We start from the raw sequence: 56,722 nt of genomic DNA, 5'->3' as shown, positions 1-56,722 counted from the left end.
CAGGCTGTGCCCTTGTGTAACAGGCTGCAAACTATAGAGTAGGGCTTAGTTGGCCGTAATGCGCTGCCAGATTTCATTTACTTTTTTGCCAGTACTGCTCTGGCCGGTGTGGTGCCATTTGCCGTTGGTTAAAGCATAGTTAAAGCTCAGTTGCATACCAACGCGGCTGGAGTCGCGGGAGAAGAACTCGATGGTTTCGGTGTAAATGCCATCCTGTGCTGTATAAGTGCCGCCGCCTGTACCCGAAAACTCACCAGTCTCTGTGTTAAAAGCGATCCATTGAAAACGGGAGCCGGAGAGAACCTTCAGCGTTTTGCGCGGACCGGGTTTCATGGTGTTCATTTTACCTTCCTGCCCACGGCCCGTAATGCGCCAGGTGCCTGCCAACGGCGACGCTGATTCCTGCTCGTTTATTCTTTCCCAGGTCTGTTTTCCTTTTGCCTGCCCCAGGCCGGTGGTCTGCCAGTTTCCGTTCTTTACCGTAGAAGTGCCGGTAGTCGTTTTGCCAACCTGAGTGGCATCAAACGTGCTGAATTCGTACTGCTCGGTCAGTTTGTTTCCTGTTATTGTGTACGTGCCGCCGTAGGTGCCTATAAATTTTTTGCCTTTCTGGTCATACACCGCTACGGTAAAGTAGCCATCCTGCACCAGTTTTATAGTTGTGGTTCCATCAGCTTGGCCAGACAAGCGCCAGGCGCCTTCCAGGTTTTGGTTTTGTACTATAGTTGTGTTGCTTAAATCAGGCTGAGGCTTAGCATTTGGGGAAATAAAGCTGGCAGAAAGAAAGATCCCAACTATAGCTGTGCAGGTAAGCAAGGTGAAGTTTCTCATGGCTGTGCTGGTTTATTTTAACAAAGCTGGTAATTGTTTCAGATAGATGCAATAGGCGTAAGCAGCTGTTAGTTACCAACATACGGTAAAGCGGTAGACAGGTGGTTATCAGTGCTCCTGGTGGATCAGGATTAACCGCGAAGAACGCAACGATTTACACAAGGGGCGCAAAGTCTGATGAGTAGCTCATTTGATCTTAGAACAGGCTCGGGAGAATAGAAAGCCCAATGCTACAGAATTAGAAAACCCGGCAACACAAACCAATGAAACTATAGCTTCTCCAAACGCAAAAAACCAACAACCAATAACCAGCAACTAACAACCAAAATCAGGCATACATCGACCCGATCAGGTTATGGTATTTCTCCACGATGATCTTCCGCTTCAGTTTCAGGGTAGGGGTCAGTTCGCCGCCTTCAATGGTCCACTGGTAGGGCATCAGCACAAATTTCTTGACCTGCTCTACAGGGTTAAAATCCTGGTTATAGGTATTGATGGCTTCCCGGATCAGGGCTTTTATTTGTGTGTCCTGGGTAATGGCCTGGTCGCCGGGGTAGGGTTTGCCCTGGTTGGTGTACCATTCCTTCAGCGCCTGGAACGCCGGAACAATAAGAGCGCCTACAAACTTCTGCTGTTCGCCTACCACCATGATCTGCTCTATCCAGTTGCTTTCCACCATCTTGTTCTCAATGGGCTGGGGGGCCACGTATTTTCCGCCGCTGGTCTTAAACAGTTCTTTTTTTCGGTCCGTTATCTTCAGGAATTTGCCGTCTACCATCGTGCCGATATCGCCGGTGCGAAGCCATTGGCCGTCCATTACTTCTGCGGTCAGGTCGGGGCGTTTGTAGTAGCCCATCATTACGTTCGGGCCTTTGGCCAGTATCTCGCCATCCTCTGCAATTTTAACTTCTACTCCTGTAAGCAAAGGACCCACGGTACCGAACATGCGGCCTTCTTCCGGGTAGCGGTTGCCGCTGATGATCGGTGAAGCTTCTGTCAGTCCGTAGCCTTCCTGTATCACGATGCCGGCTGCTGTAAAAATGCGGAGCAGACGCACCTGGCAGGCCGCCGCCCCTGTGATCACCGACTTCAGTTCGCCGCCCATTGCCTCGCGCCATTTACTGAAGATCAGTTTATCGGCCAGCGCCAGCTGCATGCGGTAGCTTACAGATTTAGGTGTGTTTATCTCGTATTGTTCCGCCAGTTTAAGGGCCCAGAAAAACAGCGTGCGCTTGATTCCTGTCAGGGAGCGGCCTTTGGCTACAATGCCTTCGTACACCTTTTCGAGCAGGCGCGGCACTGTGGTAAAAAGCGTAGGCTTCACTTCCTTCAGGTTGGTGACAATTTTATCCAGGCTCTCGGCATAGTACACTGATGTACCGGAGTAAAACAGACAGTAAGTTGCCATCCGCTCAAAAGCATGGTTCAGGGGCAGAAAACTGAGTGCCCGCTTGCCGCGTACGCCAATGGCCTGTATAATTTCGGCACTGCCAAACACGTTGCTGATGATGTTGTGATGCGAGAGCATGACACCTTTCGGGATGCCCGTGGTGCCGGAAGTATAAAGGATGGTGGCCAGGTCGTTTTCCTGCACCAGGTTGCGGCAGCTTTCTATAGTTGCTTTCAGCTCAGGGGTTACATCCGTCAGCAGTTCCGACCAGAGCGGGGTATACTCTACGGGGGTAAAACTATAGATGTGTTTCAGGTCGGGGAGCTGTTCCTGTATGGCTTCTATTTTTTTGGTAAGTGCCTTATCCCCGGTAAAGATCATTTTTACGCCTGCATCCTGCAGTATAAACTGTAGTTCGTTGTTGTTGATGTTCGGGTACACCGGCACCGATACAGCACCGATCTGCTGAATGGCCATGTCGGCCAGCATCCATTCCGGGCAGTTCTGGCTGATGATAGCGATCTTGTCGCGGCCTTCTATAGTTCCATCGCCCCGGGTAATGCCCAGGCCCAGCAGGCCCGCGCTCAGCTGATCTACTTTCTGCTGTACTTCCTGGGTACTATAGCATCGCCATTCGCCTTTTTCCCTGGCCGCCAGCATGTCGGGTAGAGGAAAGTGTTGTAACTGGTAGGTAAGGCAATCAAAAAGGCGGGTAGGAGTGGTCATTGTTTCGGTAATCTGGTGTTTCATTAAGATGTCCCTGGTATTCATCACGGGCAGGACAGCGCATGCCTGCTATAATGCCTCTACGGGCAAATACGGCAGCTGTTTACAAATGCAAAACTACAGCTTGTCCGGCTCTGAAACTATAGTACAGCTATCTTAATCTTACAGCTTTTCATCTTTAAGAACGGGCAAAAATAAACCGGCACCCGCAGCCTGCTCGGACTGTTGATGCCGGTTCTGTAACTATAGTTTAAAACTATATGTTATAGTTGCTTTCCTGCTGGTTGGTGGTTTGCATGCGTTTTTTCCGTTTGTTGTTCCCGATCAGGGCAAGGGCCGCTGCGCCGGCTGCCGCTACTACAGCGCTGGTTACTACCGGGTGCATCGAAGCCCGGGTATACAGGCTGGTCTTCATTACGTAGCCATCGTGGTTGCCATGTACGCGCCCGCCTTCGGCATGCTGGTGCAGGGCGCCATCGCGGTTGCGGGCTGGTTTATCCAACAGTTGCTGGCTGGTCATAAAGTTGCCGTTCACCCAGTCTACTACGCTTGGTGCATATTTGTTCAGGCTGCTCATCAGCTTCGATCCGCCTCCCACAAAAATATCGCGCTCGGGGTGTGTGGCCGCATGCAGGATAGCATTGGCTACCTCTTCCGGAGCATACACTGGTGCCGGCAAGGTCAGTTCTTTGTCGGTGTAGTTTTTGGCGTGTTCGGGGTAAGGGGTGTTGATGCCGGCCGGTTTTATCAGCGTAACCGAAACAGGGGCTTCGTCCTCAGTGAGCTCCATGCGCAGCGAATCGGTAAAGCCTTTAACGGCGTGCTTGCTGGCCGCGTACATGCCCTGCAGCGGTATGCCTACATCCGACAGCTCGCTACCTAAGTTAATGATGGCCCCGCCTGTATGGCGAAGGTGGCGGGCAGCTGCCAGCGAGCCGTATACCACGCCCCAGAAGTTGGTGTCGAACAGGCGGCGGTTGTCTTCGTCGGTCACGTCGTCCAGCTTACCGTAGATCGATACGCCTGCATCGTTTATCCAGGTATCAAATCCACCGAAGGTTTCCATGGCCGCTTCGTAAATGCGCTCCACATCTGCCTGCCGGCCCACATCTGCCACCACATGTATGGCTTTGCCGCCCCGCAGGTTTATCTGTTGCTCCAGGTCAGTCAGTGCTTCTTTGTTGCGGGCGGCAAGTACCAGTCTTGCGCCACTTTTAGCAGCCGCCCTCGCAGTGGCCAGCCCGATTCCGCTTGAGGCCCCGGTAATAACGATGACCTGTTGGTTTAATGGTTTTAACGTAATGTTCATGCTGTATTAAGTTTGTTTATAGAAAGAAAGGGTTGGTACCTAAGTGATACGTAGTGATTTGCAGGTAGTTGGCAGTATGCTATCAGTCCGGTAAAGTGGCCGGATGGATAGTTGCCCGAAGAGCTGTAAATGGAACCGCGCGGGCGCTCTGTCGTTAAAACAGGAGTGTACTATTTGTAAACCTTAACATAAAGCTATGGACAGACAAGACAGAGATCGCTATGATCGCACTTACGACAACGATGACTTTGGCCGCTACGAAGGCTACCGCAACGACGATGAGCGCTACCACAGTGCCCGCAATTTAACCAATGAGTTTGAGCGCGACTACCAGCGCGAGCGGGGCGGCCGCTGGATCGGGGATGATGAGGAACGCTTTAGTAGCAGCAACATCAGTTACCACGAAGGCAACGACCTTGGTGATATGTACGAGCGACGTATGCAGGACCAGGGCCATTTCAGGTGGTATTCGGATCTGGAAGAAGAAGAAAACAAGAACCTGGTGAGAAGATTTTCGGGTGGCCTGAACCGCAGCCACGACGAGGACCGCAACTATAGCCGCAACCGCTACCAGGACGAGTACCGTAACAGGGAAAACCGCAGCGACTGGGACCGTGACCGTTACGACAGCGGTCGTACAAACCAGGGCAGCCTGCGCCAGGGCTATGGTGTATCCGACTATGGCGGCACTTCCGACAGGTTTAATACACTTGGCAACGACCAGTACAGCAGCCGAAACGGCCAGTCGTATGGTTCTAACTATAGCCGGGATTCGCGCTATGGCAGTGGGATGGGAGACGCACCGATGCACTCCGACCGCGGCATTCCGAACTATAGCACCAGCAGTTTTGCAGATGATTACGGCACCGGCATGGGCAGTTCTTATGGCGCCCGCAACTATGGCACCGGCCAGCAACGCGGCGACTCGTTCAGCAACCAGAACTATGGCGCTTCCTCGGGCAACTATGGCGGATATGGCTCTGCCGCAAGTGGCACGAACAGCAGCCGCAGCACCTCGGGCCACAGCAGCGATCCGTATTATTCCGACCGTGGTGAAAAGGAGTTCCGGGACCTGTAATTGTAAACTATAAAATCCAGCCGCCGTTGCCCAAAGCGACGGCGGTTTTTTATGATCTATAGTTAGCTGCCATCAGGATAATTTTCATCTCCTGAATGACCAGCCTATTGCATGGGTGAAACTATAGTTGCCTTAATAAAACTCTTCGATCCAGATTTTGGTCGCAACGCCAACGCCTTCAAATTCGCCTTTGCCACGGCCGCGCAGCATAATGGCTACATTCACACCCTGCAGCAGCTCGTTCATGTACACCGATTTTCCATCCAGTCCGACAATATCGGTGGTAGGCAGCACCAGCACATAGGCCCGGTCGTAGCGCGAGTAAGTAGATGGGCCGCGGCCTTCCACTTCCAGTATGATCTGCCCTTCGCGGTAACGGCTCATCGTGATGATGCCCCGCACATCGACGCGCTCTGGGGCCAGCGGGTTAAATCCGTCGCGGGTGGTGGAGGTTGTTTCGGTGGAGGTTCGGCAGCCGCTCAGCCAGGCAGTGCTCAGCAGGAACAGCAGCGTCAGTATATAACTTTTGTGTCTCATAACCATTTGTTTATAGTTTATTCTATAGTCTTTTAAACGGTAGTTGCCATTTGCCGGATATAGCTTCCGGTGGTACCTGAAACTATAGATTAGATGCCGAAACCCTGAAAATGATACATGCCTGATTTGCCCTGCCGGCCTGTGCTGTGTACCTTTAAGCAGCCGAACACCGTAGAACAGGCTTCGTTACCCGGTTACGGACCAACCCCTGCGCTTCTGCCTGAAACTATAAGCCGCCGTAAAAACCGCCTATGGAAAACCCTATACAACTACAGATTCCCATCTCCGTTTCCTACGCTGCCCTCGAACATGTGCTTCAGCAACAGCTGATCGGTATGTACATTCCGCAACCCGAGGAAGGTGTGCCATCAAACCCTTATGCCCAGGTACTGGATGTGGGCGTGGCGGGCAGCAGCGCGGGCAACTATAACCTGCTGGTGCGGGTGCAGCTCCGCATTCTGCGCACCGTGCTCAAACGCGACAAAGTAGACCTGTACGCCTCCGTGGCCTTAGCATACGACAATGCTACCCAGCAACTATACGTGCAGCAATTCTCGATGGAATCAGCTACCACCAGCGGGTTTTACAACACAGCTTTAGAAGTATTGGTAAACAAAGTTGCCTATAACCAGATCCTCGAAAAGACCCGCATTGATGTGAGCGAGAAGATAGCAGATGTGCTGGAAAATGTGAACGCGCAGCTGGCGCAGGGCATGGATCTGAAAGGCCTGAAACTGAAAGGTACCGTCGCAACCGTAACCGTACAGAACATTGAACCGAAACCCGACGGACTCTCCTTAAACCTGCAGGCACAGGGCAACCTCGAAGTTATAGTTCAGGATCTTTCCGGCTTTTTGCCTTCCGGCACGGAGTAAGTAGCAGGTATATTGACCGAATGCTTTTAAACAACAAGCCCGGCAACGGTAGAGCGCTGCCGGGCTTGTTGTTCAGGTAAAGCCTTTTAATTAGAGACGGCCCTTTCCGCATTTACACGTCCGTAGCCATAGTACATGTCCTGTCCGGGTTTACCCAGGTCGTCGGCAGATGCTCTCAGCTTAGATAGCAGACTGGCAGGGCTTATCTGCCCACCGTTTTTGCCAACTATAAGCGCTGCCACACCAGCGGCATGGGGAGCAGCCATACTGGTACCCGCCGACCAGTAGTAACTATTCGAACTACCTGTGCTAAACACCAGGTCGAATACATAAACCGGGCGAGTTAAACCCGATACAGTCGCACTCTCTTTACCCTGGTAGAGTGCGTCACCCCCGGGAGCTGCAAAATGAACATCTGCAATTCCATAGTTGGAGTAGGAGGCCAGGTTATCTAAGAAAGTAGTTTTCTGATTTAAAGCCCAGCCAATGGGTGCAGTAGCAGAAATAGAGACCACGTTGGCTGCCCCTGACGGAAGGTGAACCAGTGATTGGTCGGTCATGCCGTTGTTGGCTTCATTACCTGCAGATGCTATGAGCAGTGAACCTCTTTGGGTGGCATAGTTTGTAACACGGCTCAGCGCAACCAGTAGCTCCTGCACTGCTTTGGTATCGTTCACGATAAAGTCATCGGTCGGGTCATCGGGCGTATCATTATCATCCAGGAATCTGCCGTTTTGTGGCACGGCAGCCCCTATGCTCATGCTGATGACATCGGCCCCGTTCTGCGAGGCGTATACAATGCCCTGCATGATCCAGGAGAAAGCACCTGAACCCGAATCCCTGAGCACTTTTACAAGCATCAGCCTTGCTTCCGGCGCAACACCTATCGTCCCTGTTCCATTGTCGGCGGCAGCTATAGTTCCGGCTGTGTGGGTGCCATGGCTAAAGGCATCGTTCAGTTTGTACTCAACTTCTTCGCCGGTTACAAAATTCTTGCTTAAGTTATTCTCAATGTTGGCAGCCAGGTCCGGATGATCGGTATCGAAACCGGAATCCAGTACGGCCACCAGTGCCCCTTTGCCACGGTAGCCTTTGTTCCAGGCTTCCGAGGCTTTTATAGCAGCATGGCCCCATTGCAAGTCAAAATACCGGTCGTCATCTCCGCTGGCTGGCGGCGTGCCATAGTCTTCGAGCGCTACCGTGTGCTGCTTGTCCGGGTTAAACCATTGCGTTGTAAAATCATGTACTACAGAGCGCACTCCACTTATTTTACCGGCTTTAGCGGCAAAAGCAGGGTCTTCGGAATACACCAGGGCCACTCCGGCATCCGACAGCAGCGAAGTTACTTTACCGTTGGCAGCTTCAAGTTTGCCGGAAAGACCAGCCGGCAGTTTGTCCTTGGTAGAGAGAACGATGTAATGATTTGACCTGAAAACAAGGTTGTTAGGTGAGGTGGCCGCGGTAGCTGCACTGACTGACTCCAGGCCCATTTCCTTACCTGCTTCCTGATCTTCGTCCTGGCTACAGCCTACAAGGCCGGCAACAGCGAATAAAGCCGGCAACACCAGCTTTGTGGTGCTATACTTCGATTTAAACATACTACAGAGGGGTTAAAGTAAAACTATAAAAAGTTAAAGTGAATGTTGTTTCAGTTACAATTGAATTTGTAGAAGGGTAATACGGCAAAACGGGGTTTTAATTGATAGCTTAACCCCGGCTCTTCCATTTATTTAAGCGGAAGGAATGTTTGATCGGGCGGAGGTATCAGAATTATAAGGGAAGTTTATGCTGTGTTATAAGAATGGCGCATTAGCCGGAGCGCGTCTGGTGCTGGTTTAGTAGCGTGAGGACCGGAGTTAGTTACTTTGTATAAGGTGTAGCATAACCCGTGTTGCTTCTGTAATTCTCTTTGCCGGCGCAGGCCTATAGTTTGTGCGGTTGTGTTTGCTGAAGACATAGGCTGAAGATACAATTAGAAGGCACGAACTGCAAGCTCGCGCCAGCGTTGTAGCAGCCAAGACTACGGATTGCGTTAGGGTTTGCTGGGCTGTTTGAGTCGTTCCAGGCTGTGCTGGTCCACTTTTACAATGCCGCGCACGGGCCGGTCCAGGTCGATGATGATGAATACTACGAGGCAGATCATTAAGCTCAGAATGGCTGCCGGCAGGGTAGTGCGCCGTTGCCCCAGTCCGCTGCCATACCCGATCAGTGCGCCCGACATAATGAACACGATAAACAGCAGGTATAAGATCACTTCGGGTACGTGCATGGCCAGCAGGGCATTGCGCTCGTTGTGCGCCACCACCACGTTGTTAAGTGCCGTGGCAAACGAGCCTGTGGTTACCGGGTTAGGATCTATCCGGGCAGCACTTACGGCCTGGTCCCAGAGCTTGCGCTGCAGCGAGTCGGTTTGGGTGGCGAGTGCTTCCTGTTCTTTTACCATGGCAAAGTTGGTGTTGCTCAGGGCCAGCCGCAGGTCAATGTATTGTTGCAGTTGGTGGCGCGTGAGCGAACTATAAGGGGCGGGGAGGAGGTGCGTGCGCATCAGGGCCGTGCTGATGGCGTTGGCCTCCCGGATAACCGCTTCGGTGCGGCTGTTGTAGGTTTGTAACGACATGCTGAAGGCAAAACCCAGAATAAGCGCCAGCAAACCCAACGTGCCGGCCTGTATCGTGCTGGTCTGGGCTTTTACATCCTTATCCGACTTGCGCTGGTGATGCCGCCCGATCCGGTAACCGGCTTCCTGAGCCGCCATGATCAGTACAAACAAAATCGCTACAATCAGGATGCTGTTGTGCGCGTACAAAAAATCATTTGCCATAAGGTTACCGCTTTAATCCTGCACCAGTCCCCCACCTATATAGTGGTTATGCCCTATACGGTTTTTCCGGGGATTAAAGGTATAGTTGTGAAAGGAACAGGCATGGGCTGCAAGCTCGCGCCAGCGGGGAATCGCCTGCATTTTAATCTAATCTTAAGAGGGTAGCAACTTAAAGTAAATGATGGTACAACGGTCTTCGGCAGTAATATCCGGATAAAACACTTTCAGGTCTGCCCGGAGGTTTTCCAGGCTCTCGAAGCCATCTGTCAGGGCATCAGCCTCGGTTAAGTCGGCGAACGATTTTGTAAAATCCAGCTTTTCTATCTGTGCCTTTTCTGGTAAAAGCATATCGCCAAAAACCAGCGGCAACTGTATGGCGTTTGGCAGCACATACCCTAACCGGACGGTCGACGTTTTCTGGCGCTGGCGCACCAGCTCAAGGTATTTTTCATGAAAGTGCAGGTGGTCGATGATCTCTGTTTCAGCTTTTCTCATGCACTAATTTACTTAAAATATAGCAGGCTGTTACACCCGCTGGTGCGGGCTTGCGGCCTTATCCTGTTGCCAGTTAGTTAATTCTAAATTTGACTGGCAAATGCTGGCGCGAGCTTGCAGCTCGTGCCTCCACCATTCAGGCAATATCAATCTCCAGCACACCTTTGCTGCCGCTAAAGTCAATCGCGCTGCTATACTTCCAATGCTCCGGCTCCGACACAAAACCAGCTTCCACAGGATTGTTGTGGATGTAATCGATCTTCTGGTCAATCACGGCAGCGCTCCACAGTTCGATAGGCTTATTGTGCTGCTGCCAGAATTGCCGGTGCTTTACATTGCTGGTTTTCAGGCCGGCCCGCTCCATCAGCCAGAGCATCCATTCTTTCCGGCTCTCCTGGTTGTGCTCAACTATAGCTTTTTGCAGTTGCTTGGAAGTATAGGTTTTCAGCTCCTTTAGCAGTACGCTGGGGTTGTTGTCTTTGGCTCGGAAGATAAGGTGCACATGGCTGGGCATAATGCACCAGGCATAGATCTCCATGCCTTTATTTTTGCGGCAATAGTCCAGGCTATCCGTAAGTACGGCAAAGTACTCCTCCCGCGTAAACACGTCTATCCAGTACACCACCGCAAAGCTTACAAAGTAAAGTCCCCCCTTGTTATGAAATTTATACTTCCGGCTCATGTTCCTGCTTATACTTATAACAGATGCGTCCGGGTTTTGAGTTAGGAAAGTATGACGCTGGTGAAAACTAATGCTAGTGCGAGCTTGTAGCTCGTACTGTTACTTGTGCTGGAAGTATAGCTGCGTAGAAAAGAAAGGCACGAGCTACAAGCTTGCGTCAGCGGAGAACAGCAGGGGCGCGAAATTTACTACCAACTGGAGGTTGCCAAGATGAAAGAAATAGACAAATGGCTGGAGCAGTTCCGGAAGATTTGGGAAGACCGCTTTAACCAACTTGACACTATATTTTCTAACATAAAACAAAATAAGCCATGAAACACGACCTTGCATTCGAGTTCTCCGTGAACAAGGAAAACAAAACGATCACCGTTAAAAGAGAGTTTGCAGCAGAGCTCCCGCTTGTGTGGGATGCTTACACCAAAAGCGAGATACTGGACCAATGGTGGGCGCCTAAACCCTGGAAAGCCCGCACAAAAACCATGGATTTCAGGGAAGGTGGCTACTGGCACTATGCCATGGTTGGCCCGGAAGGGGAAGAGCATTGGGCCTTGGCTCATTACAAGACCATTGATACTAAAAAGCGCTTTACCGCGATGGATGGTTTTGCAAATGCCGAAGGCGTGGTAAACACAGAAATGCCGCAATATAAGTGGGAGGTAAGCTTTACACCCAAAGAGGAAGTTACTTTAGTAGAGAACCTGATCACATTCGATGACCTGGCACAACTCGAAACCACCATCCAGATGGGCTTTAAAGAAGGCCTGACCATGGCCATGGAAAATCTTGATGCATTACTGGCTGCTCAGAAGCAGGAGGCCTAGGTCTGTAAGCTGCAGAAAAGAGAACATATTAATAGCATAAATAAAAGCGGGGCTGGTGCATAACCTTATAGCCCCGCTTTTATGGTTTATAGTAATCATGCATCGTCTGCTAGCGCGGGCTTGTAGCTCGTACTGTTACTTGTACTGTTACTTGTACTGTAGGTATAGCTGCGTGGTAGAGAAATGGAACGAGCTACAAACTCACTTCAGCCGGGAAGCTGGGGAAATTATAGCAATTATTATATTTAATAATTGCTATATTGCTAAAAAAACAAAATGAAAAAGTTTAAAATTGTAGAGCTTATTTATGGTACTGCTAACGGCCCCAATTACAAAGCAGTTCAAGAAGATACTTATGGTTATCTAAAAATTATTGAACCAATCAATTATTCTGAAAGAGCTGAAGCTGCAGAAAAGATTAATATGTTATTATCTACACAAAGAAGTGAATTTAAAGTTTATACCATCATCGAAGTTTATAGTTAATCGGTAAGAGCATTAGTTATTATTAAAACTTGTAGTAAAGGCGGAGTTGCTACATAAAAGAAAAGGCACGAGCTACAAGCTCGCGCTAGCGGTGAATAACTTAGAATAATATTTAATGATTTAGTCTATTAAAATTCTATCTCATATATTTTGTTTAAACAACTTAACAACAGATGATTGAAGTTAAATTAATTCCGATTGCTGATTTGCTAGTTAACACAGAAAACTATCGTTTTGAATCAGTGGCTAGTCAAAAAGAAGCAATTGACAAAATGATTTATAATCAAGGTATGAAACTGCTTACTTTGGCAGAGCATATCCTGCAGCATGGACTTAATCCCTTCGATCCAATCCAAGTAAATGTTTCAAATCATGATAGTTCGAAGTACAATGTTTTAGAAGGTAACAGGCGAACCGTAACTTTAAAAATCCTTCATAATCCAGATCTTATTGATTCAGATCATGCTGATTTGAAGAAAAAAATAAAAAAACTCCGTGATGAGAATTCATCAAGATTGATTACAGAGGTTTCGTGTGCTGTTTTTGATAATCCTAAAGAAGCTGATGTTTGGATAGGTCTTAAGCATGGATATGGTGCTAGTGGGGCACAGACGGATGGATGGGATCCTTTGCAAAAAGACAGATATAAAGAAAGAACAGAAGGTAAAACATCTGTAACCATTCAGTTTATTAATTTGATGAAAAATTCAGCTGATGTGCCTGAATCTATCAAAAAGAATATCGAGAAAATTGATGCTACAAATGCAACTAGACTTTTCGGGGACCCAGATGTACGAAGTTTTTTAGGTATTGAAACAAGTAACGGTGTAATACAATCTACTGTTGAAGAAAAGGAAGTTATAAAAGGGTTAGTGCAAGTAGCAAAAGATTTATTGGATCCAAAGTTTACTGTAAAACGCATATATAATAAAGACGATAGAAAAGATTACATAGCTTCTTTTCCAAAAACAAAGATTCCCAATACAAGTAAAAAAGCTTCAAAACCGTGGCAATTTGATGGTGGAGAACCTACCCCAGCACCTGCACCAAAGAAAAAGGCTACACCTGCTAAAAAGCCAATCCCTAACCCTAAGGAGAGAAATAAATTAATTCCAAGAGCTTGTAAAATTACCATTAGTAATGCTAAAGTAAATGCCATATACCATGAACTTCAAGACCTGGATTTAAAATATACAAATGCTGCGGCTGTTTTATTTCGTGTCTTTGTTGAACTAAGTGTTGACACATATTTAGAGGAACACAAATTAGTTGCTACTACTTCAGCTACTGAAGCAAATATTGGTTTGAAGTCTAAGATTGATAAAGTGGCAAACCATTTAAGTGCCAATAAATTAGCTGATGCGGCACTTTGCAGAGGTATAAAAACTGCAGCAGGTAATAAAGATCATAGTATATTAGCTGTAGATACATGGCACGCTTATGTTCACAACAATAAATTTTCACCAAGCTCTGAAAGCTTGATTACAACTTGGGATAACATACAAGAATTTATGGTTACTTTGTGGGGTAATATTAAATAATAGATGGATTTTTATTCTCCTTTAAGATATCCAGGTGGCAAGGGTAAAGTTGCAGACTACTTTAAAAAAATATTTAAAGAAAACCTTTTATATGATGGTGTTTATGTAGAACCATATGCTGGTGGTGCCTCAGTAGCTCTCTCTTTATTATTTAACGAATATGTATCTAGAATTATAATCAACGATATTGATAAATCAATTTACAGCTTTTGGTATTCTGTTCTTAATAGAACAGAAGAACTCTGTCGGTTGATTCATGATACACCTGTTACAATCGCAAATAGACAAATACAAAAAGAAATTCAAGATAATAAGGACGAGCATGATTTTCTACAAGTAGGTTTTTCTACATTTTTCTTAAATAGAACCAACCGTTCGGGTATCATCAAAGCTGGGGTAATAGGAGGGAAAAACCAGAATGGGAATTATTTAATGGATGCTAGATTCAATAAGCCTGACTTGATTAGAAGAATTGAAAGAGTAGCTCATTACAGAAGCAAAATAGAACTCTATAACTCTGATGCTGTAGAGTTAGTCCAGAATTTAAGGACTGAATTACCAGCTAAAACATTATTTTATTTCGACCCACCATACTATGTGAAAGGTAAAGACTTATACTTAAATTATTATGATTACAAAGACCATAAAAATATTGCTGACGAAATAGCTAATATAACAGAGCAAAAGTGGATCGTAACATATGATATGGTGCAGCCTATTTGTGAACTTTATGAGAATTATAGGAAAATAGAATATTCTTTAAACTATAGTGCTGCTAAAGCAAGTAAAGGTAAAGAGATCATGATATTTTCTGATAATACATATATTTCTGAGCATCCATTGCTAAATAATGTTCATGATTTATTTCAAAATAAAAGCCAAGAAATAGAATCCTAGTAATTTAGAAATGGGACTCTTATTCTAATCAAATGTTAATCAAAAAGCAGCTAATAGTTTAGCTGCTTTTTTTAATGTATATGTTTGAGTACACGTAATGATAATCGCTAACTAACAGCTATATCTATAGTCTCTTTCTCAACTACTTTGAATTCGCCGACGCAAAGAATTTCCGATCTAAAGTTATCTGTTTTTGCCCCTGACCAGTAACTTTGAGCATTATTATATATCTTTTCAAAATCAAGCGTTGCTATACTTAGTTCAGGCCATAATGCATCATGTTCTTCACCTTTGAAGGCTATTGGTTCAAATCTATACACTTTTGCTCCATTTTTGGCTTTTAGTACATGCATCCATTCCTTAGGGTTATTGGTTAAGTATAGTCCTTCAAATCTTGATACATTATCACCATGTTCAACAGCGCGTATAAATTCATAAATGAGCTCTACTCTGTATTTGTGAATGAATAATCTATCTCCGCTATCAAAATTGTCCAGATCCATTTGATTGTATAGCTTTTCAAGCGGGAATTTATCATTTATGCCAAACGAAGTTAAAGTATCTATTAACTTATCTGCTCCTGGACTATTTTTTATTCTATAAATAAAAGCCTTTAAGGTATTGTTTGGGACACCCTTATCTACTTTAAGAATTTCATTTAATGCCAATTGCATTTTGTTGTTTCTATCAATATGATACATCTGTCGTTTGATATAGTTAATAGCTTTTTACTAGGGGCTATGCCTATATTCTGATAAAGATAGTATCATTATTGATATAGAATATAAACAAATTTCAACTCCCCAACTTTAAGTACATTTGTAGTAAGTATTTTTTAATTAATCATTTTCTACCCTCTTGCCCTTCAACCCATTTACCATAGACTTACCCGTTCGGGAAATCATACCTGCTGTTAGGGAGCACCTGGCGGCGCAGAATACGCTGATCGTAAACGCCCCTCCCGGAGCCGGTAAAAGCACCTTGCTGCCGCTGGCTATACTCGATGAAGTATGGCTGACAGGCCAGAAGATCATCATGCTGGAGCCCCGGCGCCTGGCGGCCAAAACCATTGCCGAGCGCCTGGCGCAGCTGCTGGGCGAGGAGGTAGGCCAGACCGTCGGTTACCGCATCCGGTTCGAGAACCGCACCTCCGCTGCTACCCGCATCGAGGTCGTAACAGAAGGCATCCTCACCCGCATGATCCACAGCGACCGTGGGCTTACGGGTGTGGGCATCGTAATCTTTGATGAGTTTCATGAGCGCAGCATCCATGCCGATGTAGCTATGGCCCTGAGCCGGGAAGCGCAGCAAACGCTTCGCCCGGACCTGCGCATTATGGTGATGTCGGCTACCCTGGACATGCCCCAGCTCACCAGTATACTAAAGGCCCCGGTGGCGCAAAGTATGGGTCGGCAATACCCCGTCGAGACCATTTACACCGGCGACGCCGACGACCGCATGCTGCCCGAAATGACGGCCAAAGTGGTGCAGCAGGCAGCGCAGGAGCAGGAAGGCGATATCCTCGTGTTCCTGCCCGGCGAAAACGACATCCGAAAAGTAGAGATTATACTTCGCAAGCAGCTGCGCGGCGTGCAGATACACCCGCTGTTCGGCATGCTGCCCTTCGGCAAGCAGTACGCCGCCATTATGCCCGACCGCCAGGGCAGGCGCAAAGTGGTGCTGGCAACCAGCATCGCCGAGACCAGCTTAACCATAGAAGGCATTTCGGTGGTGGTGGATACGGGCTTCGGCAAAACCTCCCGCTTCGATCCGAAGTCTGGTTTGTCGCGCCTCGAAACGGTTCGCATCTCCAAAGACGCCGCCGACCAGCGTGCCGGCCGGGCAGGGCGCTTGGGCCCCGGCACTGCCTACCGCATGTGGAGCAAAACCACGCATGAGCGCATGGCCCCGCACCGCACCCCCGAGATCATGGAAGCAGACCTGTCTTCGCTGGTGCTCGACATGGCGCAGTGGGGCATCACCGATATCCGGGGCCTTACCTGGCTGAACCCGCCACCGCGCGCCGCCCTGGCCTACGCCACCGACATGCTGCACCAGCTGCAGGCGCTGGAGCATGGCCGCATCACGGAGCATGGCCAGAACATGCACCGGCTGCCCTGCCATCCGCGTATCGCGCACATGCTGCTCATAGCCGAAGAAACCGGCCAGGTGCCGCTGGCAAGCGATATTGCCGCCGTACTGGAAGAGCGCGACCCGCTGGACCGTAACGCTGGCATCGACATTAATTTAAGAGTAGAAGCCCTTCGCAGGTATAGAAAAGAGCAGGGGCAGGGCAAACGCTTTGCCAAGATCGAGAAGATAGCCCGATCGTACCGGCAGCTGTTCCAGGTAGAGCCCGATAACGGTACTTTCGACGAGTATGAAACCGGCGTGCTGCTGGCGCATTGCTACCCGGAGCGCATCGCCTACGCCCGTCCCGGCAACAACGCGCAGTTCCAGCTGGCCAGCGGGCAGTATGCCTCCGCCGGCCATAGAGATGATCTGGCGCACGAGCCCTGGCTGGCCATCGCGCATCTGCACGCCGGCACCGGCGACAACCCGGGCCGCATTTTCCTTGCCTCGCCGCTCAACCCCCGCGACCTGGCCCCGCTGCTGAAACAGCAGGAGGTCTACCACTGGGACGTGAACGACGGCGAACTCACCGCCTCTTTGGACACCCGCATCGGCAGCATCGTGCTGCAAAGCAAGCCGCTGCCAGCGCCCGACGAGAAGCACCGCGTACCCGCCATGTCCGAGGCCATCAAAGCAGAAGGCGAGCACCTGCTGGACTTCAACCACGAGCTCACGCAATGGCAGAACCGCGTGATGAGCCTCCGCAAATGGCGCCCCTCCGAGTTCTGGCCCGACGTGAGCACCAGCACCCTGCTGATGACAAATGCTGAGTGGCTGAAGCCTGACCTCTACGATATCGAGCACCCGGACGAGCTGATGGAACTGGAGCTACTGCCGATACTGGAAAAGAAGTACCTGAACAAAGAACAGCGTGCCCGGTTGGATGTACTGGCTCCGGCTTATCTGACGCTGCCAGATGGATCTTCCATCGAGTTGGAGTATAAACCGGATGGTGCACAACCGCGGCTGGAGATAAGATTGCAGGATATTCTGGACTGGGAAGAAAGCCCCAAAGTGGATGATGGAGAGATGACGGTAGAGCTGGCTTTACTTACGCCAGACCTAAAACCGATCACGACCGTGTCGGATCTGGCAAGTTTCTGGAAAGGAAACTATAGGGTGATCAGGCGGCAGCTGGAAGTTGTGTTTCCGGAGGTGAAGTGGGAGAGATAACCCAAACAGGGGAGGGAATACTGTAACTATTTGTCATCCCGAGCGCAGCCGAGGGATCTTATATAGCAGTATATTAGATTGAAATTCTCTCTTATTTCTTATTCTAAGTAAACAAAAGGGCTTTCAATTATCTTTTTCTGGACAAATAAGATCCCTCGGCTGCGCTCGGGATGACATAAAAAAGCTTTAATACACTTTGCTTGTTTTTAGGAACTACTATAAACACTTTGAAGTTCTTGTTGCTTTAAACCTGACTCTATGTTTAACAGCAATTACTTTGTCTATATCACTTCTAATACCACACGATCTACTTACTATATTGGCATAACAAATGATCTGGCCCGCCGCATGGATGAACATTACCAAAACAGTGGTGACAAGAAGACATTTACGGGTCGCTACTACTGTTATACTTTAATCTACTACGAGCGCTACGTTACACCTGAAGATGCGATAGCGCGCGAAAAGCAGCTGAAAAATTGGAGCAGGAGTAAGAAAGAAGAATTAATCAGAAAACAGAACCCGCTCCTGAAGTCGCTGAATGACATAGTTATGTGCTGAAAGGGAATTTAAAAATTCCCTCCTCCTTGGACTACCATGAACGAGAGGTCAAAGTCAGCTCACCAAAAAATCTCTTTCTTAGACTACCGAGAAGCGATTTCGAAGGTAGCGAGCGTAGCTCTGAGGGGGCAGGGGTGATTGGACCAGCAGCATCTATATAACTGTAACTCCAACTATAGCAAGGGCAGCAATTCCCCTCTTGAGAGGGGTAAGGGTGTGTTTGCTAACTATAGAACTATAGCTGACAACTATAGCCAAAACTCAATCCTGTAATTATGTAAATCCTTGAGGTAGGGGCCTATTTAAAGATTCAGACAATCTCTCTCCTGTCTTGGGCCTCTCAATAAAAGAAAATAGCCTTGGGATGCGGTAAAAGGCAAGGAGCTGGACAAACTCAAACTATAAAATGATAGCCGGGTCAGGTAACCTAACAGCCTTTAACCACGCAACTTAGCTGGAAGTCCGACCTTAATCTACACTTACTTTCAGGCACCTGACACAACAACGTACAATCCCTGCCGTTAAATAGGAAATGAAATGCGGACCAAATGGCATTTGTCGTAAAAGGAAGCATGAACTATTATTTACTAAATTCTAATTACTATGAAAAAACTTAATTGGGCATTCCTGTTTCTTTTCTCTTTCGCATTTATTGCCTGCGATGACGATGATGATGAAGTAACACTGGATACAACCGATCCGGTGATCACGATCACGTCCCCTACAGATGGCGCTACAGTTGCAGCTGGTGGTGAGATTAACCTTGAAGGTACTGTAACAGACAACGAAGGACTGGAAGAAATCACGATCAGTATGACTGACCCAAGTGGAGCGACAACAGAGCTTTCGGATAAGACCATCCGCGATTTCCTGAACGATGACAGAAACGCTGATTTTGACGTGGACATCACCGTAGATGCAAACGCTGCTCCCGGCAACTGGACAGTGAATGTAACTGCCATGGACGATGCCGGTAACGAAGCTACCGAGTCTGTTACCGTTACACTGACAGAGTAAGCCTGCGCGTAACGCACAGGACATAAACAGAAAAGGCCTTGCAATGCGCAAGGCCTTTTCTGTTTTACAACAATCTCTTTAAGCTTACACCCACCAGGCTTCGGTTACCGCTAACTGCACGGTATCGCCTGCCTTAATATTGTGCTGCCTGGTTTTTAGCAGCAGGGTTACTTCTCCGGCCTGTACTTCCAGTTCGTAGTAGCTGCCAAAGTAATGCACGGCTGTAACTATAGCAGGTATGCCACCCTCTTGTACCAGTTCTATACTTTCCGGGCGGAGCAGGAGCTGCTGTTGCTCATTGCCGTTCTCCAGCCCAAACAAGGTTTTGGCAGAGGCTAAAGGCACCAGGTTGTACTTACCGAACAGGGAGGCTGTGTAGGCGTTTACCGGTTCGTGGTAAAGTTGTTGCGGCGTGCCCTGTTGTATGAGTTTACCCTGCTGCATCACCAAAATTTCATCGGCCCAGGAGAGGGTGTCCAGCGGGTCGTGGGAGATGAGCATGAGCGTAATGCCCAGTTCTTCGCTGATGTCGCGGATAACGGATTTGAGAATATTCTTGTGGCCCATGTCCAGGTTGGAGAAAGGCTCGTCGAGCAGGAGCAGGGCAGGCCAGGTGCTGAGCAGGCGGGCCAGGGCAATGCGCTGCCTTTCGCCGCCGGAGAGCTGGTTGGTGCGGCGCTGCAGCAAATGGCTGATGCGGCACACTTCGTACAGTGTCTGTGCTTCTTCGTCGGTCAGGGTGTTGGTGTAGCGTAAAACCTGCTCTACGCGCAGAAACTGTGGCAGCTCAAACTGCTGCGAGAGGTAAGCGATCTCGGGGTGGCCGGGCACCAGTTTGTCGTGCGGACCGATGACCTTTTCGTCGTTAAAATAAACCTCGCCGCGGTGAGGCTGTACAAGGCCAGCTATAGTTTGCAGTAAAGTACTTTTACCGGAACCTGTTTCGCCGGCAATGGCAATTTTCTGATGCAGTTGCTGGTTAAAGCTGATGTTGTGCAAAATAACCGATCCCTCTTCCTCAACAGAGATACCGGAAACACGAAGTAATGTCATAAGCAGTTAAAAAAGAGCCGTCCTTGCAGCCAGACTATAGCCGCCACCACCTGAAGCAGTGTAACCGGGCAATGCCCAAAAGTACACAATCCGGCGCATTAAATAACCTGAAACCCGGATTACCAAATAGCGAGAACTACTTGTGCGGCCAGCTATAGTTTATAGTTGGTGCCGGCTGCTAACCGGAAAGCAGAGGCAGCTATAGTTTAAACCAACTATGGGTAAACAGGAATAGCCGCTATAGTTGGTAGCGGCTATTGTAACAAGAGCCCGAAAGGCTCCGGTATAGGTAGCTGTGTTGCAGGCGTGTGCCGGCGCAGCTACCTATACCTTATCTTTAAAAACAGGATTGTAAAATTTTGCCAAATGGCTTAGCTAACAAGCTTCACTTTAACAGCTACCAGGCCTTTCTGTCCTTTCTCTACCTCAAAAGTAACCTTGTTGCCTTCGGCTATTGTACCGGCCAGGCCGTTCTGGTGCACAAAAATGCTTTCCTGTGTATCGTGGTCTCTTATAAAGCCATAGCCTTTGGAGGCATTAAACATGGTGACGGTTCCTTTCCGGATGAGGTCTTCCGGATCTGGTGGGGCCTGCCGGGAGATATTGATCTGGATATCCTCCGCCTTCACATCTTTTTTCTTCTTCGTCGGATCCGGCGGCGTATCAGATATGTTACCGAATTCGTCAACATAGGCCATCATTTCGTCAATGCCCTTGCCTTTGCTGGAGTGGGTTTTGCGGTCTTCGCGCTTCTGCTCCTTGTCTTGTCTTTTGCGTAATTTCTTTTTCTCTTTTTCCTTTTTACTGAAGGTTTCCTGTGATCTACCCATTTATAGTTTTTGGTTTTTGATTTGGTTACATATACGGTTCGGCTTTGTTAACAGCTTATTTTGCCAGGTAATTGGTGCCGTTGCGGATCCACTTTTCAAAAAAGTTGTTATCGCTGAACTCGCCTGTCAGCAGCTCAAACTCATCTGCATCGCTGTTAACTCTGGAGTCCATAAAGCCTGGCAGCGAGTCCTGGTTGTTCGGTATCCAGTCCTGTCCTTTTTTCAGCGCAACGCAGATGTATTCGCGTGTGGTGGTGTCAACTAAATATTTACGGTTCATGGTGGGGCAGTGTTAAATGGTTAAACAGATGGCAGCCGGAGCGGCGCAAACAAATAAAAAAGCCTTACAGGACGTAAGGCTTTCTTAACATGATGTATGAAGCCAGACTAAGCTAACTTTACATTGACTGCATTCAGTCCTCTTTTTCCTTCTTTCAGTTCGAACGTTACTCTGTCGTTCTCTCTGATTTCATTGATCAAACCGGTTACGTGTACAAAGTACTCCTGATTTGAATTGTCTTCTTTGATAAAGCCAAACCCTTTGGTGTCATTGAAGAATTTTACTGTTCCTTGATTCATGTGATTTTGTTTATGATATACCTATTACATTTTTGGAGGCATATCCGTTCATTATTTGGTACAATGTACGATAAAAAATTTACAAAACGCGATATGAGTAACTAAATAAGTGAAAATTGTAACTATAAAAGTGAATATTTATACTTTGCGCCGGTTTTGTCCGTTACCAGACACAGCAGTTTCTCAAAATTGCTTAACTTCAGTCCCGGAAACTATCCTTAACCTCAACCTGACATCTGTATGAAAAAACACTACCTTGTACTAAGCGGACTTGCGCTGTCAACGCTGCTGTTTACAGCTCCTGCGAGCGCTGGCAATACAACTACCAACCCCGTTACCAAAACCGCAGCAGCTGCAACCACACTGCCGGTGAACACCGAAGCCAGCACCATGAAGTGGAATGCCAAAAAAGTGGGTGGCGAGCATTACGGAACGATAAAGCTGGCAAATGGCGCCCTGCAGGTAAAAGGCACCAAACTGACAGGCGGCAGCTTTACCATTGATATGAACACCATTGTGGTGGAGGATATTACCCGTGCCGACTCGAACAAGCGCCTGACCGACCACCTGAAATCAGATGACTTTTTCAGCGTTGAAAAGCACCCGGCTGCCACCTTTACCATTACTAAAGCTACCTTACTAAAAGTAAAGACAGGTGAGAACTATAGCATAACCGGCAACCTGACCATTAAAGGCATTACTCACCCAATCACGTTTCCGGCTACAGTAACTATAAATGGCAAAAGCGCCACTGCCGCCGCCACAATAGAAGTAGACCGCACCAAATACGACATCAAGTACCGTTCCGGCCTGGTAGGCACCGCTGCCGACAAGATCATTTACGACAACTTTACCATCGACCTGAAATTGACTGCCGGAGAAACTGCCGGTAAACAACTGGGCACGAAATAAGCATGCCTATAGTTAGGCTAACTATAGCAAATGGTTAACCCAACTATAGCAAACAAAATATCCCGGCCACATAAAGTAGCCGGGATATTTTGTTTTAGCGCAACGCTAATCAACCTTAGTTGTAATTCAGTTATTCTGTTAAGAACGCGCTCTTAAACTATAGTTTGTTACTGCTTTGGTGTAATTTTCCAGAGCTCGCCGTTTTCCTGATCGGTTACTACATAAAGCGCGCCATCCGGGCCCTGGCGCACGTCGCGAATGCGCTGGCTGCGGTCTTTCAGCAGGTGCTCTTCGCCGGTTACGCGGTCATTCTCCAGCTTCAGGCGTACCAGCATCATGTCTTTCAGGCTACCAATAAACAGGTTGCCTTTCCACTCCGGAAACAGGTTGCCGGAATAGAACTGTGCTCCGGCTGGCGCTATCACCGGGTCCCAGTAATAGACCGGATCTACGTAGCCCTGCTTGGTGGTCACTGAATTAGGAACAGGTTTGCCACTGTACTCTTCCCCGAAGGTTACCAGCGGCCAGCCATAGTTCTTGCCTTTCTCGATCAGGTTCACTTCGTCGCCGCCCTGCGGGCCATGTTCTACTGCCCATAGTCTTCCCTGTTCGTCAATAGCTGCCGACTGCACATTACGATGGCCCACCGACCAGATCTCCGGCATGGCGCCCTGCTGGTTCAGGAACGGGTTCTCAGGTGCTGGTTTTCCGTCTGTAGTAATGCGCAGAATTTTGCCCATATGGCTGTCCATGTGCTGTGCCTGCGGACGTATTTCCAGGTCGGAGCGTTCGCCCAGGGTTACAAACAGCATACCATCGGGTCCGAAGGCAAGGCGGGAGCCATAGTGCATGGTGCCGTTATAAGCCGGCTTAGCCTGGAAAATTACCTTTACCTGCGACAGGCTGCTGCGGTCTTCTGATAAAACACCTTTGGCTACACTGGTGGCATTGCCGTTGCCGCGCGGCTCCGAAAAGCTCCAGTAAATGGTGCGGTCAGATGCAAAGTTGGGGCTAAGCGCCACATCCAGCAGACCGCCCTGGCCACGTGCATCTACTTTAGGAACACCTTTGATAGGCGCACCCATTTTACCGTCTGCCGTGATGATGCGCAGCTGGCCGGGCTTTTCGGTTACCAGCAGGTCGCCGTTCGGCAGCGGCTCTACTGCCCATGGGTTTTTCAGGCCTTTTGCAAGTACAGTAACCTGTAGCGGGGTGCTGGTGGTAATACCGCAGGCGCGGTTCTGTTCCTTAAAAGTAGGTTTCTGCTCCGGTACATTGGCTGTGCGTGTTTCCAGCGGTTGGCAGTCTGCTGAGGTGTTTGCAGCAGTGGCGGTAGAGTCAGAAGTATCGGTGCCGGTCTCGGTCGTCTCGTTTTCGGCGGTAGTGGCAGTACGCTGGTTGCAGGAGGTGCCGATGATCGCAAGTGCCAGCGCCCAGGGTAAAATCAGTTGTAAATTCTTCATAGTTTCGTTTTTTGATATGAGTGTTTAGCCGCAGTAAATCTCTTATTTTACTCTATAAGTCTTATTTATGTTTAAGGGCTACGCTGCGCTCCCTGTTATAGTTCAGATGCCTGTCGTTCAGGCTTCTGCGTTGTTGCCGGGAGCAGGACCCAAACTATAGTTTCCTGCGCCGCTACTTCTTTTTACCTGCATAGCTGTAGCATTAATGGCGCCGGCCCGTATAGATTTCAGGTGGTTGCAGTGCCGGACACATCGCAAACTATAGCTTCGCTCAAAACACAGAAAGGCAACTATAGTTTGTGTACGTTTATAGTTTACCAGCCTTCAACCATTAACACACACCACAAACCTCTTACTACGGATCATTACCACCCACCAGGTCCGCAGCCGCCAATAACTATAGTTGCATATAACCAGAACAGGATGGCGGCTTTTCTATACTTTCTGCTTTTTAGTCAAGCTATTTAGCAGGAAGCCTTTATCACGAATATCTAAACATAAGATCGTATGAGTTCACAAGGTCAACCAAACTTCCTGCTCATAGTTGTGGACGACATGGGCTATTCTGACTGTCAGCCTTTTGGCGGAGAGATCAGCACACCAAACCTGCAGCAACTGGCAGATAACGGGGTACGCTTCCGTAATTTTCATACTTCGGCGTTGTGTGCGCCTACAAGGGCCATGTTACTATCCGGTTGCGACAACCACCATGCCGGGCTGGGCAATATGCCAACGGCGCATTCCACTAACCAGTACATGCAGCCCGGCTATGAAGGGTATCTCAACAAAGATGTGCTGACCATTCCGGAAATACTGAAAGAGGCAGGCTACCATACCTACATGGCTGGTAAATGGCACCTCGGCGAACTCGAAGGTTTCCGGCCGCATGCCCGTGGCTTTGAGCGAACCTTTTCTTTTTTAGGAGGCGGTGTCAGTCATTTTAAGGACCAGCGTGCCCTGAGCGAATTTGAGCAGCCGCACACCGAGTACTCGGAAAACGGACAAACAGTGGAAAACCTGCCGGAGGACTTTTACTCATCGGACTACTACACCGATAAAATGATGCAGTACATAACCGAGCAGGACGATGGGGAGCCTTTTTTTGCTTACCTGGCCTTTACTGCGCCGCACGACCCGCTGCAAGTGCCGGATGGCTGGCTGGATAAATACAAAGGCGTGTATGATGGCGGTTATGATGCGATCCGGGATCAGCGCCTGCAACGGATGAAAGAGCTCGGACTGGTACCCAACGATCTGACCCCGAATGAAGGCAGCGGGGAGTTTAAAAAATGGAACGAACTGACGGAAGAGGAACGGACAGAGGCGTCGAGGAAAATGGAGATCTATGCGGCCATGATCGAGAACCTGGACTGGAACCTGGGGCGCCTGTTCGATAAACTGAAAGAGCTTAATAAATTCGACGACACCATTATTTTCTTTTTGTCGGATAACGGGGCCAACCCCAAAGAGCCCCACTTTTACGCTCCTAACACCAAGGAGTCGATTGCCCGGGAATACGATAACCGCCTGGAAAATTACGGTAAGATCAACTCGTTTATCTCTATAGGCGGGGCCTGGGCCGAAGTGGCCAATACACCTTTGTCTTACTTCAAGATCACGACCTATGAGGGCGGTACCCAGACGCCGCTCATTGTTTCGGGCAGGCGCATGCACCGGCGCGGCGTGGTAACCGACCAGGTGCTCCACGTTACCGATATTCTGCCTACGATCTTAGATTTTGCCAACATCAGTTACCCGAAAGAAAAAGGGATGAAACCACTCTACGGCACCACCCTGAAACCATACCTGCAGCAAGAAACCAAACAACCGGTACGCAATGCCTTTGATGTGCTTGGCTATGAAATAACCGAATGCAAAGCCGTGATGAAAGGCGAATGGAAACTGATCTTTATGCCGCCGCCCTATGGCGAAGGAGACGAATGGCATTTGTTTAACCTTAAGGAAGACATCAAAGAAGAAAACAACGTAGCCGCACAATTTCCCGATAAGTTTAACGAGCTGAAAGCCGAATGGAATGCCTATGTGCTCTCAGTGGGGTATATTAAGGCCAACGACGAAAGAGCAGTGGCCAAGCTTGGGTACGAAGAATTTTACCGGTTCGATCCGAAGCACCGGATAGCTCCGGAAACGGGGCTGGCTACAACTGCCAGAAACACCGGAAAAGCTTCTAAAAAGAGCGCGCCTAAAAAGGATAACTCTAAAAAGAATGCACCAAATAAGAATGCTCCCAAAAAGAACATTCAGCCGACAAAGCTGGGCGATTAAGGGATAGTTTTCTGTTTGAGACCCTGGTTTGCAGAGCGGCTATAGTTAACACAGCTTTCGCGGCAGCCGGAGTAACTATAGTTTGTAAAGGCATGAACACGAATCCGGAATATAAAAACGGCAACAAAACGACAGACCCTCCGGAAGACCTGCTTCCGGGAGAGGCAACGCTGAAACGCACGGTAGAAGCGCGCCGCCAGAAGCAGGCAAAGGTCTCTACACTGAAAGATGATGCCAATGCCGGACTGACCGTAGCCATGAACGAGATTCCGGACGGAATGGCATGCGGCCTGCTGGCCGGGGTAAGCCCTGTGATGGGGTTGTTTGCCGCAGTATATGGGTGTCTGGTGGGGGGTATCTTCAACAGCTCCAAACTGATGATCATTTCTACCACCAGTGCGGCTGCTTTTCTGTTGTATCAGCTTACACAGGCTTACCCGGAAGCCCAGCGCGTGGACGCTCTGCTTTTGCTGGTCATTGTATCCGGTATACTCATGATCCTGATGGGGCTATTGAAGCTTGGCAACCTGGTGCGGTTTGTTTCCCATTCGGTGATGACGGGCTTCCTGGCGGGCATTTCTATCCTTACCATTTTAAGCCAGCTGCCTACGCTGTTTGCCATTCATGCCGAGGGCCCAAACAAGGTGCTGCAGACGATAGACCTGTTTCAGAAAATACAGCTTACCAACTGGCATGCGCTGCTACCTGGTTTGGCTACCATTTTTTTATGTTAGTGCTGCCCCGGACGCCCCTTGGCAATAAATCGGCTATAGTTTCCATTGCGCTGCCGTCGCTCTTTATTTTTTTCATGCAGTGGGCCGATGTGGAGGTGGTGCATGATGTAGGGGATATACCAGATGGTTTGCCTCCGTTCCGGCTTCCCGATTTCACGCTGCTGCAACCGGCCTTGTTCAGTGGTGCGCTTTCGCTGGCGCTTATTTCCCTGATACAGGCAGCAGGCGTCAGCCAGAGTGTGCCCAACCCGGATGGCTCGCGGTCCAACACATCCAAAGATTTTGTCAGTCAGGGGATTGCCAATGTTACATCGGGGCTGTTTGGTGGCATTGGTGTGGGTGGTTCGCTGGGCTCTACGTCGTTAAACATTGTGTCGGGTGCCAGGAGCCGGTGGGCCGGCATTTTTTCGGGCTTGCTGGTGCTGGCGCTTGTCTTGCTGCTGCCTGCTTTGATCGGGAATGTAGCTATGCCGGTGCTGGCGGCTGTCATGATCTATGCCATGGCAAGCTCCCTGAAACTGGAAGAGAACAGGCAGGTCTGGAATGCCGGATGGGCCTCCAGGATCGGCCTTATCTGTACCTTTTTAGTTACCCTGTTTATGCCCGTTCAGTACGCCGTGCTCATTGGTGTACTGTTATCCTTTACCCTTTATTTCCTGACATCGTCGCGGTTGGTAAAGCTGCACCGGCGGGAACTTGTAAACGAAGGCTGGTTTAAGGAAACAGCCATGCCCACCCAAATAGAAAGTGAGACAATACACATTTTTGCGGTAGATGGTGACCTGCATTTTGCCGGTGCCCGGATACTGGAAAATCAATGGCCTATAGTTGCACCGCAAACCCACCGCCCGGTCATCATCCTGGAAATGCGAGGTCGGAATAACATCGGTGCGACCCTGACAGAAGTGATCGAGAAATTTTACGAAAAGATCGAAAAGGCAGGAGGAAGGTTCTATATCACTGAATTAGGACAGAACAGCTTTGCCGGTTTTCAGGCGCAGGCAACACCCGAGGTGTTAGAAGACATACAGCTATGGAGGAAAGAAGAGATCATTGGGAACAGCACCCGACAGGCAGTGCAGGACGCACAGGACTGGCTTAAAAGCAACACAATAGCTTCCTGAATTTGGTTCTTATCGTTAAAGTTGATGCGCTGTCGTGTTGTTTACTGACGATTGCTAAAAGTTATAGTTCCAACTATAGTTTGTAACGGCTATCCAGTTGTGTCATTAAATTTTCGATTTCTCATTGCGCTACACGCAGAAAGTGGTTTAAATTCGTATGATAATCAGCAGGAAATTACAGGTTAACCAGGAGAGCCAATGAGTACCAGATCAAGAGACCAGCAGAAGAAGCAGCGCCAGAAAGAGTTCAGGGAAAGAAAAGAACACCAGGAACAACAGAAAGCTTTAGCAAAGAAAGCGAAACGCAATTCCGCTGGAAACGACGGTGAAATAGCCAACCCAAAGACCGAAGCGTAATTCCTGTTTCAACATTCCTGGAACTATAGCAATTAACATTTTGGGTCAGAATTTTTGAAAGCTGATGCAGTATCAGGCCTGGCGGTAATACACCCGAGTTCGCTTATGTTATAGTTGGGCAAATATTCCCTCCGTACAAAGCAGTACTATCCCCAGTAAAGTATTTCCTGCTATTATGGTTGTATTGGCTAACAGAAGTGCTATCCGTGGGCCTGGTAGTGAGGTTGTCTGATGGAAGTATTACATTGAGATTTACACAACCTGAACCCATCTGATGAAGAAGATACTTTATGTAGCTGTTGCCCTGAGCATGGCCTCCTGCTCTGCCGATAATGCACTGGAAGATACCTTATACAATGTAGTAGAGGCCGGCGCCAACATGGCTATCGATTCGCTGCACCAGGCGGCAGACAGAGAACTGGAACGGCACACCGGTATAGATTCGCTGGCTTCCAGAATTAGTGCTTCCGATACAATTAATGTGGAGCGCGAAGTGAAACGGAAAATAATAGAAAGCCTGTCGGAATAGTGTAAAGCTGGTGTGAACTATAGCCGGTGTGTGCGGGAATAAGCCCGCGCAACAGGTAACCTGAAAATGACTTGTGTCATAGTTTGAGAACCCGGAAGGGAGTTACTTTGGCCTCAGGTAAACTATAGTCTTCATGATCACACCGCAACTTCTGCAGCCTTCCAGTATAGCCATTGTGGGCGCATCCAACGATACCTCCAAACCAGGAGGAAAAGTGCTCTTCAACATTCTAAAACATGGGTATGCCGGGAAGGTGTATGGCGTAAACCCCAGAGAGCAGCAGGTGCAGGGAGTGCCTTGTTACCCAACCTGCGACGACCTGCCGGATGTAGACCTGGCGATTATCGCGATTGCTGCGCACCAGGTGGAGGCCGCTCTAAGTTCCCTTGCCTATCATAAAAACTGCAAAGCGTTCATCCTTTTCTCGGCTGGTTTCAGCGAGGCAGGCGAGACCGGTAAAGCGCTGGAGCAACGCTGCGTACAGATATTAGAAGAAGTGGGTGCAACGCTCATCGGTCCGAACTGCATCGGTGTTATTACCGGCAACTATAAAGGCGTTTTTGCCGGTCCGGTGCCTGCATATGATCCGATGGGCTGTGACTGTGTATCTGCTTCCGGAGCAACGATGGTGTACCTGCTGGAATCCGCGATTCCGAGGGGATTGAAATTCCGGGATATTTTTTCGGTTGGCAACAGCGCCCAGATAGGAGTAGAGGATGTGCTGCAATATTGGGACGAAACGTACGATCCGGCTTATAGTTCCAGCATCAAACTGCTGTACATGGAGCAGATCGCAGACCCCGCGCGCTTCCTGAAACATGCCCGCTCGCTTGTTAACAAAGGCTGCCGGATTGCGGCTATAAAGGCAGGAAATACAGAGGCTGGCTCAAGAGCTGTTTCCTCGCACACCGGGGCTTTGGCCGGCTCCGATGCCGCCGTAAGTGCACTGTTTCGGAAAGCGGGCATTATCCGTTGTTACAGCCGGATAGAGCTGGTGTATGTAGCCGCTATCTTCACTATAAAACCTTTAAAAGGTAACCGCATAGCCGTGATCACGCATGCCGGTGGACCGGGCGTAATGCTGACCGATATACTGGTAAAAGGCGGGATGGAAGTGCCGCCTATAGAAGGCCCCAAAGCAGGTGAGTTGCTGGCAAAACTACATCCGGGCTCCTCTGTCTCAAACCCCATCGATTTTCTGGCAACCGGTAATGCGCAGCAGTTAGGCGAGATACTGGACTATGTAGACAACGAATTTGATGATATAGATGGGGCAGTCGTGGTATTCGGCACCACAGGTATGTGGCGGGTGGATGATGTGTACCAGGTGCTGCACGAAAAGATAAAGACTTGCCGTAAACCAATTTTTCCGATCCTGCCCTCCGCTATACAGGCCGCCGAAGAAGTGAGCCATTTCCATACCATGGGCCACGTCAATTTTACGGATGAAGTAAGTTTTGGCTATGTGTTGTCCAGGGTAAATAAATTGCAGCAACCTTACCCGGATGCCCCGCTTCCTATAGTTGATGTGCCCCGCATCCGGGAGGTGATAGGAAACAATACGACTGGCTATCTTCCACCAGAAGATGTGAATACGTTGCTCCAGGCAGCAGGTATTGCCACGGCTGCGCAGGCTACTATAAAATCAGAAGCGGAAGCTATAGTTGCGGCAAAAGAGTTAGGTTTCCCGCTGGTGATGAAAGTAGTTGGGCCGGTGCATAAATCGGATGTAGGCGGTGTTGTGATTGGCATACAAAATGAGCAGGAGGTTGCGGCCAACTATAAGCGCTTGATGGCTATAGTTGGTGCGGAAGCCGTACTGCTGCAGCAACAACGCAGCGGGATTGAAATATACATGGGGGCCAAGGCAGAGCCACCGTTTGGCAAACTCGTACTTTGTGGCTTGGGTGGCATTTTTGTAGAGGTTTTCAAGGACATATCTGCGGCTTTGTCGCCGGTGCACAGCGAGGAAGCAGCCCGCATGATCCGCCGCCTGCGCGCTTACCCGATCATACAGGGTGCCCGGGGCAAACCCGGTGTAAGTGAGGAGTTGCTGGTCCAGACCATCCTGAAACTAAGCGCCCTGCTCGAAGCCGCTCCTGAGATCAGTGAAATGGACATAAATCCACTATTAGGAAGTCCGCAAGCTTTGGTAGCGGTTGATGCCCGCATCTTCATTGACAGGTAACTCTCCTGAAGTACCCATTCCACTAAAATACCCGAAAGCCAACTATAGCGTAGGGTTATAGAACTATAAAAGGCCGCTCTGTTTACTGCAGTGCGGCCTTTTAACATACAATTAAATGTAACAGCACTAGAGTTTACCTGCTATAGTATAATGCCTGCTTCCTACGCAAGGAGGAACGTATTGTCCAGATTCGCAGTAGGTTGATCAATGATTTTAATTCTTCCTCAATTTCTGCCCATGCAGTAATGTTGATGCAGTTTAAGAGGTGTTATACATTTTGAAAATCTAAAACTAAGTAAGATATTTGTAACTGAAAAACAGCTATAAACTATAGCTGTATGTGAGTTGATTGTATTATTTCTAAAACCTGAAAGATGCTTGATTTAATATTGTTAGTAGACGATGACGAGACCACTAACATTTTGAATAAACGCTTGCTGGAAGAAATGCAGGTAGCCAGGCAGATTAAGGTTTGCACGAATGGTAAAGAAGCAATTGAGTACCTGACTGATGCGTGCAGTGAAGATGGTGCATCAGAAAATATCTGCCCGGATCTTATATTCCTGGATATCAAGATGCCGGTAATGGACGGGTTCTCGTTCCTGGAAGAATATCACAGCCGTAACCTGGACTCTAAAGATCATGTCATCATTATGATGCTTACTTCTTCGGCCAGTTTTTACGATCTGGAGCGCTTGAAGAACTATAACCGGGTTAAAAAACACTACTCCAAAACCCTTACCAAACACGACGTACAGGAAGTATTGCAGGAGTTTTTCTCCAAAAGCAGATAATCAAAAGAGAAGCCTGATCTTTCGGATCAGGCTTTTTTTATTCCTATAGTTTAAACCAAGGGAGTAAGTTCGGCGGCAGGCCAGGTAAAAGTAAAGCGTGAACCCCGCCCTTTTGATTCTACCCATATTTTCCCGCCTTTACCTGTTATTATCTTTTTAACGATGGCCAGTCCTAAGCCAGTGCCGGCTGTAGCTTTGTTTACCGTAAAGTACATGTTAAAGATATTGGTGTGTAAAGCGTCTGGTATCCCCGGGCCATTATCTTCTACTGTAAACAATACCCAGTCGTGCTGAATGTTAAACGAAACAGAGATGGTGGCGCCCTGCTGCATGTCGTGGTACTTAATGGCATTGCCGATCAGGTTGCTGAAAACCTGGTGCAGCAGAATGACTTCGGTGGTAAGTGTAAAAGTAGTAGCCGGAAAAAGGATCTGAACATGCTCCGGCACTCTTAACAGGCCTTTTATTTCGCGCAGTACCTCAAGCAGGTCTACTTTTGATTTGGCAATGTTTCTGCTGCCCGCCAGCGAGTACGAAAGGATACTCATGATAAACTGGTCCATGCGGGTTGTTTGCTTGTGCAGCAACGGTAGCAGTTCCTTTACATCGTCCAGTCGGTTACTTTCCAGGTAATCCTGCATGGCGCGGGCAAGGCCGTCTATGTTCTGTAAAGGGGCACGCAGGTCATGAGACACGGTGTGGGCAAACGTGTCGAGCTCCTTGTTTATCTCCTGCAATCGTTCGTTCTGTTGTTCGCGCTCCTGTAACAGTACCTGTATTTCCTGGTTATTCTGCTGTAGCTGTTCGTTCAGCCTGCTGATCTCCTGCAGCTGTTGTTCGGCAACTTCGTTACGTTCGCGCAGCTGGTCCAGCACTTCCAGCAATTGCATGTTCTGGCGCTTTATCTCTGCATAAGGCGACACGCTGTCCGTATCAAACTCGTAGGTCCAGGACTCGGCGATGGCTTTGGTTACAGGTGGAGCATTGTGCTGCAGGCGCTGGCGCAGGGTAACCCGGGTACCTTTTTCAAACTCACTCTCAATGGTAAAAAAATCAACCAGCTTGCGCGAGTTAGCCAATCCGGAGCCTTTCATTGTAGAGCTGCCTTTATGCTGTTTCAGCAGGTAATCGATGTTGCCGATGCCACGGCCACGGTCACTGACTACCGCCTCGATGTATTTTACGCCATGCTCTTCGGGTAAATTAAAAACTATAGTTCCGTTGCCTACATGCTCCACCACGTTCCGGCAAATTTCAGAAACAGCTGTGGCAAACTTGGTCTGGTTGGCAATGGTAATGCCCAGCTTTTCGGAGAGCTGTTTTGCCCGTTTGTAAGCCAGCACTACATCCAGCTCGTTTGCAATGTTAATCTTGAGAATACTTCGTGGCATGTGGTCTGCACTTAATTTCTTGAACGGGCAACAACTACAAGGGCATCATCAGTTTCACGACGGAAGTCGCGGTAAAGCACAGCTGCAATGATACTTACATCGTGGCGGTGCAGGTTAGGGTATTTGCTCAGGTCGCTGCGCGAAAGAATACCATCGGAGTGGAGTATGAGCAACTTGTTTTTTTCCCAGTCCATTACCTGGGTATTAAGTGTAGTTGGTATGTTATGGCCCAGAATTCCATTATAGGAGATAATGTTTTTGCTGGATGAATTAACTATAGCAGCCCCATCAGGAGTGTAAACCTTACCTGCTATGTTACCAATACCACAGTACCTCATTTTGTTCTGCGCCAGGCTGATCTGTACTATAGTTCCTACGGCGCCGCGTGTTTTACGGATCGCTGTGTGAATACCCCGGAGGTTGCTGGCCGGGTCTGAACTATAGTTCTCCAGAAAGTAATGTGCGGCCTCTGTGCTGGCATCTTCGGCGGCGGAACCATGTCCGAGACCATCCAGGGCTATCAGGTAACAGGTGCGCCCATTTTCGATCATAGCAAAGCCATCGCCGCAAAACTGTTCGTTCATTTTAGGTACCAGCAGGGCACCTACATCAAAACTACCGGAAATACGTGGGGCTTCAGCCTGTCCTTTATAGATGCGGGAAAGCAAGACCGTGCCGCACCCCGAGGAAGAGAACATATCAAACACATGCGACTGCCGCACAATGGCTCCCAGACCTTCGCCGGCTGTGCCAGCGGTAGAGTTGCCATCTTTCAGCATTCGCTGCGGGTCCTTCATGCCCGGGCCGTTATCCAGGCACAGTATTTCAAGGGCGTTATCGTGGGTGTATTTTACCAGCATTTCGCCCCCTTGCGGGGCGTGCTTATGCAGATTGGTTGCCATCTCCGACACCACAATGTTAATGCGCCCTACTTCGGCAGGGGAGAAGCCATAGCTCTCGGCCAGGCGGGCAATATCACGTTTTACAATATTTGCAAAACTTCTGTCTGACAGTATAAAACGTTGGTGGTGCTTAACGTCCATTTTTCCAGTGAGTAACCGTAACTGTTGTACCCGAGCCAACCTTGCTCTTTATATCGAATTCGTTTACAAGGCGCTTGGCACCCGGTAAGCCCAACCCGAGGCTGCGGCCCGTCGAAAAGCCATCCTGCATTGCCTGCGGGATGTTCTCGATGCCGGGGCCTTCGTCTACAAAAGTTAATCTTACGCCTGTCTGGCCGTTTTTGCTGATTATTTCGAGGATAATTTTTCCGCCGTTGGCATACTTTAGCATGTTCCGGACAAGCTCGCTGGCTGCTGTTATGAGCTTGGTCTGGTTTACCAGGCTCATCCCTATTTTTGTGCTCAGCTCACGCACCCGGTTCCGGAAAGGTACAACGTCCTGCTCACGCACGATCTGCATCGTGTCTTTAGTCATCGTGATCATCAGTCTCCCCGTCGTTATCTTCCTCTGCTTGCTCGGTTAAAATATCTGTTTTATCATAAAGTAGCTCCATGCCTTTCTCTACGTTCAGAGCCGTGTGTACGCCCTGCAAGGTAAGGCCCAGCTCTACCAGGGTAATGGCAACAGCAGGCTGCATGCCCACTACTACTGTTTCGGCATCCATGATGCGCGACATCGAGGCGATATTGCCCAGAATGCGGCCCATAAAGGAGTCAACTATGTTTACGGCAGAAATATCAATAAGCACGCCGCGGGCACCGGTTTTGCTAACCATATTGATCAGGTCGTTCTCCAGGTTCAGGGCCAGCCTGTCGTAAAGGTCTACCTGTATAGTTACCAGCAGGAAGGGGCCCATCTTTAAAATAGGAATCCGTTCCATGCTGTTATTTTATAATGCGGTTAGTATTAACGGTTGTTTTTTTAGGTTTTACCTCGAGGGCGAGCATGTTAAACGCCAGCAGCAGGGCACTTGCCAGCGTAGCTTTTGTTTTAACGTTCGACAGATCGATGCCCAGGTGAACTATAGTTTGCGCAATTTCGGCACGGATACCGGAGATGATACATTCTGCTCCCATCAGGCGGGTGGCGCTCACTGTTTTGATCAGGTGCTGCGCTACTAATGAATCGACGGCAGGTACACCTGATATGTCTAAAATGGCAATGCTGCTGCCGGTATTTACAATTTCCTGTAACAGGTTTTCCATTACAACCTGCGTGCGCGAGCTGTCCAGGGTACCGATAATTGGCAGGGCCAGAATGCCATCCCACACCCGGATTACCGGCGTAGAGATTTCGTTAATCTCATCGGTCTGGCGTAAAATAACTTCTTCGCGACCTCTTAAATACGTTTCGAAGGTCAGTATGCTCAGGCTATCCAGCAATCTGTTAATCTGCAGCACTTCTTTGTACAGCAACTCCGGCTGATCACGGCGCTCTTTCTCCAGTACATCGGTAAGCGCAATTTTCAGACTCAGTACATACAGGGTTGTTTCGCACGGGGTAAAGCCCTGGCGAGCACGCGTTACCGAAATATCGCTCAGTATATCCGTTACCTGCTCAAATTCATTTGCGTAGATATCATCGAAATTGCCTTTTTCAATGGCTGAAAGCAGACCGTTCAACAATTCTTCTGACTGACGGCGAAGGTCATCGTTCGATATCAGGTCTTCGCGTAGCGACTCATCTGCCAACTGGTTTTGCATCCAGTTCTCAAGGATGGCCTTCTTCTTTTTTTTGAGCAATTGCGCTGTTGGGTTCATAGGCTAATAGCTTTGTTTTAGCAGATATGTGTATAGTTAGTATCGAATATTTGCGAAGGTAACTCTAACAGCTAAGCATCACAATTTTTTGATAATGTTTTAAAAATAGAGGGCTTTACCGGCGGTGTTTGTTTTGAAGCTATAGTTGCTTTCAATGCAGTTTATAAACAGCTGCAACTATAGCCCTGTACTCTACTTATAAGCAAGCATAAAAGGTTACACGATCTGGGCGAAACTGTTAATTGTTCTCTCAGTGAGAGCCTCACTACCAAGTACGGAAGTACCTCTTATAAGAGGCCATTTGTAACTTCATTACCACCGCGTCAGCATCTGTTTACTGCAGGTAGTCAGACCCTCGTAAAAAATGAAGCTGCCCGTATTGATCAGGCAGCTTCATGCAGGTTTTTAATTTCTGACCATATTCTTTAAGAATTCTGCTACTTCCGGTGTATCGTAATCGGCCATGCCTTCCTGCTTGGCAATGATCTTGCCTTCGGGCGAGATGATGAAGGTTGTTGGAATGGCATTGGAGTAGAACTCCTGCGGGAAATTGCTGGCAGGCATGTAGACCGGGAAGGTGTACTTTTTCTTGTCGATAAATTTCTTCACCTTCTCCATACCGCCTTCGTCCACGCTCAGCATTACAAAGGCAATCTTATCAGAACCTACCTTGTCGTATAAGGACTGAATATTCGGCATTTCGGCGATGCAGGGCGGACACCAGGTTGCCCAGATGTTGAGAAATACCACTTTCCCTTTCAGGCTTTCAAATGTTACCTGGTTGCCCTCCAGGTCCACCATCCTGAAACCGGCTCCGGCCATTTGGGTATTGGCCACGGCAGCGGCCTCTACCACTGCGGTTGCATCCGGGTTTTGCAGTGTTTCCGGTACATCCGCATTTTTAATACCGGTTGCCAGCAGCATGCGCTGCACCTGTCCGATGGCCTCTGTATGTAAACCTGTTAAGTATAGAATCCCGAATACGCCAAGCATCACTGCCCAGCCCGGTATGTCTTTTATCGAAAATTTCTTCTTGTTCATGATGTCATGTATTTTTTAGGAATCAGATAGCGTGGCTTTAACCAGCCATCGTTTTGTTCGGGCTGCCCCGGCAAGGCAGCACCAAATCTGGTATTTTAATAAATCATTTGTCCGACAGGTCAAACCTATAGCCACACTTATTGGCTTAGCATAGGTTTGGCATTAACAGTTGTAACTCTAAACAAGCAAGCTGTTAACTGCTATAGGTAAACTATAGTTTAAGAAAGCCGGGGAGGCTCAGGGTCGTACTCGATAGTGGGAGAAAGGTACTTCCGGATATGGGGAAGCCTGTAGCTACGTATAGTTGTAGACGTTTTGTCAGACGCGGATTGCTGCTCCTGAACGATTGCAAACACCTGCTGGCTGCAATCTGAAGCGATACCTGCATTGCTCTGCTGACCGGAAAGTGGATGATGCCTGAGGCATTTTTTAGTACAGGTTCTTTTGCCCGAAAACCTGCTGTATTTGCAGTCCTTTTTCAGCGCTGCCTGCTGTGTAAAGCTTCGCAAACTGTTACTCTTCGGCATTGTGAAGAGCAGTAGTGTGAAGCTTACAAATAACAGCAGGTAGTTTCGCATATTTTTAAGGCGCTATTGTTTCTGCCAGAAAAAGCGCAGACGGTTAAACTTTACTTGAATATGTAAATAGTCAGGTAGCTTTAACAAAGATAGCACTACATTCATTACAATACCGAAAACCTTTTCGGCAAACTTCGGAATCACATCGCGTTCCAGCCACCATTATGTCAATTAGTTTAGCCAGTATTTTTTAATGCGGTAGTCTGTCTTTTACAACACCATAAGTAAAGGTGCCAACTATAGCTCCGGTTATTGCCAGTAAAAATGCCCAGAAACCATGTCCTAAGTTCACGAACAAAGGTCCCGGACAGGCACCGGTCAGTGCCCATCCTAACCCAAAGATGGTACCACCCAGCAAGTAGCGCGAAACCGACTTCTCTTTCGGTGTAAATACGATCGGGTTGCCCTGGTAATCACGCAGGTTGTATTTTTTGATGATGTATGTAATGAGCAGGCCTAACGCCACGGCTGTACCAATAATGCCATACATATGGAAAGACTGGAACCGGAACATTTCCTGAATGCGGAACCACGAAATAGCTTCCGACTTACTCATCACGATTCCGAACAAAATGCCGGCAAGTATAAATTTTAATCCTTTCACGGTGAATTAATTACTAAAGATTAATGATGAATGACTAATTAGGGATGTGTAGTGATTAGTGGAGATTATTATACTCTCCACATTATTCAGTACTCATTACTAATTATTCATTATTTAAAAGATAAGCGGTAGCAGCACGAACGTTGTTATCAAACCTCCGATAAAGAAGCCGATAACGGCAATAAGCGATGGTAACTGCAGGTTGGATAAACCACTGATCGCGTGCCCCGATGTGCAGCCTCCGGCATAGCGCGAACCAAACCCGATCATGAAGCCACCTGAAAGCAGGATCAAAAATCCTTTGACCGTGAAGAGTGATTCCAGGCTGAAAATCTCCATTGGCTGCAATGCCTCCGGTGCCGAAATACCCATTTGGTTTAAGTCCTGTATAGTAGCTTTTGAGATCTGTACAACCTCACCGGTTGACAAAAATTCCGAAGCGATAAACCCACCTATGATGGCACCAACTAAGAACAGCAGGTTCCAGGTCTGAGCACGCCAGTCAAAATCAAAGAAGTCTACTTTTTTACCGGCTCCACAGGCGGCACATATCACGCGCAGGTTAGATGAAAAACCAAACGACTTACCAAAGAATAACAGCAGTGCCATGATCAGGGCGATGACCATACCCGATACATACCAGGGCCACGGCTGGCTTATAAACTCTAACATAAGTGTAAATTAATTTTATAGTTGAGCAGCAGTTGTGCAGGGTAACCAGCTATCTGACTGCTTTAAATACTTTTATTCAGGCCAGGTGCCAATGCCGCCTGCCAGGTTATAAACTTTAAATCCGTGTGCGGTCATCAGATCGCAGGCAGACCCGCTCCGGTTGCCACTACGGCAGAATACAAAGTATTCCGTATTCTTATCCAAGGCAGCGAGTGACTTTACAAATTGCGGAGAAGTAACATCTAAATTACTGGCCGTTGGTAAAGTACCTGAAGCAAACTCTGCAACTGTGCGTACATCTAACAGTTTAGCTTTAGGAGCATTTTCGTACCTGGTTTTAAATGTTTTGCCGTCCAGATCTTCGTACTGTTTCGGGGCGGCTTTAAATAAATTGAACATACTATGGTAAGGTTAATAAGTAAGCTATAGATAAATACTATTACAAATTTCGGCAGTTTACCGGTCGGGTTCAGTGACTTTGGTCACGCAGGCAGGTTAGGCTAAAAAGAGCTCTTTGATAATGATGTAAATACCCATCAGAAGCACAAACCAGCCAAACGAGGTTTTTAGTTTATCAGCATGTATTTTGGTAGACAGGTAAGTGCCGATGAAGATGCCGACGATTGAGATGGTGGAGAAAATACCAAGCAACATCCAGTCAATCTCATAATTGAATACATCGCCTATAAATCCGAACAGCGATTTTACAGCAATGATGAGCAGGGAGGTGCCCACGGCCATTTTCATGTCCAGTTTGCTGAACAGGACCAGGGCCGGGATGATCAGAAAGCCGCCGCCTGCACCCACCAGCCCGGTTAGCGTTCCTACTATCAGCCCCTCGGCCAGGATGCCGCCATAGTTGAATTTTGGTTGCGGGTGTACTTCTGCAGGGTTTGCGTGTTCTACGTCCAGTTCTGTATCTATATTCTCGTCTACTACACCGGCAGGTTCAGCTGGCGCCTCTTTTCTCTTTTTGATCATGGAGATAGAAGCAAACACCATCAGGCCGGCAAACAGGAGCATCAGGAGCACACCTTTCGTTACCATAAAATCACCTGCCTGGAAAATGTTTTCCGGAATGGCCGGCACCAGGTAACGGCGGGTGAGGTATACCGCCACTATAGAAGGTACCCCAAATACCGCGGCTGTCTTCAGGCTGACAAGCCCTTTCTGGTAAAACTTGTAAGAACCAACCAAACTGGTAAGCCCAACTATAAACAGGGAATAAGCAGTAGAGATGACAGGGCTCAGGCCCAGCAGGTAAACCAGAACTGGTACGGTAAGTATAGAACCGCCTCCACCAATCAACCCAAGCGATAAGCCAATAAGCATGGCTGCAATGTACCCAAGTATTTCCATCGTAATTTTAATTATAGAACCATACAAAAGTACTGCAGGCTATCCCTAACTTCAGTGACTCATGTCACAGAGAGGTTTATAGTTTGTGAGTTTAGGAGTTAGAGAGTTAAAGAGTTTAGGAGTTTGAGGAGTACGAATTTTGGGATAAATCTATAGTTTGAGTTTTCTCAATTGAAGGAAAAACACAAATTAAATTAATTCAAAAACTGACTAACTCATCAACTCTTTAACTCTCTAACTCCTAAACTCACTAACTCCCAAACTCACTAACTCCTAAACTCACAAACTCCTAAACTATAGTCAGGTCGTGTACTTCTATGTAGTTTCGGTGTAAGGTGATGGCGCCGGTTTGCTCCAGTTTTTTAAGCAGACGAGAGATTACTTCGCGGGAAGAGTTGAGTTCGCTGGCGATCTGCTGGTGGGAAAGTTTAACCTCGCTGCCACTAACTTTTACGTGTCGTTTCAGGTAGAACAGCAGCCGCTCGTCCAGGCCTTTAAAGGCAATGCTGTCGAGGGTTTGCAGCAGTTCTTCGAAGCGTTGGCGGTAAGAGGCTATAACAAAGTGGTGCCAGGTTTTGTACTTGCCCAGCCATAGTTCCGATAAATGGGAGGGAACCAGCAGCACTTCCGCATCGGTAACAGCTTTTACCCTGATCTGGCTTTTCTCGTTCCGGGCAGTACACATCATCGACAGGGCGCAGGCATTACCCGCTTCCAGGTAATACATCAGGAACTCATTGCCTTCGTCGTCTTCGCGATACACTTTTAATAGACCACGCAACAGCAGAATGGTAGACGTAATGTATTGCCCGGAGCGCATTACTTCTTCACCTTCACTTACTTCTTTCAGTGTACTTTCGGCCAGTAGTTCATCCAGCAGGGAGTCTTCCAGGGAAGGGAATTTTTTAAGTACGAGCTCTTTGGGGATAGTCTGCATGAGATTTCTGTATACGAACTTTAAATTACTGATCTTCCTGTCAATTACCACCTGAAGCGTGGCTTTTGTTTCATTCTGATGTATTGTTAAATCGGCTTTTAAAGAAGTTTGTTTAACTATACGACCTGCACAAGAAACGAAAAGCCGGTATAGTGTGTGTATACCGGCTTTTACAAGTTAACTTTTATTACTAACTGTTTTTGAAATCGTTCACAGCTTCGCTCAGGTCCATTACTATAGTTTCAGGCAATGCGGCTTCTACAATACTGCTACCTGCGGCCGAACGGTAACCGCCTGCACAATGTATAACTATAGGTTTGGTTGCAGGTATTTCATCTGCACGCTCCCGCAGTTCCGGCAACGGAATATTGATCGCATTCTCAAAGAATTTGCCTGCCTTTACTTCGGAAGCATTACGAATATCTACAATCGTATAGTCGCGCGGGTGCTGCCGGAAAGCAGCTACATCAAGCATTGGCGATGTGTAGGCTGCACCGTCATCCAGTACAAAGGCCCCTTTTATCAGCAGTTCATAGCCGATTTTGGCTGCTTTTGAGATCAGGTCATTCAGTTGCGCGTCGCTTTCAGCTGCCAGGTAAAACGGCTCTTCTGGGCCAACTATACTTCCCAGCCAGGTTTCAAACTTGCCACCGTTCTGTATGTTGATCGCCCCTTTGTAGTGTCCTTTCTTAAACACCTTTTCGTTTCGGGCATCCACTATAAGCGCACCTGCTTCCGGTATAAAGTTTTTCTGCAGCCTCTTAACACTATCTATAGTTTGGCTATAGTCTGGTGCCCCTTTTTTGTTCAGGCTTACATCGTATCCAAAGTACTTCGGAATAAACGGCTGGTCTTCTGTCAGTATCTTCACAAATGCATCTTCGCTCATAGGCTGCAAGGCATAGTTACCAATTTTCTCTGCTCCAATTGTGCTGCTGTTGGCATCGCTCAGGGCTTTGCCACACAGCGAGCCCGAACCATGCGCCGGATACACAACCACATCATCATCCAGTTTCATCAGTTTCTCTCTGGTGCTCCTGTACATCTGGCGGGCCAGTTCTTCGCGCTTGGCTGTTATGTTACCGGCATTCTCGCGCAGGTCCGGCCGGCCTACATCCCCGATAAACAAGGTGTCGCCGGTAAATACGGCTTTATCTTTTCCTTCGTGCTCCAGCACAATGCTGATGCTGTCCGGCGAGTGACCAGGCGTATGCAGCGATTTTAGCTTTATATTGCCTATCTGTACTACAGCCCCTTCGTCGAATGCCTGATGCGGGTAATCTGCGCCCACCAGGCTATGCGTGTAAATGGTGGCGCCGGTTTGCTGATGTATCTCCAGGTGTGAGCTCACAAAGTCGGCGTGCGGGTGTGTTTCTATTACACCCACAATGCTGGCACTATGGGCCTGGGCAAAATCGTAATAAGGCTGCGGGTTTCGGGCCGGGTCAATAAGTACTACTTCATTTGTTTCTTCACTTAAAATGGCATATCCGAAGTGAGCCAGTCCTTTGTCTTCAAATTGCTGTATTTTCATATCCTGTTCCGTTTTACTTTTTATACTACTTTCGTTTTACTTCTATCCGGGTTATTTATCCTGAATTTGTAATACAAAGGTAAAGTATAGGGAAAGGCAGTTCAGTGACGATTGTCACATAAGAAAATGGTAATTGATGCTTCATAGTTTGCTGATAAACTATAGTGACGAAACATAGAACTATAGTTTGTGTTAAAGAATTGAAAAGGCAGCTATAACCGAAGCTAAAAGTCATTGGTTTTCAGCTTGCGTACATTACAGGGTACTTAGATTATACCAATTGCTTTGATGAAGCCGTTACGCGTTTGTCTTCTGTAAGAACATTGATCCATTAGGGAAATCTCGTATATCAGACACCTATACTATGAACACAGTGCTATTACTTTTGTCGTTTTTATTGCTCACTTCCTGCCAAACAGAAACTGCTATGCACACACCTGCCACACAAGCCTCCCTGGTGGAAGCCGTTAAAAACAACAAGTTAGATGCTGTTGCAACCGCCCTGAAAAACGGAGCAGACGTGAATACGACCGATAATCAGAAAAGGTCGCTATTACTCCTGGCAACGCATCAGAACAACCTGGATATGGCAAATTTACTGGTAAAACACGGTGCCAATGTAAACCAACAGGACGAGATTAAGGACAGTCCGTTCTTGTACGCCGGCGCAGCAGGGTATACTGACCTTGTGAAACTATACCTGGAAAACGGCGCCCGGTTTGATGTCTTTAACCGCTACAACGGCAGCGCTCTGATTCCAGCTTGCGAGAGAGGACACCTGGAGGTAGTAAAACTGCTGGCCAACACCAAAGGCTTTCCTATAGACCATGTAAACCGCCTGGGCTGGACCGCTTTGATGGAGGCTGTTGTATTGGGAGATGGTTCCCAAACCTATGTAGAGGTAGTACAAACCTTGGTAGATGCCGGCTGCGACATCAACATTCCGGACAAGGATGGGGTGACAGCGCTGCAGCATGCCCGCAAAATGGGATTCACTGCTATAGCCAATGTACTGGAAAAAGCACGCTAAGCCTTCAGGTTATTCAGAATACAATCCTCCTCTAATAGAAGTGAACTATAAGAGCCGCTATGTTAAAGATGGCGGGCTTCTGTGCTAACGTTGGTGTGTACTTATTTTGAGGGGTGCATTCATTACCATACAGGGCAATTTAACTATAAACTATACCTCTCTGGTGTTATCCGATGCGATAAGTGCATTTGTAGTAGCGCTAAAGGCCATGCCCAGCACACTTTCAAGCGAGAAGCCACCACCCATGCCGGGTGCCGCATCCAATAGAAGTTGTGAGTGCTCATAGTATTGGTTCTGCTCTTCCGACAGGTAAAATTCACAGCCTTCCACCTCGCCGATCAGCACGTCGCGGGAGCCTGGTTTATAATCGCCTTTTTCATAGCACATAGGCTGCGAACCTTCGCAGCAGCCACCACTCATGTAAAACATCAGCTCGCCATAGCGCTCCTTCAACTGTCTGATCACTTCTTTTGCTTTATCTGTTACAATAATCTTTTCCATGTTTATAGATGTTAAAAAAATCACCTGAGGAGGCCCCAGGTGATTTCAGGTTAATGACAAACTTTAGATTAAAAGAAACCTTGTTTCTTCTTGTCGTAGGAAATAAGCATGTTCTTGGTCTGGCGGTAATGATCCAGCATCATCTTGTGGTTCTCTCTGCCGTAACCCGACTGCTTGTAGCCTCCAAACGGAGCATGCGCCGGATAGGTGTGGTACTGGTTAACCCAGACACGGCCTGCCTGAATGGCTCTCGGCACCTGGTATAATTCGTGGGTATCGCGGGTCCAGACGCCGGCACCCAGTCCGTAAATGGTATCGTTGGCGATCTCAATGGCCTCTTCGGTTGTTTTAAAAGTGGTCAGTGCCACTACCGGACCAAAGATTTCTTCCTGGAATACACGCATTTTGTTACGGCCTTTCAGGATGGTAGGCTGGATGTAATATCCGTCTGCCAGTTCGCCCTCCAGCTTTTGTGCCTCACCACCTACCAGTACTTCGGCTCCTTCTTCTTTACCGATCTCAATGTAGTTCAGAATCTTCTCATACTGTGGTTTGGATACCTGTGCCCCGATCATGGTCTCGCCATCCAGCGGGTTACCGGCTTTAATGGCTTTCACTCGCTCGATCACGCGGGCTGTAAAGGCGTCGGCTATACTTTCGTGCACCAGGATACGGGTTGGAGCAGTACAGATCTCGCCCTGGTTCAGGGCAAAGAACGTGGCACCTTCCAGGGCCTTGTCAAAGAACTCGTCATCAGCTTCCATTACGGAAGGGAAGAAGATGTTAGGAGATTTACCGCCCAGCTCCATCGTAGACGGAATGATGTTTTCGGAAGCATATTGCATGATCAGCTTACCTGTTGCTGTGGAGCCGGTAAACGCGATCTTGCTTATCCTCGGAGAAGTACCCAGTGCCTTACCAACTTCTGCTCCAAAGCCGTTCACTACGTTCAGCACACCGGCTGGCAACGCATCACCGATCAGTTCCATCAGGCCCAGAATACTGGTTGGGGTTTGCTCGGCTGGTTTCAGAACAATACAGTTACCAGCAGCCAGGGCCGGAGCAATTTTCCAGGAAGCCATCAGTAACGGGAAGTTCCATGGAATAATTTGCCCTACTACGCCCAGCGGCTCGTGCAATACAATGCTGACCGTGTTGGCGTCGTGCTCTGAAATACCACCTTCTTCGGCGCGGATCACACCGGCAAAATAACGGAAGTGGTCTACTACCAGCGGAAGGTCAGCTGCACGTGTCTCACGGATAGGTTTCCCATTATCTATAGTTTCCAGTGTAGCCAGGTACTCCAGGTTGTCTTCGATGATCTGTGCGATCTTTAATAGTGTATTACTGCGTTCCGTCGGCGATGTCTTGCCCCATTTCTGAAACGCATCATGCGCCGCGTCCAGCGCCAGTTCAACGTCCTCCTTCGTGGAGCGGGCTGCCTGCGCGAAAACTTTCCCGTTAATGGGGGAAATGTTGTCGAAGTATTCGCCTTTAACTGGTGGGACAAATCGCCCACCGATAAAGTTGTCGCGTGGTAATTCTTTTCCTTTAAGCTGCGGAAATTTATATAGTTTCTTCTCGGCTTTGCCATTCTCAAGAATGGGTTCTACTAATGTGCTCATAATTTTATATCTTTAAATGTTCTAAAATGAATCTTGCTACTGATTTGCAACTCTTACAAATTTACAACTATACCAGGCGCGAGGGGTAGTACAGAACACCCATAAGGTAGGACAAAAGGGAAATAACCTGACAGCTATAGTTTATAGTTAAGGAAGGTAACCGGGAGAAGCGCCCGATGCATTTGGCGCTATAGTTTTATAACTGATAACATGTTACAGCCTGTGAATCCGGAGAAAGACCTGTTTTTTATAAGCCCGCTGAAGGCCGTACCGCTGTCTTTTTTCGAAAGCCCCTCCCGCGAAGATTATTTTGAAATAGCCTGGCTAAAGAATGAAGAGCCCATTCATTTTATAAAGGATGAAGCGCTTTATATCAAAGGTGACTGGATGTACCTCATTCCGGCCAACCGCTCTCCGCGTCCCAGAAAATCAGGTAAAAATGGTGTACTTATCGCTTTTCATAAATCGGTACTCGACTATGAGGTAAAAGAATTTAGTCTGGATGTGATCAGGCTATTCCTCGGGAAGGGCGTGGGTAGTTTCTCCACGATTTTGCTGGAAGAAGACATGGTATCTGAACTGGAGTGCTTCCTGCGGGTATTACAAAATGAGTATGAGCAGCTGCAAAAGAATTTACTGGTGCTTAAAGCGCTACTGAAGGCATTTCTGTTGAAGCTGATGCAGTACAAAACGCAGAATTTTACAAGCCAGGGCCTGAATGAGAAGCGAATCTACCATTTCCTCTTGTTGCTGGAGAATCATTTCAGAGAAGAAAAGTCGGTATCGTTTTATGCTGATAAACTGAACATAACGCCTAAACGGCTCAACCAGATTCTGAAGCAGAAAACCGGGAAAACCATTACACAGCTATTGCAGGAGCGAGCTATAGTTGAAGCGAAGCAAGAGCTCATCCTCAGCGCGCAAACTATAAAAGAGATCGGCTATAGCCTGGGTTTTGAAGACAGATCTTACTTCAGCAGGTTCTTTAAAAAAATGACCGGACTAACGCCGGAGCAATTCCAGAAACAGGCAAAGGCGAGAATATTTCCTGTTTAGTTTGTGGCAGGTGGGGTAAGTGCCTCTGCCAAATCTTCTCAAACAAACGGTTTTGCAAACTCTCCACTAATCCTTTCAACAAGACCGGGGTAGAGTCATTTGAGAGTAAAAGGCTGATCTTGGGAACACCAACTATAGTTATAGTTCAGTCAACTCAATGTCTTTTTCGCAAGAAAGGAGAGCAGCATGCCCGGTATCGCCAGGGCGATCGCCATGTAAGGCAGGACCATGGGAGAGTATGCGCCAAGCAACAACCCCGCACCCGAAGTTGCAAGCATGATGGATAGATTGAAGGCTGAAGATTGAACTGAAGTGGCAACGTCTTTGGCACTTTCTACCTGCCTGCTTACCGCTGCCTGAAACAACGTTACCAGAGGACCAAACGAAAGTCCCCATAAAAAGAAAGCAGCATGTGCTACCCCGGTAATCTTTCCAAGGAGCAGGAAAATTCCCATTGCAAAAATCAGCAAGGCAAACATCGCGATCGTAAGCAGCCGCAGGTAGGCATCGGTGTATTTTATGGCCAGTAATACAGAAACCAGCGAACCCGCCCCGAAAAGCAATAAAGCACTTTCTGTTCCCCCTGCAAGCTCAATCGCATCAACAAGACTTGTGATATACACATATACTCCATAGTGCGCACTCACCCCGAGCAGGGTAAGCAATAGTACAATCAGGACAGCCGGGATTCTGAGCAGGGCAACTGGAGATGTATTTTGAGTAAGTTTCTCGCCCGGTACGGAAGGCAATGCAAAAATACTTATCAATGCAATGGCGAGGATGCCCAGCCCCAGCACCATGAACCCTGTTTGCCAGCCATATTCGTTACCGATAAAGGTCATGAGTGGCATTCCCAGGCTAATGCCCAGGGTGTTGCCTGCCATTATTACCGCAATAGCTCTTCCGTGATAGTCCTCATGTACCAGGCGCATCCCGTAAGCTGCAATCATCGGCCACATTACCCCGGCACAAATACCACCTATAATTCGCATGAATATGATGACCGTATAGTTCACCGGGAGTGCTGCAACTATATTGGAGACAGCAAAACCTATGAGCAGGACCATTAACAGGAATTTGCGGTTGAATGGCATGGTAAGGGAAACAAGTGGGATCGCGAAAAGAGCCGATGCAATGGCGTAGTAGCCCACCAGGTTTCCGCCCTGCACTTCGGTAATATTCAGGTCGGCCATCATTTGTGGCAGAACACCCGAAGGCATCAACTCAGAAAGAATCCCGACAAAAGTTACGGAAGACATCAGAATCATAAGCAGCCAGGGGAAAACAATTTTTTCCGTAGCTGTTGCACGTGTGGCGCCCATAGTTGATGGTGTTTAAGGCCGTTTAAAAACCGCAGTTATTTTCAAAAAAAGAGGCTTACGTCAGGATCAGAATATCAAACCCTGCACTTTCTTTCCTTTCCCGGCTGAAACTATAGTTCCTTTTCTGACTCTGCAACCTTTTGTGATTTTTATACGGCAGATTGCCCCATTAGCTGGTTGAGAAAAGGCTGTTTGCTGAAAATGATGCATGCGTAGGTTTTTACTTAAAAGCGAAGACCAACCAGCAATTAATGGATATCTGACCATGTTTTAAAAGTACGAGAGGCTTGGGTTGCGGCTTATGAATAGCTGTATTTTATTTTTTATACCGATAGTCGGAGTTGATTTATTATCGTAAATAAATCAGTTACGCATATTTGCGTGCTACTTTAGAAAACTGATCTGCTATCCTGCACCAACTGCTTTGTGTATTTAAAACACCCTGTTTTCAGAAGTATTCTTTTCAGGATGCGGCTGCATTATTTCGCCCTTTTTGTCATTCCCGGAAAGTAACGTGCTCGTCAACTATAGCTGATGGATATTTTGCTTCGTGTTTTGATGCCGGTTCTTTTGTATGCATTAATTGATGAAGGGTATGAAAAAAGCGACCTTTCTGCTCTGCCTGTATAGCGTAGGATTTCTGTTCACCATCTCTTCCTGCGAAAACCGTAAAAAGCAGGACGAAACAGATGCCAGGACAAACACTGGTACTTCTGCCAACCAGTCTAAACCGAATGTGCTGCTGATCGTGGTGGATGACCTGGGTTACTCGGACCTGTCACCTTTTGGCGGAGAAATCCGGACTCCCAACATACAGCGATTAGCCGATAATGGGTTGATTGTGCAACAGTGCTATACTACGCCGCTCTGTGCGCCCTCACGGGCAATGTTCATGTCGGGTATGGATAACCACATTAGTGGCATTGGTGCCATGCCACCGTTTCAGGCAGCCAGCCAGTACATGCAGCCCGGCTACGAAGGCTATCTGAACGACCGTGTTATGACGCTTCCGGAGGTGCTGCGGGAAAACGGTTATCATACCTACATGAGTGGCAAATGGCACCTGGGGCACGAAGAAGGCAGGCGTCCTTTCGAGGAAGGTTTCGAACGCAGCTTCTCATTCCTGGGCGGAGGGGCGAGCCATTTCAGCAACAGCTTTCCTTTAGGGCCAGAAGAAGTGATTCACACGGTATACTATGATGATAGTGTAAAGGTGAAAAAGCTGCCGGATGATTTTTACTCCTCCAACTACTACGCCGACAAAATGATCCAGTACATTACCGAGCAAAAGGACGATCGCCCTTTCTTCGGTTACCTGGCATTTACGGCACCCCACGATCCGCTGCATGTACCAGACGACTGGATGAATAAATACAAGGGCGCATACGACAAAGGTTACGACCACATCCGGCAGGTACGGATGGACAACATGAAAAAGCTTGGCCTCATACCGAAAGACCTTCCAATAAACCCGGGCTCAGGGGAATATAAAAAATGGAATGAGCTCTCGGCGCAACAGAAGAAGGTAGAGGCCCGCAGGATGGAACTATACGCTGCCATGCTGGAAATTATGGACCTGGATATAGGACGCGTGCTGGAGGCCCTGCAAAAGGAAGGCAAACTGGAAAATACCATGATCATCCTGATCGGTGATAACGGAGCCAACCCCAAAGATCCGTCGTTTTATAAAACGGACATGAAGCCGTTTGACAACAGCCTGGAAAACATGGGCAAACCAAATTCCTTTGTATCGTTGCAAGGGGCGTGGGCCGAAGTAACCGCTACGCCTTATTCATATTTCAAAACCACCACAGGCGAGGGAGGTGTTCGGGTGCCACTTATCATCTCCGGGAAGGGCGTAACTATAAAAGGCGTGGATGCAACCAATAAAATTCTGGGCACTGATATTATGCCCACACTGCTCGAGATTGCAGGAGCCAAACGTCCTGATACGTATAAAAACAACAAGTTAGCCGCTATGACCGGTACCTCATTCAATAAATTATTGGGTAATAAGCAAAGTACTGTTCGGGATGAGAACGCCGGCTACGGAATTGAAAGCCTGGAAAACAAGGCCTACTACAAAGGAGACTGGAAGATCCGGTTCCTGATGCCGCCTTTCGGAAAAGGAAGAGACTGGCAATTATTTAATGTGAAGGAGGACCCCCGCGAAAAGCAGGACCTTGCCAGAAAAAATCCGGAAAAGCTCCAGGAACTGTTAGGCGGCTGGAATGAATATTCGCAGAAAGTAGGGTATATACCCTATCATGGTGGCAGAGCCTATAGTGTGCTGGGACCCGAAAACTTTTTTAAAGCGAAACTGGATTCCACCAATAAAGCCCTCATCGAAAAGGCTTCTCTGGAACTGCAACGCGGAGGAGAGTAGGGCGCAGAATCGTGCTCTTTCAACTATAGTTTAATAGATGGATTTAAAATTAAACTGCTTATATGGTGATCTCTGCCAGAAAACTTTCTCTGATATTTTGCAGTGTGTTCTGCCTGGCTGTGTCCTGCCAGCAGGAAAGTACACCGGAAGAGAAAACCTTTTTAGCGGATGAGGCACCTGCTTCCTGTCATGAAAATCTGCCTTCCCGGTTTACAGGAACCGCCACGCCTGTGCCTGTGAAGCGAGGCAAAGTGTCCCATGAAGGAATGGTGTGGATAGAAGGAGGAACATTTTATATGGGGGCGGCCGATACAGAAGGAAGGCAGGACGAGTACCCCTTGCACCAGGTAAAAATAGATGGCTTTTGGATGGATGCTACTGAGGTTACCAATGCTCAGTTTGCCAGCTTTGTAGAGGCCACCGGCTATGTGACCACGGCCGAACGTGCGCCGGATTGGGAAGAAATCAGGAAGCAGTTACCGCCTGGCACTCCAAAGCCTGACGATAGCTTACTCGTGGCAGCTTCGCTTGTGTTTTCCCCACCATTACATACACAGTCACTACAGGATGCGAGACAATGGTGGACCTGGACAAAAGGGGCCAGTTGGCGGCACCCACAAGGGCCGGGCAGTAACCTGAAGGGCAAAGAGCACCACCCCGTCGTGCATGTGTCGTGGGACGATGCAGTGGCTTATGCTACCTGGGCCGGGAAGCGGTTGCCGACGGAAGCTGAATGGGAGTTTGCCGCACGTGGAGGAATTGAGAATCAACCATTCCCCTGGGGAGCGGAGCCAGTGGAGAAAGGAAAACCGAAAACCAATACCTGGCAGGGTCAGTTTCCAATTCATAACAGCAATTGGGATAGACATACCGGTTTAGCCTCCGTCAGTTCTTATGCCCCGAATGCCTATGGCTTGTACGATATGGCAGGCAATGTATGGGAGTGGTGTGCTGACTGGTATGATGCAGATTACTACAGCAGCCTGGGAGAAAAAGTAACTCATAACCCGAAGGGGCCAGCCAGCAGCAATGACCCGGCAGAGGCCTTGGTTCCAAAGAAGGTTATGCGGGGCGGGTCCTTTTTATGCAACGACTCTTACTGCAAGGGATACCGGACATCGGCCCGCATGAAATCTTCACCTGATACAGGGTTGGAGCACACTGGTTTCCGATGCGTTGCCTCGCGGTAAGTAGAAGGAATAGGTTACCATGTTATGAATAACTACATAAATGGATCTTACTACAGAATAATACCAGTCAGCTTCGCTTAGCCAAAAGCAGTGGATACGGAGCCGCCATCCACGCGGTAATTGCTGCCGGTAATGTAACTGGCCTGTTCGGAGCACAGAAAGGCAATAACGGCTGCTACTTCACTGGCTTTGCCGCGCCGGTCTACCACAATGTTCTCACGCTTGTTCTTCAAAAACCAGCTAATGGCTTCGTCTTCCGTAGAATGTCGCTTTTCAGCCAGTTCCTTAATCATAGCGTCTGTCATGGGAGTGGCCACATAAGCCGGCGATACACAATTGATCATGATTCCCTGAGGCGAGTATGCTTTGGAGAGGCACTTGGTCAGGTTAATGATTCCGGCTTTGCAGGCATTGTAGGGGCTTTCCTCCTCGTAAGGTTGCAGGGCATTTTCAGAAGCGATCAGCACGATCCGGCCCCATGATTTTGCCAGCATCTGCGGGATAAAAGCGCGGCAGACACGCACGGCCCCCATCAGGTCTGTATCTATAGTTTTAAACCAGTCTTGGTCGCTGAGGGACAGGAAATCGCCGGCAGCGCCCCGAATACCGGCACTGTTCACCACAATATCCACGCCGCCGAATCTCTCCTTAGCCTGCGCCGCCAGTTGCTGCACTTCCTCATACCTGGTCAGGTCTGCCGTTACGGCAAGCACCTTCGCTTTTCCTTTTGCCTGGGCACGCACTTCTTCCGCCGCTTTTTCCAACTCGGTTTCTGTTTTATCGTTCAGGACGATATTCACGCCTTCGGCTGCCAGCATTTTAGCGGTTGCCAAACCAATACCGGAATCAGCACCAGTTACAACCGCTGTCCGGCCGTTTATTTTCAGATCCATTATCAAGCTTTTTTACTCCTGTACCCGCATTCAGAAGAATGTCTACTTTTATGTTAGACACCTGCCTTCGTAAAAGGTTACATGGCAAATTAGTAATTCCATCCTGATCGCATCAGCCGGTGCTCTCGTATACTATAAGTATATTTTTCCCCTCTGTTGTTTCAGATATTACCTCATATAAGTTTATTCGTATAGCGCATTTCCGTTTATTTCCCTCTACATGGGCATAATTAATTAATACAACTATGAAGAGCTTAAGTAAACTACTTGCCTGCCTGCTTTTTGTGCTAGGTTTTACCCTGCAGAGTTACGGGCAGGACCACTCCAAAATGCAGGCGCAGGACCATGCAGGCCATAAAATAATAACAAAAGAGCAGGTGAAGTGGTCGGATGGCCCGGCAGGGTTGCCGGCCGGTGCTAAAATGGCAGTGCTGGCTGGAGACCCCTCGAAGGAAGGACCTTTTACCATGCGGCTGATGTTCCCTGCCAATTATAAAATAAGCCCGCACTGGCACCCGACAGCCGAGCACGTAACCGTAATTGAAGGAGACCTTTACATGGGCATGGGCGAAAAGCTGGATATGAATGCGGCTACTAACCTGAAAAACGGTGGGTTTGCTTTGATGCCAGCTAAAAGTGTGCATTACGCCTTTACAAAAGAACCAACTATAGTTCAGATCCATGGAACAGGACCTTTCCAGATCACTTATGTTAATAAAGCGGATGACCCCAGAGGTAAAGAGAAACTGTGATTAACGGGAAAGATTTTAATACTTTGCTTTAATAGCTCGTTGAGCAAATAACTATCGAGTGTAATGCTTTGGATACAATAACCTATAGTTGGAGGGATAGGAGTATCGAGCCTTACTGTTAAGGATTTAATGGTTTCTGATTAAACTATAGTTAGAAAGTATATACCAAAACTATAGAAAGCCGCTTCAGGCCAGCCCTCTCAGTTTTTTGTAAAAGCTATCATTATAGGTATCGCTTATCGGGATGATCTGATCTGCTATCCGGATACGGTTTCTTTCGATGTGATCTATCTTATCTATAGCTACCATAAAAGACCTGTGTACGCGGGCAAAATCCTGAGCAGGTAACAGTTCTTCCAGTTTGGCAAAGCTCAGCAGGGTCATGATCTTTTCTTTGGCTGTATGAATTCTGAGGTAGTCTTTCATCCCTTCAATGAAAAGAATTTCGTGGGTTGCAACTTTTTGGATACGGTGCCCTACCTTCAGAAAGATGTATTCCTGTTCACTTTTCGGTTCTGCTTTAGCTTCCGTCTTTTCCGGTAGCTGCCGGCTGACCTGTTCCTGGTACAGGCGCAGTACGCCTTTATAAAATCTTTCAAAAGAAAAAGGCTTCACCAGGTAATCCTTTACCTCCAGTTCAAACGCTTTCAGGGCATACTGGTCGTAAGCCGTTGTGAGTATGATCATTGGCTTCGGGTTCAGCATCGGGATAAAGCTTAGCCCATCCAGATCCGGCATGTTGATGTCCAGGAAAAGCAGGTCTGGTTTGTCTCTGTCTAAGTGGGCAGCCGCTTCAATAGGGCTCATAAAGGTGCCCTTTAGCTCCAGAAAAGGAACCTTTGCTACATACTCTTCCAGTATTTCCTGGGCCAGATGTTCGTCATCAATTATATAGCAAGTTAGCTTCTCTTTCATTTACCTGTAAGTGTAAACCGTGAATTGTTAACGTAACTATAAATACTTCATCTGAACTATAGATGTCCAGTGTGTGCTGTCCCGGGTACAACAACGCCAGTCTTTTCCGAACATTCGGCAGACCAATTCCGCCTGTTTCTTCCAGCTTATTCCCCCGATTCTTTTCCACAGGATTTTGTAAACGGAAGGTAAGTGTATTTTCCTTTAACGTTACGCTCACTTTAATATCGCCCGGTTCCAGTCGTGCAGGGCTGTGTTTGTAGGCATTTTCAATGAGATGGATGAACAGCAATGGCGCTATATGACAGAATTCCAATTCTCCTTCAACTATAAGATCTACAACCGGGCTCTTTTTATACCGGAGCTGCTGTAAGCTCACATAGTCCTGCAGGTAGTTCATTTCCCTTGAAAGTGGAACCGTAGGGGCATTGGATTCATAGATCATGTAGCGCATTAAAGAAGCCAGGCGCATGACAGCCTCCGGTGCGGCCGGAGCCTGTTTGTATACCAGTGTATGAATGTTATTGAGCGTGTTGAACAGGAAGTGCGGATTGATCTGAGATTTCAGGTAATATAGTTCTGCCTGCACAGCCTGCTTCTCCAGCTGCTCTTTCCTGATGGTATTAAGCACCAGGTTCTCTGTGATCCTGGCCAGCCAGCTGAGGAAGAGAAAAATCGGTACAATAGAGAGCAGCGCCACTGGATAGTACCCAAGAAAAGGATCCCGGTTATCCTGCTCTCTATAGTTTAACAACATATAAAGAAAAGGCCCGCTTAAGATGATTCCTGTCAGCCTGAGGAAGTAAGCACCCTTCTGGTTTTTACCTAAGTAGCGGGTCAGGAGCCAGAAGTGGCTGTAAAAAACATACAAACTCGTCAGGATGACTCCCGCGGTGGCAACAAGCCAATCCGGATTGTCCTGGCTTAGTTGCAAGGCCAGCAGCAGGCTAAGCAAGGTCCAGAGACCTATATGGATCAGCGTGAATACCTTTTTAATTCGGTTCATAAGACAAAGATATTTTTTCCTGACACTCTGTTATTACCTACTCGGCAATTGCCTTATACCACTCTACGAATTTGCTTCTTTATTCTGCAAGCGCTTTGGCGGAGGCAAAACTATAGTTGGCAGATTACTTTACAGAGATAGCATATCGCTTTTCATATTCCGGTTCTGCGTCTTTTCCTTTATTCTGAAAATGAGTGGATTGTGCTGTCAAAGTACTGTCCTTTCTTCAGGTAAGATAAATATCAGAACTATGGAAAATCAACAGATCCACCTGTCTATCCGCAATGTCTCTAAAACTTACGCCAATGGTGTAAAGGCATTGAACAAAATTAACCTGGAAATTCCTTCTGGCATGTACGGCTTATTGGGCCCTAACGGCGCCGGAAAGTCTACGCTGATGCGTACGCTGGCCACGCTGCAGGAACCTGATGAAGGCAGCATTTACCTGGGCGAAACAGATGTGTTGCGCCAGAAGGAGGAAGTGCGCCAGACACTTGGTTACCTGCCGCAGGAATTCGGGGTTTACCCGAAAGTGAGCGCGGAGGAGTTGCTCGATTACTTCGCAGTCCTGAAAGGCATTATGCAACGTGCTGCGCGCAGGGAAGTAACGGAGCGGCTACTTAAACAAACCAACCTATGGGATAAACGGAAACAGAAATTGGGAGGATATTCCGGGGGCATGAAGCAACGATTTGGCGTAGCAGTGGCCTTGTTGGGTAACCCGAAACTATTGATCGTGGATGAACCAACGGCTGGTCTTGACCCGGCGGAGCGCGTCCGTTTCCTGAACCTGTTAAGCGAAGTAGGAGAGAACAGTGTGGTCATCCTTTCTACCCACATCGTGGAAGATGTAGCAGAGCTTTGCACTAACATGGCTATTATCAACAAAGGGGAAATACTACTACAGGCCAATACCCAACAGGCGGTAGCTGGACTGGAAGGTAAAATCTGGCGTAAACTGACAGCTAAAAATACGCTTCCAGCA

General features: G+C 48.0%; 57 protein-coding genes and 1 pseudogene (1 of these 58 running past the window's edge). 25 read left to right on the top strand and 33 right to left on the bottom strand.

Annotated features, from left to right (window positions below; genetic code table 11):
* Positions 1-45 precede the first annotated feature (45 nt).
* The 3 genes from H7F15_RS06250 to H7F15_RS06240 all read right to left on the bottom strand — a co-directional run bounded on the left by H7F15_RS06250 (position 46) and on the right by H7F15_RS06240 (position 4,256).
* Complete coding sequence (locus H7F15_RS06250) at positions 46-831, bottom strand: membrane or secreted protein (RefSeq protein WP_255481117.1); 786 nt, start codon at positions 829-831, stop codon at positions 46-48.
* Between the two features lie 328 nt (positions 832-1,159).
* Positions 1,160-2,971, bottom strand: coding sequence for a long-chain fatty acid--CoA ligase (locus H7F15_RS06245; protein ID WP_255481116.1), 1,812 nt, complete (start codon positions 2,969-2,971; stop codon positions 1,160-1,162).
* A gap of 232 nt (positions 2,972-3,203) precedes the next feature.
* Positions 3,204-4,256, bottom strand: coding sequence for an SDR family oxidoreductase (locus H7F15_RS06240; RefSeq protein WP_185196104.1), 1,053 nt, complete (start codon positions 4,254-4,256; stop codon positions 3,204-3,206).
* 196 nt (positions 4,257-4,452) lie between these two features.
* Here H7F15_RS06240 and H7F15_RS06235 point away from each other — a divergent pair, with 196 nt between their 5' ends.
* Complete coding sequence (locus tag H7F15_RS06235) at positions 4,453-5,334, top strand: hypothetical protein (protein ID WP_185196103.1); 882 nt, start codon at positions 4,453-4,455, stop codon at positions 5,332-5,334.
* A gap of 132 nt (positions 5,335-5,466) precedes the next feature.
* Here H7F15_RS06235 and H7F15_RS06230 read toward each other — a convergent pair whose 3' ends face one another.
* A complete protein-coding gene (locus H7F15_RS06230; protein ID WP_185196102.1) occupies positions 5,467-5,871 on the bottom strand; it encodes a hypothetical protein in 405 nt (134 codons plus the stop codon).
* 251 nt (positions 5,872-6,122) lie between these two features.
* On the opposite strand from H7F15_RS06230, the gene H7F15_RS06225 reads away from it, so the two are divergent.
* Entirely contained in the window at positions 6,123-6,746 is a 624-nt protein-coding gene (locus H7F15_RS06225; RefSeq protein WP_185196101.1) for a DUF4403 family protein, read from the top strand.
* A gap of 86 nt (positions 6,747-6,832) precedes the next feature.
* Here the strand turns inward: H7F15_RS06225 and H7F15_RS06220 are convergent, their stop codons facing one another.
* The 4 genes from H7F15_RS06220 to H7F15_RS06205 form a co-directional block, all read right to left on the bottom strand.
* Positions 6,833-8,344 (bottom strand): S8 family serine peptidase, encoded by a 1,512-nt coding sequence (locus H7F15_RS06220; protein WP_185196100.1) that lies wholly within the window; start codon positions 8,342-8,344, stop codon positions 6,833-6,835.
* 434 nt (positions 8,345-8,778) lie between these two features.
* On the bottom strand, positions 8,779-9,567 hold the full coding sequence (locus H7F15_RS06215; RefSeq protein ID WP_255481115.1) for a hypothetical protein: 789 nt from the start codon (positions 9,565-9,567) through the stop codon (positions 8,779-8,781).
* A 153-nt stretch (positions 9,568-9,720) separates the two neighbouring features.
* Entirely contained in the window at positions 9,721-10,062 is a 342-nt protein-coding gene (locus tag H7F15_RS06210) for an ASCH domain-containing protein (protein ID WP_185196099.1), read from the bottom strand.
* Positions 10,063-10,198: 136 nt separating this feature from the next.
* On the bottom strand, positions 10,199-10,744 hold the full coding sequence (locus tag H7F15_RS06205) for a transposase (RefSeq protein WP_185196098.1): 546 nt from the start codon (positions 10,742-10,744) through the stop codon (positions 10,199-10,201).
* 156 nt (positions 10,745-10,900) lie between these two features.
* Here H7F15_RS06205 and H7F15_RS19460 point away from each other — a divergent pair.
* The 5 genes and pseudogenes from H7F15_RS19460 to H7F15_RS06185 form a co-directional block, all read left to right on the top strand.
* Positions 10,901-11,059 (top strand): annotated as a pseudogene (locus H7F15_RS19460) (transcriptional regulator); the annotation flags it as partial.
* Entirely contained in the window at positions 11,056-11,565 is a 510-nt protein-coding gene (locus H7F15_RS06200; protein WP_185196097.1) for an SRPBCC domain-containing protein, read from the top strand. The pseudogene H7F15_RS19460 and the gene H7F15_RS06200, both read left to right, overlap by 4 nt.
* A 276-nt stretch (positions 11,566-11,841) precedes the next feature.
* Positions 11,842-12,051 (top strand): hypothetical protein, encoded by a 210-nt coding sequence (locus H7F15_RS06195; protein WP_185196096.1) that lies wholly within the window; start codon positions 11,842-11,844, stop codon positions 12,049-12,051.
* A gap of 173 nt (positions 12,052-12,224) precedes the next feature.
* A complete protein-coding gene (locus H7F15_RS06190) occupies positions 12,225-13,592 on the top strand; it encodes a hypothetical protein (protein WP_185196095.1) in 1,368 nt (455 codons plus the stop codon).
* Between the two features lie 3 nt (positions 13,593-13,595).
* On the top strand, positions 13,596-14,489 hold the full coding sequence (locus H7F15_RS06185) for a DNA adenine methylase (RefSeq protein WP_185196094.1): 894 nt from the start codon (positions 13,596-13,598) through the stop codon (positions 14,487-14,489).
* A 107-nt stretch (positions 14,490-14,596) separates the two neighbouring features.
* Here H7F15_RS06185 and H7F15_RS06180 read toward each other — a convergent pair whose 3' ends face one another.
* Complete coding sequence (locus H7F15_RS06180) at positions 14,597-15,190, bottom strand: hypothetical protein (RefSeq protein WP_185196093.1); 594 nt, start codon at positions 15,188-15,190, stop codon at positions 14,597-14,599.
* A 157-nt stretch (positions 15,191-15,347) separates the two neighbouring features.
* On the opposite strand from H7F15_RS06180, the gene hrpB reads away from it, so the two are divergent.
* The 3 genes from hrpB (at position 15,348) to H7F15_RS06165 (ending at position 19,373) form a co-directional block, all read left to right on the top strand.
* Entirely contained in the window at positions 15,348-17,795 is a 2,448-nt protein-coding gene (hrpB, locus tag H7F15_RS06175; RefSeq protein ID WP_185196092.1) for an ATP-dependent helicase HrpB, read from the top strand.
* Between the two features lie 258 nt (positions 17,796-18,053).
* Positions 18,054-18,356 carry a GIY-YIG nuclease family protein gene (locus H7F15_RS06170; RefSeq protein WP_185196091.1) on the top strand — a complete coding sequence of 101 codons (303 nt, stop codon included), beginning with the start codon at positions 18,054-18,056 and terminating at the stop codon, positions 18,354-18,356.
* A gap of 603 nt (positions 18,357-18,959) precedes the next feature.
* Positions 18,960-19,373, top strand: coding sequence for a DUF4625 domain-containing protein (locus H7F15_RS06165; RefSeq protein WP_185196090.1), 414 nt, complete (start codon positions 18,960-18,962; stop codon positions 19,371-19,373).
* Between the two features lie 84 nt (positions 19,374-19,457).
* Here H7F15_RS06165 and H7F15_RS06160 read toward each other — a convergent pair whose 3' ends face one another.
* From H7F15_RS06160 to H7F15_RS06145, 4 genes are all read right to left on the bottom strand, one after another.
* Complete coding sequence (locus tag H7F15_RS06160; RefSeq protein WP_185196089.1) at positions 19,458-20,426, bottom strand: ABC transporter ATP-binding protein; 969 nt, start codon at positions 20,424-20,426, stop codon at positions 19,458-19,460.
* A 371-nt stretch (positions 20,427-20,797) separates the two neighbouring features.
* On the bottom strand, positions 20,798-21,256 hold the full coding sequence (locus tag H7F15_RS06155) for a cold-shock protein (protein ID WP_185196088.1): 459 nt from the start codon (positions 21,254-21,256) through the stop codon (positions 20,798-20,800).
* Between the two features lie 55 nt (positions 21,257-21,311).
* The gene (locus H7F15_RS06150; protein WP_185196087.1) at positions 21,312-21,536 is read right to left on the bottom strand and encodes a hypothetical protein; all 225 of its coding nucleotides are present in this window, start codon (positions 21,534-21,536) and stop codon (positions 21,312-21,314) included.
* Between the two features lie 107 nt (positions 21,537-21,643).
* Positions 21,644-21,835 (bottom strand): cold-shock protein, encoded by a 192-nt coding sequence (locus tag H7F15_RS06145; RefSeq protein WP_185196086.1) that lies wholly within the window; start codon positions 21,833-21,835, stop codon positions 21,644-21,646.
* A gap of 240 nt (positions 21,836-22,075) precedes the next feature.
* On the opposite strand from H7F15_RS06145, the gene H7F15_RS06140 reads away from it, so the two are divergent.
* A complete protein-coding gene (locus H7F15_RS06140; protein ID WP_185196085.1) occupies positions 22,076-22,747 on the top strand; it encodes a YceI family protein in 672 nt (223 codons plus the stop codon).
* A 167-nt stretch (positions 22,748-22,914) separates the two neighbouring features.
* Here the strand turns inward: H7F15_RS06140 and H7F15_RS06135 are convergent, their stop codons facing one another.
* On the bottom strand, positions 22,915-24,210 hold the full coding sequence (locus H7F15_RS06135; RefSeq protein ID WP_185196084.1) for a PQQ-dependent sugar dehydrogenase: 1,296 nt from the start codon (positions 24,208-24,210) through the stop codon (positions 22,915-22,917).
* 240 nt (positions 24,211-24,450) lie between these two features.
* Between H7F15_RS06135 and H7F15_RS06130 the strand changes: the two genes are divergently transcribed.
* The 8 genes from H7F15_RS06130 (at position 24,451) to H7F15_RS06095 (ending at position 32,222) form a co-directional block, all read left to right on the top strand.
* Positions 24,451-24,678, top strand: coding sequence for a hypothetical protein (locus H7F15_RS06130; RefSeq protein ID WP_185196083.1), 228 nt, complete (start codon positions 24,451-24,453; stop codon positions 24,676-24,678).
* Positions 24,679-24,717: 39 nt separating this feature from the next.
* Complete coding sequence (locus tag H7F15_RS06125; RefSeq protein ID WP_185196082.1) at positions 24,718-26,496, top strand: arylsulfatase; 1,779 nt, start codon at positions 24,718-24,720, stop codon at positions 26,494-26,496.
* Between the two features lie 92 nt (positions 26,497-26,588).
* The gene (locus H7F15_RS06120) at positions 26,589-27,230 is read left to right on the top strand and encodes a SulP family inorganic anion transporter (RefSeq protein WP_185196081.1); all 642 of its coding nucleotides are present in this window, start codon (positions 26,589-26,591) and stop codon (positions 27,228-27,230) included.
* A complete protein-coding gene (locus H7F15_RS06115) occupies positions 27,224-28,354 on the top strand; it encodes a SulP family inorganic anion transporter (RefSeq protein ID WP_185196080.1) in 1,131 nt (376 codons plus the stop codon). The genes H7F15_RS06120 and H7F15_RS06115 overlap by 7 nt, the downstream gene beginning before the upstream one ends.
* Positions 28,355-28,552: 198 nt before the next feature.
* A complete protein-coding gene (locus tag H7F15_RS06110; RefSeq protein ID WP_185196079.1) occupies positions 28,553-28,711 on the top strand; it encodes a hypothetical protein in 159 nt (52 codons plus the stop codon).
* Positions 28,712-28,985: 274 nt separating this feature from the next.
* Positions 28,986-29,240 carry a hypothetical protein gene (locus H7F15_RS06105; protein ID WP_185196078.1) on the top strand — a complete coding sequence of 85 codons (255 nt, stop codon included), beginning with the start codon at positions 28,986-28,988 and terminating at the stop codon, positions 29,238-29,240.
* Positions 29,241-29,373: 133 nt separating this feature from the next.
* Entirely contained in the window at positions 29,374-31,428 is a 2,055-nt protein-coding gene (locus H7F15_RS06100) for an acetate--CoA ligase family protein (protein ID WP_185196077.1), read from the top strand.
* A 374-nt stretch (positions 31,429-31,802) separates the two neighbouring features.
* Positions 31,803-32,222 (top strand): response regulator, encoded by a 420-nt coding sequence (locus H7F15_RS06095; protein ID WP_221627008.1) that lies wholly within the window; start codon positions 31,803-31,805, stop codon positions 32,220-32,222.
* A gap of 50 nt (positions 32,223-32,272) precedes the next feature.
* On the opposite strand, the gene H7F15_RS06090 is transcribed toward H7F15_RS06095, so the two are convergent.
* From H7F15_RS06090 to H7F15_RS06030, 13 genes are all read right to left on the bottom strand, one after another.
* Entirely contained in the window at positions 32,273-33,613 is a 1,341-nt protein-coding gene (locus H7F15_RS06090; RefSeq protein WP_185196076.1) for a sensor histidine kinase, read from the bottom strand.
* Positions 33,614-33,624: 11 nt separating this feature from the next.
* On the bottom strand, positions 33,625-34,656 hold the full coding sequence (locus tag H7F15_RS06085) for an ATP-binding protein (protein WP_185196075.1): 1,032 nt from the start codon (positions 34,654-34,656) through the stop codon (positions 33,625-33,627).
* Positions 34,646-35,050, bottom strand: a complete 405-nt coding sequence (locus H7F15_RS06080; protein ID WP_185196298.1) for an anti-sigma regulatory factor — start codon at positions 35,048-35,050, stop codon at positions 34,646-34,648. Before H7F15_RS06080 ends, H7F15_RS06085 begins: the two co-directional genes overlap by 11 nt.
* Positions 35,043-35,456, bottom strand: coding sequence for an STAS domain-containing protein (locus tag H7F15_RS06075; protein WP_185196074.1), 414 nt, complete (start codon positions 35,454-35,456; stop codon positions 35,043-35,045). Before H7F15_RS06075 ends, H7F15_RS06080 begins: the two co-directional genes overlap by 8 nt.
* A 4-nt stretch (positions 35,457-35,460) precedes the next feature.
* The gene (locus H7F15_RS06070) at positions 35,461-36,336 is read right to left on the bottom strand and encodes an STAS domain-containing protein (protein ID WP_185196073.1); all 876 of its coding nucleotides are present in this window, start codon (positions 36,334-36,336) and stop codon (positions 35,461-35,463) included.
* 405 nt (positions 36,337-36,741) lie between these two features.
* Positions 36,742-37,377 carry a TlpA disulfide reductase family protein gene (locus H7F15_RS06065; RefSeq protein ID WP_185196072.1) on the bottom strand — a complete coding sequence of 212 codons (636 nt, stop codon included), beginning with the start codon at positions 37,375-37,377 and terminating at the stop codon, positions 36,742-36,744.
* Positions 37,378-37,595: 218 nt separating this feature from the next.
* Positions 37,596-37,955, bottom strand: coding sequence for a hypothetical protein (locus H7F15_RS06060; protein WP_185196071.1), 360 nt, complete (start codon positions 37,953-37,955; stop codon positions 37,596-37,598).
* A gap of 190 nt (positions 37,956-38,145) precedes the next feature.
* Positions 38,146-38,559 carry a DUF6691 family protein gene (locus tag H7F15_RS06055; RefSeq protein WP_185196070.1) on the bottom strand — a complete coding sequence of 138 codons (414 nt, stop codon included), beginning with the start codon at positions 38,557-38,559 and terminating at the stop codon, positions 38,146-38,148.
* 114 nt (positions 38,560-38,673) lie between these two features.
* On the bottom strand, positions 38,674-39,231 hold the full coding sequence (locus tag H7F15_RS06050; RefSeq protein WP_185196069.1) for a YeeE/YedE family protein: 558 nt from the start codon (positions 39,229-39,231) through the stop codon (positions 38,674-38,676).
* Positions 39,232-39,303: 72 nt separating this feature from the next.
* Positions 39,304-39,630, bottom strand: a complete 327-nt coding sequence (locus tag H7F15_RS06045) for a rhodanese-like domain-containing protein (RefSeq protein WP_185196068.1) — start codon at positions 39,628-39,630, stop codon at positions 39,304-39,306.
* A 96-nt stretch (positions 39,631-39,726) separates the two neighbouring features.
* The gene (locus tag H7F15_RS06040; protein ID WP_185196067.1) at positions 39,727-40,590 is read right to left on the bottom strand and encodes a sulfite exporter TauE/SafE family protein; all 864 of its coding nucleotides are present in this window, start codon (positions 40,588-40,590) and stop codon (positions 39,727-39,729) included.
* A gap of 289 nt (positions 40,591-40,879) precedes the next feature.
* On the bottom strand, positions 40,880-41,527 hold the full coding sequence (locus H7F15_RS06035; protein WP_185196066.1) for a Crp/Fnr family transcriptional regulator: 648 nt from the start codon (positions 41,525-41,527) through the stop codon (positions 40,880-40,882).
* A gap of 190 nt (positions 41,528-41,717) precedes the next feature.
* On the bottom strand, positions 41,718-43,061 hold the full coding sequence (locus H7F15_RS06030) for a rhodanese-like domain-containing protein (RefSeq protein ID WP_185196065.1): 1,344 nt from the start codon (positions 43,059-43,061) through the stop codon (positions 41,718-41,720).
* 364 nt (positions 43,062-43,425) lie between these two features.
* Here H7F15_RS06030 and H7F15_RS06025 point away from each other — a divergent pair, with 364 nt between their 5' ends.
* Entirely contained in the window at positions 43,426-44,091 is a 666-nt protein-coding gene (locus H7F15_RS06025) for an ankyrin repeat domain-containing protein (RefSeq protein WP_185196064.1), read from the top strand.
* A gap of 150 nt (positions 44,092-44,241) precedes the next feature.
* Here H7F15_RS06025 and H7F15_RS06020 read toward each other — a convergent pair whose 3' ends face one another.
* Both H7F15_RS06020 and H7F15_RS06015 read right to left on the bottom strand, forming a co-directional pair.
* Positions 44,242-44,592 carry a DUF779 domain-containing protein gene (locus tag H7F15_RS06020; RefSeq protein WP_185196063.1) on the bottom strand — a complete coding sequence of 117 codons (351 nt, stop codon included), beginning with the start codon at positions 44,590-44,592 and terminating at the stop codon, positions 44,242-44,244.
* A gap of 68 nt (positions 44,593-44,660) precedes the next feature.
* The gene (locus H7F15_RS06015; RefSeq protein ID WP_185196062.1) at positions 44,661-46,217 is read right to left on the bottom strand and encodes an aldehyde dehydrogenase family protein; all 1,557 of its coding nucleotides are present in this window, start codon (positions 46,215-46,217) and stop codon (positions 44,661-44,663) included.
* Between the two features lie 210 nt (positions 46,218-46,427).
* Between H7F15_RS06015 and H7F15_RS06010 the strand changes: the two genes are divergently transcribed.
* The gene (locus H7F15_RS06010) at positions 46,428-47,273 is read left to right on the top strand and encodes an AraC family transcriptional regulator (RefSeq protein WP_185196061.1); all 846 of its coding nucleotides are present in this window, start codon (positions 46,428-46,430) and stop codon (positions 47,271-47,273) included.
* A gap of 149 nt (positions 47,274-47,422) precedes the next feature.
* On the opposite strand, the gene H7F15_RS06005 is transcribed toward H7F15_RS06010, so the two are convergent.
* Entirely contained in the window at positions 47,423-48,595 is a 1,173-nt protein-coding gene (locus H7F15_RS06005; protein WP_221627007.1) for an MFS transporter, read from the bottom strand.
* Between the two features lie 595 nt (positions 48,596-49,190).
* Here H7F15_RS06005 and H7F15_RS06000 point away from each other — a divergent pair.
* Together H7F15_RS06000 and H7F15_RS05995 are read left to right on the top strand one after the other, a co-directional pair.
* On the top strand, positions 49,191-50,981 hold the full coding sequence (locus H7F15_RS06000) for an arylsulfatase (protein ID WP_185196060.1): 1,791 nt from the start codon (positions 49,191-49,193) through the stop codon (positions 50,979-50,981).
* Positions 50,982-51,043: 62 nt separating this feature from the next.
* Complete coding sequence (locus H7F15_RS05995; protein WP_185196059.1) at positions 51,044-52,171, top strand: formylglycine-generating enzyme family protein; 1,128 nt, start codon at positions 51,044-51,046, stop codon at positions 52,169-52,171.
* A 77-nt stretch (positions 52,172-52,248) separates the two neighbouring features.
* Here H7F15_RS05995 and H7F15_RS05990 read toward each other — a convergent pair whose 3' ends face one another.
* Positions 52,249-53,064, bottom strand: a complete 816-nt coding sequence (locus H7F15_RS05990; protein WP_185196058.1) for an SDR family NAD(P)-dependent oxidoreductase — start codon at positions 53,062-53,064, stop codon at positions 52,249-52,251.
* A 245-nt stretch (positions 53,065-53,309) separates the two neighbouring features.
* Here H7F15_RS05990 and H7F15_RS05985 point away from each other — a divergent pair, with 245 nt between their 5' ends.
* A complete protein-coding gene (locus tag H7F15_RS05985; protein ID WP_185196057.1) occupies positions 53,310-53,816 on the top strand; it encodes a cupin domain-containing protein in 507 nt (168 codons plus the stop codon).
* A gap of 186 nt (positions 53,817-54,002) precedes the next feature.
* On the opposite strand, the gene H7F15_RS05980 is transcribed toward H7F15_RS05985, so the two are convergent.
* Both H7F15_RS05980 and H7F15_RS05975 read right to left on the bottom strand, forming a co-directional pair.
* Entirely contained in the window at positions 54,003-54,731 is a 729-nt protein-coding gene (locus tag H7F15_RS05980; RefSeq protein WP_185196056.1) for a LytTR family DNA-binding domain-containing protein, read from the bottom strand.
* Positions 54,700-55,737: a sensor histidine kinase gene (locus H7F15_RS05975; protein ID WP_185196055.1), complete on the bottom strand. Its 1,038-nt coding sequence runs from the start codon at positions 55,735-55,737 to the stop codon at positions 54,700-54,702. Before H7F15_RS05975 ends, H7F15_RS05980 begins: the two co-directional genes overlap by 32 nt.
* A gap of 250 nt (positions 55,738-55,987) precedes the next feature.
* Between H7F15_RS05975 and H7F15_RS05970 the strand changes: the two genes are divergently transcribed.
* Positions 55,988-56,722 carry the 5' portion of an ABC transporter ATP-binding protein gene (locus tag H7F15_RS05970; RefSeq protein ID WP_221627006.1) on the top strand. The gene runs 189 nt beyond the window's last position, so only the first 735 of its 924 coding nucleotides appear in the window; it begins with the start codon at positions 55,988-55,990; the stop codon falls past the right edge of the window.

Source organism: Pontibacter sp. Tf4, from assembly GCF_014212495.1.
GTDB lineage: Bacteria > Bacteroidota > Bacteroidia > Cytophagales > Hymenobacteraceae > Pontibacter.
The sequence above is the reverse complement of the archived record's forward strand: the minus strand, read 5'-3'. Positions and strand labels throughout refer to the sequence as shown.

Coding starts and splice junctions, on each gene's coding strand:
- H7F15_RS06070 (WP_185196073.1), bottom strand. CDS start 36,336: ATGAACCCAACAGCGCAATTGCTCAAAAAAAAGAAGAAGGCCATCCTT.
- H7F15_RS06045 (WP_185196068.1), bottom strand. CDS start 39,630: ATGTTCAATTTATTTAAAGCCGCCCCGAAACAGTACGAAGATCTGGAC.
- H7F15_RS06050 (WP_185196069.1), bottom strand. CDS start 39,231: ATGTTAGAGTTTATAAGCCAGCCGTGGCCCTGGTATGTATCGGGTATG.
- H7F15_RS06245 (WP_255481116.1), bottom strand. CDS start 2,971: ATGAAACACCAGATTACCGAAACAATGACCACTCCTACCCGCCTTTTT.
- H7F15_RS06250 (WP_255481117.1), bottom strand. CDS start 831: ATGAGAAACTTCACCTTGCTTACCTGCACAGCTATAGTTGGGATCTTT.
- H7F15_RS05975 (WP_185196055.1), bottom strand. CDS start 55,737: ATGAACCGAATTAAAAAGGTATTCACGCTGATCCATATAGGTCTCTGG.
- H7F15_RS06180 (WP_185196093.1), bottom strand. CDS start 15,190: ATGTATCATATTGATAGAAACAACAAAATGCAATTGGCATTAAATGAA.
- H7F15_RS06165 (WP_185196090.1), top strand. CDS start 18,960: ATGAAAAAACTTAATTGGGCATTCCTGTTTCTTTTCTCTTTCGCATTT.
- H7F15_RS06225 (WP_185196101.1), top strand. CDS start 6,123: ATGGAAAACCCTATACAACTACAGATTCCCATCTCCGTTTCCTACGCT.
- H7F15_RS06075 (WP_185196074.1), bottom strand. CDS start 35,456: ATGGAACGGATTCCTATTTTAAAGATGGGCCCCTTCCTGCTGGTAACT.
- H7F15_RS06200 (WP_185196097.1), top strand. CDS start 11,056: ATGAAACACGACCTTGCATTCGAGTTCTCCGTGAACAAGGAAAACAAA.
- H7F15_RS06030 (WP_185196065.1), bottom strand. CDS start 43,061: ATGAAAATACAGCAATTTGAAGACAAAGGACTGGCTCACTTCGGATAT.
- H7F15_RS06115 (WP_185196080.1), top strand. CDS start 27,224: ATGTTAGTGCTGCCCCGGACGCCCCTTGGCAATAAATCGGCTATAGTT.
- H7F15_RS06240 (WP_185196104.1), bottom strand. CDS start 4,256: ATGAACATTACGTTAAAACCATTAAACCAACAGGTCATCGTTATTACC.
- H7F15_RS06145 (WP_185196086.1), bottom strand. CDS start 21,835: ATGAATCAAGGAACAGTAAAATTCTTCAATGACACCAAAGGGTTTGGC.
- H7F15_RS05990 (WP_185196058.1), bottom strand. CDS start 53,064: ATGGATCTGAAAATAAACGGCCGGACAGCGGTTGTAACTGGTGCTGAT.
- H7F15_RS06095 (WP_221627008.1), top strand. CDS start 31,803: ATGCTTGATTTAATATTGTTAGTAGACGATGACGAGACCACTAACATT.
- H7F15_RS06015 (WP_185196062.1), bottom strand. CDS start 46,217: ATGAGCACATTAGTAGAACCCATTCTTGAGAATGGCAAAGCCGAGAAG.
- H7F15_RS06185 (WP_185196094.1), top strand. CDS start 13,596: ATGGATTTTTATTCTCCTTTAAGATATCCAGGTGGCAAGGGTAAAGTT.
- H7F15_RS06120 (WP_185196081.1), top strand. CDS start 26,589: ATGAACACGAATCCGGAATATAAAAACGGCAACAAAACGACAGACCCT.
- H7F15_RS06150 (WP_185196087.1), bottom strand. CDS start 21,536: ATGAACCGTAAATATTTAGTTGACACCACCACACGCGAATACATCTGC.
- H7F15_RS06080 (WP_185196298.1), bottom strand. CDS start 35,050: ATGACTAAAGACACGATGCAGATCGTGCGTGAGCAGGACGTTGTACCT.
- H7F15_RS06110 (WP_185196079.1), top strand. CDS start 28,553: ATGAGTACCAGATCAAGAGACCAGCAGAAGAAGCAGCGCCAGAAAGAG.
- H7F15_RS06215 (WP_255481115.1), bottom strand. CDS start 9,567: ATGGCAAATGATTTTTTGTACGCGCACAACAGCATCCTGATTGTAGCG.
- H7F15_RS06230 (WP_185196102.1), bottom strand. CDS start 5,871: ATGAGACACAAAAGTTATATACTGACGCTGCTGTTCCTGCTGAGCACT.
- H7F15_RS06170 (WP_185196091.1), top strand. CDS start 18,054: ATGTTTAACAGCAATTACTTTGTCTATATCACTTCTAATACCACACGA.
- H7F15_RS06040 (WP_185196067.1), bottom strand. CDS start 40,590: ATGGAAATACTTGGGTACATTGCAGCCATGCTTATTGGCTTATCGCTT.
- H7F15_RS06155 (WP_185196088.1), bottom strand. CDS start 21,256: ATGGGTAGATCACAGGAAACCTTCAGTAAAAAGGAAAAAGAGAAAAAG.
- H7F15_RS06020 (WP_185196063.1), bottom strand. CDS start 44,592: ATGGAAAAGATTATTGTAACAGATAAAGCAAAAGAAGTGATCAGACAG.
- H7F15_RS06195 (WP_185196096.1), top strand. CDS start 11,842: ATGAAAAAGTTTAAAATTGTAGAGCTTATTTATGGTACTGCTAACGGC.
- H7F15_RS06105 (WP_185196078.1), top strand. CDS start 28,986: ATGAAGAAGATACTTTATGTAGCTGTTGCCCTGAGCATGGCCTCCTGC.
- H7F15_RS06065 (WP_185196072.1), bottom strand. CDS start 37,377: ATGAACAAGAAGAAATTTTCGATAAAAGACATACCGGGCTGGGCAGTG.
- H7F15_RS06205 (WP_185196098.1), bottom strand. CDS start 10,744: ATGAGCCGGAAGTATAAATTTCATAACAAGGGGGGACTTTACTTTGTA.
- H7F15_RS05995 (WP_185196059.1), top strand. CDS start 51,044: ATGGTGATCTCTGCCAGAAAACTTTCTCTGATATTTTGCAGTGTGTTC.
- H7F15_RS06010 (WP_185196061.1), top strand. CDS start 46,428: ATGTTACAGCCTGTGAATCCGGAGAAAGACCTGTTTTTTATAAGCCCG.
- H7F15_RS06220 (WP_185196100.1), bottom strand. CDS start 8,344: ATGTTTAAATCGAAGTATAGCACCACAAAGCTGGTGTTGCCGGCTTTA.
- H7F15_RS05980 (WP_185196056.1), bottom strand. CDS start 54,731: ATGAAAGAGAAGCTAACTTGCTATATAATTGATGACGAACATCTGGCC.
- H7F15_RS06005 (WP_221627007.1), bottom strand. CDS start 48,595: ATGGGCGCCACACGTGCAACAGCTACGGAAAAAATTGTTTTCCCCTGG.
- H7F15_RS06090 (WP_185196076.1), bottom strand. CDS start 33,613: ATGCCACGAAGTATTCTCAAGATTAACATTGCAAACGAGCTGGATGTA.
- H7F15_RS06125 (WP_185196082.1), top strand. CDS start 24,718: ATGAGTTCACAAGGTCAACCAAACTTCCTGCTCATAGTTGTGGACGAC.
- H7F15_RS06085 (WP_185196075.1), bottom strand. CDS start 34,656: ATGGACGTTAAGCACCACCAACGTTTTATACTGTCAGACAGAAGTTTT.
- H7F15_RS06025 (WP_185196064.1), top strand. CDS start 43,426: ATGAACACAGTGCTATTACTTTTGTCGTTTTTATTGCTCACTTCCTGC.
- H7F15_RS05985 (WP_185196057.1), top strand. CDS start 53,310: ATGAAGAGCTTAAGTAAACTACTTGCCTGCCTGCTTTTTGTGCTAGGT.
- H7F15_RS06140 (WP_185196085.1), top strand. CDS start 22,076: ATGAAAAAACACTACCTTGTACTAAGCGGACTTGCGCTGTCAACGCTG.
- H7F15_RS06100 (WP_185196077.1), top strand. CDS start 29,374: ATGATCACACCGCAACTTCTGCAGCCTTCCAGTATAGCCATTGTGGGC.
- H7F15_RS06060 (WP_185196071.1), bottom strand. CDS start 37,955: ATGCGAAACTACCTGCTGTTATTTGTAAGCTTCACACTACTGCTCTTC.
- H7F15_RS06190 (WP_185196095.1), top strand. CDS start 12,225: ATGATTGAAGTTAAATTAATTCCGATTGCTGATTTGCTAGTTAACACA.
- H7F15_RS06210 (WP_185196099.1), bottom strand. CDS start 10,062: ATGAGAAAAGCTGAAACAGAGATCATCGACCACCTGCACTTTCATGAA.
- H7F15_RS06000 (WP_185196060.1), top strand. CDS start 49,191: ATGAAAAAAGCGACCTTTCTGCTCTGCCTGTATAGCGTAGGATTTCTG.
- H7F15_RS06135 (WP_185196084.1), bottom strand. CDS start 24,210: ATGAAGAATTTACAACTGATTTTACCCTGGGCGCTGGCACTTGCGATC.
- H7F15_RS06160 (WP_185196089.1), bottom strand. CDS start 20,426: ATGACATTACTTCGTGTTTCCGGTATCTCTGTTGAGGAAGAGGGATCG.
- H7F15_RS06035 (WP_185196066.1), bottom strand. CDS start 41,527: ATGCAGACTATCCCCAAAGAGCTCGTACTTAAAAAATTCCCTTCCCTG.
- H7F15_RS06235 (WP_185196103.1), top strand. CDS start 4,453: ATGGACAGACAAGACAGAGATCGCTATGATCGCACTTACGACAACGAT.